At 73.3% G+C, this 50,727-nt stretch carries 43 protein-coding genes, 3 tRNA genes and 1 pseudogene (1 of these 47 cut by a window edge); 24 read left to right on the top strand and 23 right to left on the bottom strand.

All coding sequences use genetic code 11. From position 1 onward, the window contains the following. Positions 1–121 precede the first annotated feature (121 nt). Complete coding sequence (locus ACH499_RS24395; protein WP_399018324.1) at positions 122–514, top strand: DUF3800 domain-containing protein; 393 nt, start codon at positions 122–124, stop codon at positions 512–514. A gap of 118 nt (positions 515–632) precedes the next feature. On the opposite strand, the gene ACH499_RS24390 is transcribed toward ACH499_RS24395, so the two are convergent. The 4 genes and pseudogenes from ACH499_RS24390 to ACH499_RS24375 all read right to left on the bottom strand — a co-directional run bounded on the left by ACH499_RS24390 (position 633) and on the right by ACH499_RS24375 (position 1,603). Then, entirely contained in the window at positions 633–851 is a 219-nt protein-coding gene (locus ACH499_RS24390; RefSeq protein WP_399018322.1) for a DUF6234 family protein, read from the bottom strand. Positions 852–933: 82 nt separating this feature from the next. Continuing rightward, positions 934–1,044, bottom strand: a pseudogene (locus ACH499_RS24385) (hypothetical protein); the annotation flags it as partial. Positions 1,045–1,235: 191 nt separating this feature from the next. Beyond that, positions 1,236–1,308 (bottom strand) — tRNA-Arg (locus ACH499_RS24380). Positions 1,309–1,512: 204 nt separating this feature from the next. Further along, positions 1,513–1,603: transfer RNA gene (locus tag ACH499_RS24375), tRNA-Ser, on the bottom strand. Positions 1,604–1,771: 168 nt separating this feature from the next. Here ACH499_RS24375 and ACH499_RS24370 point away from each other — a divergent pair. Together ACH499_RS24370 and ACH499_RS24365 are read left to right on the top strand one after the other, a co-directional pair. Next, positions 1,772–2,287 carry an SSI family serine proteinase inhibitor gene (locus tag ACH499_RS24370; protein WP_399018320.1) on the top strand — a complete coding sequence of 172 codons (516 nt, stop codon included), beginning with the start codon at positions 1,772–1,774 and terminating at the stop codon, positions 2,285–2,287. A 215-nt stretch (positions 2,288–2,502) separates the two neighbouring features. Beyond that, positions 2,503–6,834 (top strand): PAS domain-containing protein, encoded by a 4,332-nt coding sequence (locus ACH499_RS24365; RefSeq protein WP_399018317.1) that lies wholly within the window; start codon positions 2,503–2,505, stop codon positions 6,832–6,834. A gap of 42 nt (positions 6,835–6,876) precedes the next feature. Here ACH499_RS24365 and ACH499_RS24360 read toward each other — a convergent pair whose 3' ends face one another. After that, positions 6,877–7,455, bottom strand: coding sequence for a TetR family transcriptional regulator (locus ACH499_RS24360; RefSeq protein WP_356199076.1), 579 nt, complete (start codon positions 7,453–7,455; stop codon positions 6,877–6,879). Positions 7,456–7,579: 124 nt separating this feature from the next. Here ACH499_RS24360 and ACH499_RS24355 point away from each other — a divergent pair, with 124 nt between their 5' ends. Further along, positions 7,580–8,791, top strand: a complete 1,212-nt coding sequence (locus tag ACH499_RS24355) for an MFS transporter (protein WP_399018315.1) — start codon at positions 7,580–7,582, stop codon at positions 8,789–8,791. 179 nt (positions 8,792–8,970) lie between these two features. Here the strand turns inward: ACH499_RS24355 and ACH499_RS24350 are convergent, their stop codons facing one another. Together ACH499_RS24350 and ACH499_RS24345 are read right to left on the bottom strand one after the other, a co-directional pair. Then, positions 8,971–10,647, bottom strand: coding sequence for a long-chain fatty acid--CoA ligase (locus tag ACH499_RS24350; protein WP_399018313.1), 1,677 nt, complete (start codon positions 10,645–10,647; stop codon positions 8,971–8,973). A gap of 128 nt (positions 10,648–10,775) precedes the next feature. Then, positions 10,776–11,333 carry a SigE family RNA polymerase sigma factor gene (locus tag ACH499_RS24345; RefSeq protein WP_399018311.1) on the bottom strand — a complete coding sequence of 186 codons (558 nt, stop codon included), beginning with the start codon at positions 11,331–11,333 and terminating at the stop codon, positions 10,776–10,778. A gap of 230 nt (positions 11,334–11,563) precedes the next feature. On the opposite strand from ACH499_RS24345, the gene ACH499_RS24340 reads away from it, so the two are divergent. Continuing rightward, positions 11,564–12,430 (top strand): bifunctional DNA primase/polymerase, encoded by an 867-nt coding sequence (locus ACH499_RS24340; protein WP_399018309.1) that lies wholly within the window; start codon positions 11,564–11,566, stop codon positions 12,428–12,430. 29 nt (positions 12,431–12,459) lie between these two features. Here ACH499_RS24340 and ACH499_RS24335 read toward each other — a convergent pair whose 3' ends face one another. Together ACH499_RS24335 and ACH499_RS24330 are read right to left on the bottom strand one after the other, a co-directional pair. Continuing rightward, positions 12,460–13,449 (bottom strand): DUF4232 domain-containing protein, encoded by a 990-nt coding sequence (locus ACH499_RS24335; RefSeq protein ID WP_399018307.1) that lies wholly within the window; start codon positions 13,447–13,449, stop codon positions 12,460–12,462. 56 nt (positions 13,450–13,505) lie between these two features. Further along, positions 13,506–13,694, bottom strand: a complete 189-nt coding sequence (locus tag ACH499_RS24330) for a hypothetical protein (RefSeq protein ID WP_399018306.1) — start codon at positions 13,692–13,694, stop codon at positions 13,506–13,508. Between the two features lie 228 nt (positions 13,695–13,922). Here ACH499_RS24330 and ACH499_RS24325 point away from each other — a divergent pair, with 228 nt between their 5' ends. Continuing rightward, a complete protein-coding gene (locus ACH499_RS24325) occupies positions 13,923–14,390 on the top strand; it encodes a hypothetical protein (protein ID WP_399018304.1) in 468 nt (155 codons plus the stop codon). A gap of 129 nt (positions 14,391–14,519) precedes the next feature. Here the strand turns inward: ACH499_RS24325 and ACH499_RS24320 are convergent. Continuing rightward, a tRNA-Ser gene (locus ACH499_RS24320) sits at positions 14,520–14,604 on the bottom strand. Positions 14,605–14,688: 84 nt separating this feature from the next. Further along, positions 14,689–16,158: a S1C family serine protease gene (locus tag ACH499_RS24315; RefSeq protein WP_399018302.1), complete on the bottom strand. Its 1,470-nt coding sequence runs from the start codon at positions 16,156–16,158 to the stop codon at positions 14,689–14,691. 275 nt (positions 16,159–16,433) lie between these two features. On the opposite strand from ACH499_RS24315, the gene ACH499_RS24310 reads away from it, so the two are divergent. Beyond that, positions 16,434–17,261 (top strand): glycerophosphodiester phosphodiesterase, encoded by an 828-nt coding sequence (locus tag ACH499_RS24310; RefSeq protein ID WP_356199063.1) that lies wholly within the window; start codon positions 16,434–16,436, stop codon positions 17,259–17,261. 131 nt (positions 17,262–17,392) lie between these two features. Here ACH499_RS24310 and ACH499_RS24305 read toward each other — a convergent pair whose 3' ends face one another. Next, positions 17,393–17,518, bottom strand: coding sequence for a hypothetical protein (locus ACH499_RS24305; RefSeq protein ID WP_356199203.1), 126 nt, complete (start codon positions 17,516–17,518; stop codon positions 17,393–17,395). On the opposite strand from ACH499_RS24305, the gene ACH499_RS24300 reads away from it, so the two are divergent. Together ACH499_RS24300 and ACH499_RS24295 are read left to right on the top strand one after the other, a co-directional pair. Next, positions 17,475–18,026, top strand: a complete 552-nt coding sequence (locus ACH499_RS24300; protein WP_399018300.1) for an ATP-binding protein — start codon at positions 17,475–17,477, stop codon at positions 18,024–18,026. The genes ACH499_RS24305 and ACH499_RS24300 overlap by 44 nt on opposite strands. Before the next feature lie 243 nt (positions 18,027–18,269). Next, positions 18,270–19,235, top strand: a complete 966-nt coding sequence (locus ACH499_RS24295; RefSeq protein WP_356199059.1) for a DUF5926 family protein — start codon at positions 18,270–18,272, stop codon at positions 19,233–19,235. Between the two features lie 244 nt (positions 19,236–19,479). On the opposite strand, the gene ACH499_RS24290 is transcribed toward ACH499_RS24295, so the two are convergent. Continuing rightward, positions 19,480–20,121 (bottom strand): hypothetical protein, encoded by a 642-nt coding sequence (locus ACH499_RS24290; RefSeq protein WP_399018298.1) that lies wholly within the window; start codon positions 20,119–20,121, stop codon positions 19,480–19,482. A 56-nt stretch (positions 20,122–20,177) separates the two neighbouring features. Then, positions 20,178–20,843 carry a bifunctional DNA primase/polymerase gene (locus ACH499_RS24285; RefSeq protein ID WP_399018296.1) on the bottom strand — a complete coding sequence of 222 codons (666 nt, stop codon included), beginning with the start codon at positions 20,841–20,843 and terminating at the stop codon, positions 20,178–20,180. Between the two features lie 616 nt (positions 20,844–21,459). Between ACH499_RS24285 and ACH499_RS24280 the strand changes: the two genes are divergently transcribed. Further along, positions 21,460–22,875, top strand: coding sequence for a PP2C family protein-serine/threonine phosphatase (locus ACH499_RS24280; protein ID WP_399018294.1), 1,416 nt, complete (start codon positions 21,460–21,462; stop codon positions 22,873–22,875). Between the two features lie 97 nt (positions 22,876–22,972). Further along, a complete protein-coding gene (locus tag ACH499_RS24275; RefSeq protein ID WP_356199052.1) occupies positions 22,973–24,427 on the top strand; it encodes an aminopeptidase P family protein in 1,455 nt (484 codons plus the stop codon). A 128-nt stretch (positions 24,428–24,555) separates the two neighbouring features. Here the strand turns inward: ACH499_RS24275 and ACH499_RS24270 are convergent, their stop codons facing one another. Continuing rightward, on the bottom strand, positions 24,556–25,017 hold the full coding sequence (locus tag ACH499_RS24270) for an ATP-binding protein (RefSeq protein ID WP_356199050.1): 462 nt from the start codon (positions 25,015–25,017) through the stop codon (positions 24,556–24,558). Positions 25,018–25,282: 265 nt separating this feature from the next. On the opposite strand from ACH499_RS24270, the gene ACH499_RS24265 reads away from it, so the two are divergent. The 9 genes from ACH499_RS24265 to ACH499_RS24225 all read left to right on the top strand — a co-directional run bounded on the left by ACH499_RS24265 (position 25,283) and on the right by ACH499_RS24225 (position 35,386). Further along, positions 25,283–26,098, top strand: a complete 816-nt coding sequence (locus ACH499_RS24265; protein WP_399018292.1) for a hypothetical protein — start codon at positions 25,283–25,285, stop codon at positions 26,096–26,098. 183 nt (positions 26,099–26,281) lie between these two features. Then, positions 26,282–27,034, top strand: coding sequence for a YcnI family protein (locus ACH499_RS24260; RefSeq protein ID WP_399018290.1), 753 nt, complete (start codon positions 26,282–26,284; stop codon positions 27,032–27,034). An 81-nt stretch (positions 27,035–27,115) separates the two neighbouring features. Further along, positions 27,116–27,766 carry an SCO family protein gene (locus tag ACH499_RS24255; RefSeq protein WP_356199046.1) on the top strand — a complete coding sequence of 217 codons (651 nt, stop codon included), beginning with the start codon at positions 27,116–27,118 and terminating at the stop codon, positions 27,764–27,766. Then, positions 27,763–28,239, top strand: coding sequence for a copper chaperone PCu(A)C (locus ACH499_RS24250; protein ID WP_399018288.1), 477 nt, complete (start codon positions 27,763–27,765; stop codon positions 28,237–28,239). Before ACH499_RS24255 ends, ACH499_RS24250 begins: the two co-directional genes overlap by 4 nt. Positions 28,240–28,252: 13 nt before the next feature. Continuing rightward, entirely contained in the window at positions 28,253–30,364 is a 2,112-nt protein-coding gene (locus tag ACH499_RS24245) for a copper resistance protein CopC (RefSeq protein ID WP_399018286.1), read from the top strand. Positions 30,365–30,372: 8 nt separating this feature from the next. Then, positions 30,373–31,674, top strand: coding sequence for an iron uptake transporter deferrochelatase/peroxidase subunit (gene efeB, locus ACH499_RS24240; protein ID WP_399018284.1), 1,302 nt, complete (start codon positions 30,373–30,375; stop codon positions 31,672–31,674). 84 nt (positions 31,675–31,758) lie between these two features. Further along, positions 31,759–32,691 (top strand): prephenate dehydratase, encoded by a 933-nt coding sequence (gene pheA, locus ACH499_RS24235; RefSeq protein ID WP_356199039.1) that lies wholly within the window; start codon positions 31,759–31,761, stop codon positions 32,689–32,691. Positions 32,692–33,272: 581 nt separating this feature from the next. Continuing rightward, positions 33,273–34,550 (top strand): serine--tRNA ligase, encoded by a 1,278-nt coding sequence (gene serS / locus ACH499_RS24230; RefSeq protein ID WP_356199038.1) that lies wholly within the window; start codon positions 33,273–33,275, stop codon positions 34,548–34,550. Then, positions 34,547–35,386 carry an HAD family hydrolase gene (locus ACH499_RS24225; protein WP_392832760.1) on the top strand — a complete coding sequence of 280 codons (840 nt, stop codon included), beginning with the start codon at positions 34,547–34,549 and terminating at the stop codon, positions 35,384–35,386. The genes serS and ACH499_RS24225 overlap by 4 nt, the downstream gene beginning before the upstream one ends. 438 nt (positions 35,387–35,824) lie before the next feature. Here the strand turns inward: ACH499_RS24225 and ACH499_RS24220 are convergent, their stop codons facing one another. Genes ACH499_RS24220 through ACH499_RS24205 form a run of 4 tightly spaced genes read right to left on the bottom strand, consistent with a single transcriptional unit; the run spans position 35,825 to position 39,330 of the window. Then, on the bottom strand, positions 35,825–36,544 hold the full coding sequence (locus ACH499_RS24220) for an ABC transporter permease (RefSeq protein WP_356199035.1): 720 nt from the start codon (positions 36,542–36,544) through the stop codon (positions 35,825–35,827). An 11-nt stretch (positions 36,545–36,555) separates the two neighbouring features. Continuing rightward, complete coding sequence (locus ACH499_RS24215) at positions 36,556–37,467, bottom strand: ABC transporter ATP-binding protein (protein ID WP_356199033.1); 912 nt, start codon at positions 37,465–37,467, stop codon at positions 36,556–36,558. Next, entirely contained in the window at positions 37,464–38,378 is a 915-nt protein-coding gene (locus tag ACH499_RS24210; protein ID WP_399018281.1) for an ABC transporter permease, read from the bottom strand. Before ACH499_RS24210 ends, ACH499_RS24215 begins: the two co-directional genes overlap by 4 nt. Further along, positions 38,368–39,330, bottom strand: coding sequence for an ABC transporter ATP-binding protein (locus tag ACH499_RS24205; RefSeq protein ID WP_399018399.1), 963 nt, complete (start codon positions 39,328–39,330; stop codon positions 38,368–38,370). Before ACH499_RS24205 ends, ACH499_RS24210 begins: the two co-directional genes overlap by 11 nt. Before the next feature lie 309 nt (positions 39,331–39,639). Between ACH499_RS24205 and ACH499_RS24200 the strand changes: the two genes are divergently transcribed. From ACH499_RS24200 to ACH499_RS24185, 4 genes are all read left to right on the top strand, one after another. Next, on the top strand, positions 39,640–41,397 hold the full coding sequence (locus ACH499_RS24200; protein WP_399018279.1) for an SDR family oxidoreductase: 1,758 nt from the start codon (positions 39,640–39,642) through the stop codon (positions 41,395–41,397). Between the two features lie 110 nt (positions 41,398–41,507). Continuing rightward, entirely contained in the window at positions 41,508–42,071 is a 564-nt protein-coding gene (locus ACH499_RS24195) for an RNA 2'-phosphotransferase (RefSeq protein ID WP_399018277.1), read from the top strand. Positions 42,072–42,244: 173 nt separating this feature from the next. Further along, positions 42,245–43,147, top strand: a complete 903-nt coding sequence (locus ACH499_RS24190) for an LLM class flavin-dependent oxidoreductase (protein WP_356199027.1) — start codon at positions 42,245–42,247, stop codon at positions 43,145–43,147. A gap of 106 nt (positions 43,148–43,253) precedes the next feature. Further along, positions 43,254–44,141 (top strand): Cof-type HAD-IIB family hydrolase, encoded by an 888-nt coding sequence (locus ACH499_RS24185; protein ID WP_399018275.1) that lies wholly within the window; start codon positions 43,254–43,256, stop codon positions 44,139–44,141. 62 nt (positions 44,142–44,203) lie between these two features. Here the strand turns inward: ACH499_RS24185 and ACH499_RS24180 are convergent, their stop codons facing one another. The 4 genes from ACH499_RS24180 to cydB all read right to left on the bottom strand — a co-directional run. Further along, entirely contained in the window at positions 44,204–45,241 is a 1,038-nt protein-coding gene (locus ACH499_RS24180; RefSeq protein WP_399018273.1) for a peptidoglycan DD-metalloendopeptidase family protein, read from the bottom strand. A 148-nt stretch (positions 45,242–45,389) separates the two neighbouring features. Continuing rightward, positions 45,390–47,072, bottom strand: a complete 1,683-nt coding sequence (locus tag ACH499_RS24175; protein WP_399018271.1) for a GAF domain-containing sensor histidine kinase — start codon at positions 47,070–47,072, stop codon at positions 45,390–45,392. 103 nt (positions 47,073–47,175) lie between these two features. Further along, the gene (cydD, locus tag ACH499_RS24170) at positions 47,176–50,685 is read right to left on the bottom strand and encodes a thiol reductant ABC exporter subunit CydD (protein WP_399018269.1); all 3,510 of its coding nucleotides are present in this window, start codon (positions 50,683–50,685) and stop codon (positions 47,176–47,178) included. Between the two features lie 22 nt (positions 50,686–50,707). Then, positions 50,708–50,727: the 3' end of a cytochrome d ubiquinol oxidase subunit II gene (cydB, locus tag ACH499_RS24165; protein ID WP_399018267.1), read on the bottom strand. 985 nt of this gene lie beyond the right edge of the window; the window shows 20 of its 1,005 coding nt (coding positions 986–1,005); the start codon falls outside the window, past its right edge; it ends in the stop codon at positions 50,708–50,710.

Raw genomic sequence — 50,727 nt, 5'->3', positions numbered from 1 at the left:
GGGGGGCCCCGGCGGCCACCGGGGGGAACCGCCCCCCCTGCCGCGGGGGGGGGTGGGGGGGGGGGGGGCGGGGGGGGGCCCCCCCGGGGCCCCCCCCCTCCGACGTCCGCCCCTCCGCGGGGTGATCGAGTCGCCGGTCTTCGGCCACAGCGACACCCACACGCTCCTTCAGCTCGCCGATCTCGTCGTGTCCTCCCTGCTGTTCCCCATCGCATGCCACGCCTATCCGGGCGACGTGACGTGGAACGTGCACTGTGACGACGCTTACCGGCCATTGCGTGAGCAGTTCGGGCGGCGGCTGAAGAAGCTGCAGTTCCGGTACCAGGACCCCATGGGGAAGTGGCGCGGCGGGATCGTCGTGTCCGACCGGCGGACGCAGCAGCCGTCCAGTCTGATGTTCGGACCTAAGAAGACGGTCACCGTGCCGACTACTGCGATCCCGGGACAGCCGGAAGCTCCGGCCCCTGAGCGGCGCGAGGCCGAGCCGGACGGCGGTTTGCCGCCTCTGCCGTGACGGGACGACCTACAACGAGGGCGACCCGGCGCTCCACCTGCGACCGCGTCGGTGACGCGCTGAGGGTGGCCTCAACGGGGTCGGACGACGACGGCACGGCTGGAGCCCTCGCAGCCGTCTAACCGTGATCCTCGCAGCCCACCGCTGACGGTATGGCGCGGCACCGCTGATCTTGGTGGGACTGAACCTCGACACCGCCGAAGACCACGATGCAGATCAAGGCGGCCATGACGGCTCGGGTGACAACCGTCACGACAGTCCCGGCCCATGCGGCTGTCGCGACTGCCACCAGGGCAAGGATTCCGACTGCGCCGACGGCAGCCAGGTAGTTCCACAAGGGGTCGGTCGTGACGCTCTTCGCCGGGTCGCGGTCGAAACCCGGACAGGAACCAGAAGATCGCCACGAGAGTGATCAGCTCCAGGAGCACAAGACCGCACCCGGCTCCGATATCGGCACCACGGTCTGCAAGGCGCCGCTGTCCATGGCCAGTGGTGGCATCGAAGGCCGTCGGGGCAGCGGGCAGGTTCATACGCGCCACCATGCTCGCCCCTGCGAGGCCGACGCACGAGTACGGCTACTCATCCCCACCTCAGGTGCGTCAGAGACCCACCTGCGCCCAACCGGCTCCCCACCCGCCCCTGAGGCGGTTGCTGTGAAACGCTGCCGTCAAGGCAAAACCAGAGGCCCTGTGGAGTGATCCACAGGGCCTCTGGTTTGCTGTGCACTCGGCAGGATTCGAACCTGCAACCTTCTGATCCGTAGTCAGATGCTCTATCCGTTAAGCTACGAGTGCTTGTCTTGTTCAGTTTTCCCGCCGCTCCCGGTCCTTTCGGCCCCGCTCGCTGGCGACAGGAAGAACATTACATGACTGCCGCCGTCATGTGAAATCCGATCCCCGCACCCCTTGTGACCTGCGGAAATGTCCGGAAGGGTGCGACAGGGCCCCGGAAGACGACGAAGCCCCGGCCGCTCGGGCCGGGGCTTCGTCGATCATGTGCGGAGGCGGAGGGATTTGAACCCTCGATGGGCTTTAAGACCCAAACCGCATTAGCAGTGCGGCGCCATAGACCGGACTAGGCGACGCCTCCAGACAACATCACCTCTCGCGTGCGAGCGCGAGTGGCGCGTGCCGATGATGACACAGTTGAGCGTGCTGTCACCAATCGACCCCCACGGTACTAGGCGGGCGGCCCGCAGGGCAAAGCCCTTACGGCCTGGCCGCGCAACGTCCGGCGGGGCGGGGCGTTAGTCAGGGCATGCTCCTGATCACCCGTACCTCCGCCGCCCGCCTCCTCGGCGCGGCCGCCGTGTCCGTCGCCACCCTCGCCTCCCTGACCGCCGTGCCCGCGACCGCGCACGCCGGCGCGGGCCCCCGCGCGGAAGCGGGCACGGGCTCCCTGCTGCCGCCCCCGGTCCGCGACGACGACCGGGCCGTCGATCACCTGACGGTCACCGTCCGGCACGCCGGCCCGGACGCGGACGGGACCTACGAGCTGTACTGCCACCCCGGCGGCGGCAGCCACCCCGACCCGCACGGCGCCTGCGCGGTGCTCGACCAGGACACGCGCTGGGGCCGCGACGCCTTCGCGCCCGTACCGGAGGGCAGCTTCTGCACGATGCAGCACGGCGGGCCGGCCACCGCACGCGTCACCGGTGTCTGGGCCGGGCGTCCCGTCGACACGACGTACGACCGGAGCAACGGCTGCCAGGTCTCCCGCTGGGACCGCATGGTGCCCCTGCTCCCCGATCTGCGGTCGGACGAAGGCGCGTAGGAGCCTCGCCGGTCCGGTGTCCGCGAGGGCACCGGACCGGCGGCGGGACAACATCCGGTCACACGTTCTACGTCAACTCCTCGTGCGACCTCCGTCCCATCCCGCGCCGCCGACGGGGCCCCAGCGCATAGACTCCCTCGCGTGACACCCCCGCGGGCCGGTTGGCAAGATGGCCCGGGCGGTCGGCAAGTGCGGTAACAGGAGGGAAGCGTCTCGTGAGCAGCAGGCCATCCCGAGGCGCTGCTCGCCTCGCAGCCATACTGGACGCCCTGCCCGACGCGTTGGTCCTGGTCAACGCCAACGGCACCGTCGTCAACGCGAACTCCATCGCGCTGGAGGCCTTCGAGGCCCCGGGCACCGCACTGGTGGGGCGCGGACTGCTGGACCTGCTCCCGCAGTTCGACTCGCGGCTCATCCCCGGCTCCATGCGACGGCCGGACCACATCGACCCGCGGGCCCGCACCAAGCCGACCCGGATGATCGCCCGGCGCACGGACGGCACCGAGTTCCCCGTCGAGGTCGCCAGCGCGAACCTCGAGAACGGGCAGCAGGCCTACGACAGTCACGGCTACACCGGCGACGAACTGCTGATGCTCGTCGTCCGCGACCTGACCGGCACCGTCGACACCGAGGCCGAACTGGCGCGTTCGCAGCGCCAGACCGAGATGATCCTGCGCGCCGCCGCCGAGGGCGTCGTGGGCACGGACACCGACGGCCGCATCGTCCTCGTCAACCCCGCCGCCGCCCAGATCCTCGGCTACCGGGCCAGCGACCTCGGCGGCCGCGAGCTGCACACCCTCGTCCTGCACTCCCGTGCCGACGGCTCCCCGTTCCCGTACGACGAGTCCCCGCTCGCCGACACGCTGCGCTCCGGGCGCAAGCACCGGGTGCGCGGGCAGGTGCTGTACGCCAAGAGCGGCGACAAGGTGCCGGTCGACCTCACGACCGCGCCCGTGCGCGACGGCGACCAGCTCGTCGGCGCGGTGATGACGTTCACCGACCGCCGGCCGTACGACGCCCTCGTCAAGGAGCACGAGGAGGCCGAGAGCCGGCACGCCGAGGAATTGGAACGCCTCGCCGAGGAGCACGCCTCCGAGCTGACCGCGCTGCGCCAGCGGCACGTGACCGAGCTGGAGGAGCTGCGGGAGAAGCACGCGGAGGAGGTCGCCGCGGACGCCGACCGCTACGCGGCCCTCGGTGAGCGGGAGAAGGACCGCTACGAGGCGCTCGCCGCCCGGCACGAACAGCTCCTGACCCTCCTCGGCACCTCCCTGCGCGGCCCCCTGGAGGAACTGCGCACGGAGCTGGCGGCGCTGGCCGCGGACGACGCCGGGCAGCTCTGGCCCGAGGCCAACCAGGTGCTGCACCACCTGTCCGCCGGGTACTCCCGGATGACCACCCTCATCGACAACGTCCTCGGCTACCAGCGCCTCGACGTCGGCACCGAGAGCGTCTCCCGTACGAAGGCCATGCTCGACGCGGTCGTCGCCTCGGGCATCGACGGCGCGGTCGAGCTGATCGGGCCGGGGCGGGTGCAGTTCGCCGTGCACGCGCCGCCCATCGAGGCCGAGGTCGATCCCCGGCTGCTGGCCACCGCGCTCGCGCATCTCGTCGCGGACGTCGCGGGCGTCGACGCGACCGGCAACACCCCCGTGTCGACGGGCGGTTACCTGGACAACACGGTCGTGGTGGCGGCGGCGCAGCGCGGCGAGGTCGTACGGATCGAGGTGCGCGGGCCGTACGCCGGGGGAGACCCGGTGCACGAGCCGATCGTGCGCGGGATCGTGCGGGCGCACGGCGGTGTGCTGCAGACGCACGAGGTGCCGGGGATGAGCGGCAGCGCCTACGTCCTGGAGGTGCCGATCGGGGACGGCGCGGGTGCCGTCGCGGCCCCCGCCCCCGAGGCCGTGGACGCCCCGGCCGAGGTGGCGACGGCGCAGGCTCCCGCCGGTGGTGGACGGCGACGGGCCAGGCGGGCGTCGGTCGACGCCTTCCTGGACAGCGACCTGGCGGACCCGTCCGGCGAGGGCGCGGAGGCCGGCGCCGGTCCCGTGCCGGAGGACTCCACGCCGACCGGCCGGCGCAGGCGGCGCGCGGCCCAGGAGTCCGCGCCGGTGCCGGCGCAGGCACCGCCCGGCGAGGGGTCCGGCGGCACCGGCCGCCGGCGCGGGCGGCCCGCGGAGATCGCGGCCGCCGCCGAGGGCGCTCCCACGCCCGGGCAGGAGCCGGGCGTCTCCGAGGGCGCCGTCGTCACGGCCGCCGAGCACGCCGCCGGGGCCGCGGCCTCCAACACCGGGCTGGGCGGGACCGTGCCGCCGCAGGGCGTACCGGCCGCTCCGCAGGGGCTGCCCGCCTCACCGCAGGCACTTCCCGCCTCGCCGCAGGGGCTGCCCGCGCCCGGCGGACGGCGGGCCCGGCAGGCCGGGGGCGAGCAGAACGCGCTGCCCGCGGCGCTGCCCGCGCAGGCCGGTGAGGCGGATCCGGCCGACGTGTCCCAGCCGACCGGGCGCCGGCGGCGCGCCCTGGCCTCGGCCAACGAGCGTGCCGCCGCGCAGGAGGCGGCGCCCCGTCAGGTGTTCGCCCTGCCGCCCGCGGACGCCGACCGGCCGTCCGGCGAGGCGCCCGTTGCGGGAGTCGGGGAAGCCCCGGCCGCGGGGCAGGTCCAGGTACCCGGTCCGGCCGCCTCCGGCGACGCGCTGATCGAGGACGGCCGGCACGACGCCGCACCGCACGGCCAGGCCGACGACCACACCCCGCCGCAGCCCCACCCGGCCGAGGCGCCGACCGGCCGCCGTCGCCGGGCGGTCGCCGCCCCCCTGGCGGAGGCGGCGGCGGCTCATCACGGGGTTCCCGTGCAGGGGGGTCCCGTGCAGGCGGCGCCCGTGCCTCCGCAGGGCGCCGGTGTGCCCCCGCAGGGTGGCGCCCCGGGGCAGGGCGTGCCCCCGCGAGGCGATGCCCCGTCCGCCCCGGCGCGGCCCGCCGTACCCGCACAGCTCCCCGCGCCCGGGCAGCCGCCCGTGCCGGCGCGGACGCCCGACGCCCCCACGGGCGCCGAGCCGGCCGCCGCCCGGCCCCAGGCCCCGGCCCCGGCCCCGGCCCCTCAGCCGTGGCCCGCCGCCGAGGCGCAGGGCACCGGCGCTTCCGTACCGCCCGCCCCGGGCACCCCCGTTCCGCCCGCGCCCGGCGCCGGCTCCGGCACGCCGCCGCACGCCGCCCCGCCGGCCACCGGCGACGCACCCCCCGTACCTCCCGCCCCTGCTCCCCCCGCAGCGCCGCGCGCCGTCCCCGCCACCACGCCGAGCCGGGGCACCCCGCTGCCGCCGGAGAACACGCCGCGCGTGGCGCAGCCCCTGCCCGCGGAGGCCTCGGCCCCGGTGGACCCCGACTCCACGCAGGGCCGGGCGATCAGCGTGCGCACGCTGGGCCAGGGCGTGCCGTTCAACCGGCAGGCCGTGCAGGTGCAGCAGCCTCCGGCGGCGCCCGCGCCGGGACAGCCGAGCGGTTCCGGCAGGCGCCGCAAGCTGGGCACACCGCCCGACCCGGCCGCCCCGGCGCGCCCGGAGCAGGCGGCCCGTCCGCATCCCGCGGCCGAGCAGCCGGCCGCCGCCGTACCGCCGCAGGCCGCCCAGGGCCAGGAGCAGCCGCCCCTGGCCGGCGGGCAGCCCCGGCGCGCGCCGGGGACCGAGGGCGCCGGGCGGTCGTACGCCATAGGGGCGCCGGACCGGAACGCCGCCGAGGGACCCGAACCGCTGGACGGGCCCGGCGGGGCGGTGGAGGTGGCGGACCCGCCGCGTCCGCAGCCGATGGACGACGAGCTGCCCCCGGAGCCGCTGGACAACCCGCGCCGGCTGCTGGTCTGGCCCGCACCGGACGTCTCCACGCAGCAGGCGCTCAGCGACCGCGGCTACCGGCCGGTGATCGTGCACTCGCGCGAGGAGGTCGACGCGCAGATCGCGGCATTCCCCGCCGCGCTGTTCGTGGACCCGCTGACCGGGCCGATCACGCGTACCGCCCTGCAGTCGCTGCGGCAGGCCGCGGTGGCCGCCGAGGTGCCGGTCCTGGTGACGGCCGGGCTCGGACAGGCGTCGCGCGACGCCGCCTACGGTGCCGACCCCGCCGTCCTGCTGAAGGCGCTCGCCCCGCGGGACAGCGAGCAGCACCCGCCGCGCGTGATGCTGATCGAGGAGCACACGGAGATCGCGCTGGCGCTGACCTCCGCCCTCGAACGGCGCGGGATGCAGGTGGCGCGGGCGGCGAGCGACGCGGACGCGGTGGCGCTGGCGGGGCAGTTCCGGCCGAACCTGGTCGTGATGGACCTGATGCAGGTGCAGCGGCGCCAGGAGGGTTCCGCCGGGATCGTGGACTGGCTGCGCGCGAACGGGCAGCTCAACCGCACCCCGCTCGTCGTCTACACCGCGGCCGTCGACCAGGCCGACCTGCCGCGGCTGGCGTCCGGCGAGACGGTGCTGTTCCTCGCGGAGCGGTCCACCAGCGGTGAGGTGCAGTCCCGCATCGTCGAGCTGCTCGCCCGCATCGGGACGAACTAGCCCCGCGCCCGCGGCGTGATCCGAACGCGGCGGGCCCCAGGCCTACGTGGCGATCAGCCTGCGCGCCGCCTCCTTCACCGAGGCGCGCAGGCGGGCGCGGTCGGGGCCGTCGGCGCCGACGAGGATGCGGGACATCTGCGGGACGACGGTGACCCAGTTGGCCAGGGCGATCAGCAGGAACAGCAGGTCGGCGGCCGGGATAGCGTCACTGATGACGCCGCGTTCCTGGCCGTCGCGCATGGCGGCGACCTTGGCCGCGTAGTGGTCCTGGCGCTCGGCCTCGTCGGGCAGTTCGCCGGTGCCGTACTCGATGCCCTCCCAGTAGAGGAGGCGCAGCAGTTCCGGGTGGGCGGCGTGGTAGTCCATGAGCCGGTCCAGCCAGCCCTCGATGTCGTCGGGGTCGACCGGCACCGCGGCCGCCAGGTCGACCATGCAGCGGCCGAGGACCTGGGAGAAGAGCTCCGACTTGTTGCCGAAGTAGGCGTAGATGAGCTGCTTGTTGGCCTTCGCCTCGCTCGCTATGCGGTCGATGCGGGCGCCCGCGATGCCGTGCCGGGCGAACTCGGCGACGGCCGCCTCGAAGATCCGGGCCCTGGTGGCCTCGGGGTCCCTTGCTGCCATGGGGACAGCTTAGCCCCTGGGTAACCAACTGGTTGGTTGACAGGGAATCCGACAGGCCCCCAGACTGTCCCCGAAGCCAACCAACCAGTTAGTTGCTAGAGCAGGCTCGAAGGAGATCCTTCCCATGCCCTCGACCACGTCCGTGGAAAGCACCGCCGTCCGCCGCCCCGCGGTGCGCGACCGCGGCCCCCGCACCCCCTCCTCCGCGCTCTTCCTGCCCCTCATCGCCGTCTGCTCCGCGGTCACGGCCGCGAACATCTACCTGGCCGCGCCGCTGCTCCCGCTGATCGCCCGCGACTTCGGCTCGGCGCCCTCCGCCATCGCCTGGATCGCCTCCGTCGCCCAGCTCGGCTACGCCGTCGGTCTGCTGTTCTTCGCCCCGCTGGGCGACAGCGCCAACCGGCGCCGCCTGGTCACCGTGCTCACCGTCGTCACCACGGTGGCGCTGGCCGCCAGTGCCGCCGCGCCGGGCACCGGGGCACTCGCGGGCGCGGTGTTCGTCGCCTCCGCGGCGACCGTCATCCCGCAACTGCTGGTGCCGCTGGTCGCCGAGCGGGCGCCCGCCGACCGCCGGGCGTTCCACGTCGCGGCCGTGGTCTCCGGGCTGTTCGCGGGCATCGTCGCCGCCCGGGTGGTCGGCGGGCTCGCCGGGCAGGCCTTCGGCTGGCGCTGGGTGTTCGCGGGCTCGGGCGTGCTGACGCTGGCGCTGGGCCTCGCCACCGCGCTGGTCCTGCCCTCCACCCGGCGGGGCGGCGCGGGCTTCCTCGCCGGGATCGCCGCGCTGCCCGGGCTGCTGCGCCGCTCGCCCGACCTGTGGCGGGCCTGCGTCCGGCAGGCCGGCATGTTCGGGGCGTGGAGCGCACTGTGGACCTCGCTCGCGCTGCTGCTGACGGGTCCGCGGTACGGCCTGTCCACGGCGACGGCCGGACTGTTCGGCCTCTTCGGACTCGCGGCCAGCGTGGTGGCGCCGCTGGCGGGCGGCCTGGCGGACCGGTTCGGCGCGGCGAAGGTCGTCCGCGGGGCCTACCTGGCCGGGGCCGTGTCGGTGCCGCTGTTCTGGCTCGGCGGGCACGTGGTGGTCGCGCTCTTCGCGGCCGCGACGGTGATCCACGCCGCCCTGGTCGCCTCCCACGTCGCCAACCAGACCCTGGCGCTGACCACCACGGCCACCCCGGCCGCCGCCAACACCGCGTACGTGGTGAGCGGCTTCGCGGGGGGCGCCCTCGCCTCCGCCCTGGCCGGCCCGGCGTTCGGCCACTTCGGCTGGGGCGGGGTGTGCGCGGTGGCGGCGGTCTGGCTGCTGATCGGCTGGGGCGCCACGGCGGTACGCCGGTAGGGCCCGGCCGGACCCGCGCGGGGCGCGACGGCCGCGGCGGGGTCCGGGCGGGGCGTCACCGCCGTACGACGACGGCCCGGAGCCGGGCGCCGGACACCCACCGGGCGCCGGACGCGGGCCGGGGCGCCGGACGCGGGCCGGGCGTCACCACGGCACGGCGGTGACGCCCCGCGGTGCGGCTAGAGCTCGGTGACCTCCAGCCCGCCCTCCGCGTACTGCCTGCGCAGCACCTTCTTGTCGAACTTGCCGACGCTGGTCTTCGGCACCGCCTCGATGACCGTCCAGCGCTCCGGGAGCTGCCACTTGGCGATCCCGGCGTCCTGGGCGAGGAAGGCGCGAAGCGAGGCGAAGTCGGCGGTGGCGCCCTCCTTGAGGACCACGGTGGCCAGCGGGCGCTCGCCCCACTTGTCGTCGGGCACGGCGACCACCGCGGCCTCGGCGACGTCCGGGTGCGACATCAGCGCGTTCTCCAGCTCGACCGACGAGATCCACTCGCCGCCGGACTTGATGACGTCCTTGGCGCGGTCGGTGAGGGTGAGGAAGCCGTCGGGGGAGATGGTGCCGACGTCGCCCGTCTTGAGCCAGCCGTCCTCGCTGAACTTGTCGGCGGGGCGCAGCGGTTCGGCGTCCGGGCCGTTGTAGTAGGCGCCGGCGATCCAGTTGCCGCGGACCTCCAGCTCGCCGGCGGACTCCCCGTCCCAGGGCAGGCGTTCCCCGCCGGGGCCGGTGAGGCGGGCCTCGACGCCGGCCGGGAAGCGGCCCTGCGTGAGGCGGTACGCGAACTCCTCGTCCGTACCGACCGCGTGGGCCGGCGGCCGGGCGACCGTGCCGAGGGGGGAGGTCTCCGTCATGCCCCAGGCGTGACAGACCCGCATGCCGAGCTTGTCGAACGCCTCCATCAGCGAGGGCGGGCAGGCGGAGCCGCCGATGGTCACCTGGGTGAGGGCGGAGACGTCGCGGGGCCGGGCGGTCAGCTCGGCGAGCAGGCCCTGCCAGATGGTGGGGACGGCGGCGGCGTGCGTCGGCCGCTCGCTCTCGATCATCTCGGCGAGCGGCGCGGGCTGGAGGAAGCGGTCCGGCATCAGCATGTTGACGCCGGTCATGAAGGTGGCGTGCGGCAGCCCCCACGCGTTGACGTGGAACTGCGGGACCACGACGAGGCTGGTGTCCTGGTCGGTCAGACCCATCGACTGGGCCATGTTGACCTGCATGGAGTGCAGGTAGACGGAGCGGTGGCTGTAGACCACGCCCTTGGGGTCGCCGGTCGTGCCGGAGGTGTAGCACATGGCGGCGGCGGCCCGCTCGTCCAGCTCGGGCCAGTCGTACGCGGCCGGCTTCCCGGCGAGCAGGTCCTCGTACTCGTGCACCCGGGCGGACGCCCCGTCCAGCACGGAGCGGTCGCCGGGGCCGGTGACGACGACGTGCTCGACCGTCTTGAGGTGCGGCAGCAGCGGGGCGAGCAGCGGCAGCAGCGAACCGTTGACGATCACGACCCGGTCGGCGGCGTGGTTCACGATCCAGGCGAGCTGCTCGGGCGGGAGGCGGAGATTGAGGGTGTGGAGGACCGCGCCCATGGAGGGGACCGCGAAGTACGCCTCGACGTGCTCGGCGTTGTTCCACATGAGGGTCGCGACCCGGTCGTCGTCGGCGACGGCGAGGTCCTCGCGCAGGGCGTGCGCGAGCTGTGCGGCGCGGGCGCCGATCTCGGCGAAGGAGCGGCGGTGCGGTTCGCCCTCACCGGTCCAGGTGGTCACCTGCGAGCTGCCGTGGATCGTCGACCCGTGGGTCAGGATCCTCGACACCAGCAGCGGTACGTCCTGCATCGTGCTCAGCACGGCGTCCTCCCGGGGCGACATTGCCTACGCGGCGGTAAGGGTTGCGCTGATTCTGCGCACATACCGCGTGGTATGTCACTACTCCCCGGTGATCGATCAGTGCGCGGGGCCCGACAGGTCCGACCACGATATCGCCACCAAGTGGCTCATTACCGAACAAATCCCAGCTCAGGGTCCTCGCGGAGCTTGCCCAGCGCGCGGGACACCGCCGACTTCACCGTGCCGACGGAGACCCCGAGCACTTCGGCCGTCCGGGCCTCGCTGAGGTCCTCGTAGTACCTGAGGACGACCATCGCCCGCTGCCGGGCGGGCAGCTTCATGACCGCCCGCCACATCGCGTCGTGCAGGGCCTGCCGCTCCGCCGGGTCGTCGCCGGCGGGCAGGGGCTCCGGCTCGGGCATCTCGTCGCAGGCGAACTCGTCGACCTTGCGCTTGCGCCACTGCGACGTCCGCGTGTTCACCAGCGCCCGGCGCACATAGCCGTCCAGGGCGCGGTGGTCCTCGATGCGCTCCCAGGCCACGTACGTCTTGGCGAGCGCGGTCTGCAACAGGTCCTCCGCGTCGCTCGGGTTCGCGGTGAGCGACCGGGCGGTGCGCAGCAGCACCGGCCGGCGGTCCTCCACGTACGACGAGAACGACGGGTACGGGAAGGTCCGCGTCCTTGCCGTGGCGGCGTTCGAAGCGCTGGTGCAGACGAGTGCGGTCATGTCTCAACGCTAGGAGCGGGGGGTGCGCCGCGGATCGGCCGCAGGTCCCGAAGCCGGATCCCCCTCAGGTTGTAGGGGTGGGGGTGGCTGCACCTCCTCTGGGTGGACGAGAGGAGGAGAGCCCCTGGGGGTTCACCCCTGCGGGGGCGCCCGCGAGCCGACCGCCCCGACGCCGCGCACCGCAGCAGGCACTCTTCCCTTTCTCGAACACGCGTACGAACATGGGAAGCATGGCCACCACCGACCGGCAGGCCACGACGCCGGCCCTCGCCCACGCCCTGTCCGCGGCCGAACGCGGGCTGCGGGTCATCCCCCTGACCCGGACGAAGCTCCCGGCCCTGCGCTCACCCCACCGCGACGACCCGGCGTCCGGCCCCTGCCGCGGCGAGTGCGGCCGCTTCGGCCACGGGGTCCACGACGCCTCCGCCGACCCGGCCCGCGTCCGCGCCCTCTTCGCCGCCGCCCCGTGGGCCACGGGCTACGGCATCGCCTGCGGCCTGCCGCCGCACCACCTCATCGGCGTCGACCTGGACGTGACGTCGCGGACGGACTCCTCGGCAGCCCTGCGGGACCTCGCCTCCCGCCATCTGTTCACCATCCCGCCCACGGTGGTCGTCCTGACCCCGAGCGGCGGCCGCCACCTCTGGCTGACCGGCCCGCCCGACGTGGCCGTCCCGAACTCCGCGAGCCGTCTCGCCCCCGGCATCGACATACGGGGCGCCGGCGGCTACCTGGTCGGCCCCGGCTCCCGTACCCGGCACGGCGTGTACACCACCGCCCCCGGCACCGCCCACCTCGCCCCGGCGCCCTGTCCCCGCGCGCTGCTGCGCCTGCTGCTCCCACGGCCCCGCGCACCCCGGCACACCCCCGCCACGGACGGCGCGCACGGCCGGGGGCTCGTCCAGTTCGTTCTCGCCGCGCCGGAGGGGGAGCGCAACACCCGCCTGTTCTGGGCGGCCTGCCGTGCCTACGAGGACGGCATCGGCCCCGCGCTCGTGGCACCGCTGGCCGAGGCGGCGCGGACCACCGGCCTGACCGAACGCGAGGCCCGCGCGACCATCGCCTCGGCGGCCCGCATGACCGGCCACCACCCCTGAGCGCGACGCGGCGCGCACCGGCCCGGCTCCTACGGCGCGTCGTCCTCGCGCCACGCACCGACCCCGAGCTTGCCCGTCGTGCCGAGGTCGAGGTGCGGCGCGATCACCACGGGCGCGGCACCGGACCGGGCCCGGACCCGGACGTACGGCACGGTCACGGCCTCCCCGGCCTGCGTGGTGTTGCGCCACATCAGACCGGCCCGCGCCGACTCCCCCGGCTCCAGCGTCACCGGCCGGGGCGGCGCGTCGAACCCGCTCACCCGGGCCACGCCCCGGCCGCCCGGCACGATCCGGACGCCCTCGACGGGCTCCAGCTCCGCGTCGAGCAACTCCAGCGCCGGGTAACCCTCCAGGGAGTACGGGCGGCTCCCGCAGTTCTCCAGGTGCAGCCCCACGACACGCAGCCCCATGGCCGCGTCCCCGTCGTCGGCGTGGATCCGCAGCCCGGACGCCGGGCAGGAGCCCTCGGGCGCCGGCGCCTCGTCGGCGGGCACCCGCTTCACGTCGGTGATCCGCGCCTGCCGCGACGAGTGGGGCCCGCCGCCGACGCCGTCGAGAGTGCGCCGCACCGTCCGCCCCGCGCCCACGGCCGTCACGGTCTCCTCGACGCTGGACATGGCTCGCCCCCGGTCGTCCACGAGGGCGAAGGTGATGGTGTACGTGAAGGGCTCGGCCTTCGGGTTGCTCACGGTGTAGGCGAGCGCACAGGGACCGGGTGGCTCGCTCTCGCGGGGGAGGCTGTCCGCCGTGACGGACACATCCGTGCGCGTGCCGCTGCTCGGGGACGCACTCCCGCCCGGCGGGGCGGCACCCCCTCCGGCCCGCTCCACCATCCCGACGATCCGCACCCCGTCCAGCGCGGCCCCCTCCGGCCCGGGCGAGGCCATCGCCCCCGTCCCGCACCGGCCGGCCTCGTCGCCGCCCTCCTCACCCGGCCCGGCGGTCCGGGTGCCGCAGGCACCGAGCACCAGACCGGCGACGAGAGCGCCGGAGACCACGAGGGGCATGGGGGTACGCATCACCCCACCCCACCAGCCCGCCCCCACCAGGACAGTGACGGAAGCCACCCCTCCGGTCACATCCGTGCCACAGTCCGCCCGGCGAGCGGTCCGACGGGTTCCTCGCGGCCACGCGAGACGGGGAGCCCCGCCGACTGGGAGACGCCCGAGAACGCCTCGTCCTGCTGGACGGTGCGGGGCGCTTCTTCTCCCCGCACCACACCGGGGCCCTGCTTCCACGGCGGCGACGAGATCCAAGGGTTCACCTTCTCGAAAGTGTGTGCGAGCGTGTCCCCGTGACGACATCCACTCCCGATCGGCCCAGGCCGTTTCTGTCGTGCTGGCTTCGTTGGATCGCGGTACCGACCGGGGATCAGCCCGGAGTCATGGCCCTGCTGGGGCTGACGGACGCGGTACCTGCCTCTTTCAGCCAGGCGCAAGAAGCCGTCGATGAGGACAGCCATTCCGGAACCGAGAGGCTGAGCAGGGTGTACGTGAGCCCGGTACTCAACGGGTGGACCCTGGTCATCGGCCGGTGGTGCGATCCCTGCGACCCCGAACGCTCGGATGATGTGCTGCACCTGTGTGAGGCGCTGAGCGCCCGCTACGGACAGGCTCAGGCTTACTACTACGGCGCACAGGGCACCGGGTCGGCCTGGTTGATCGCGGAGCAAGGGGCGGTCGTACGCCGCTACTGCGAGACGGACGAGGGCGAGGACCACTACCTGACGCTGGGTGAACCCCTGCCCTTTGAGCGCTCCCGCCGAGAGGCACTGGGGCTGTCCACGACTTGGGACGCGGCGACCGAGACGGAAGAGGACGAGGAGGAGTGGGCCCTGGAGACCACGCACATGGCACCGAAGGTCGCCGCCCAGCTCAGTATCAGTCCCTTCGCCCTGACAGCGGAAACCCCCACATCTGGTACCGGCGTCCTGGCGCGCACTCCTCGCAGCGGGTCCTGAGGCGGCGACACGCGCGAGATCTCCGTGCCCGATCGGCCAGGAAACCGCGGGGAACGGCGGTGTTCTGCGGGCAGCGCGCACGGCAACGGCCCCCGACCGTAACGCCTGGTCAGGGGCCGTCAATCGCTGCGGTGGGTGTGGGATTTGAACCCACGGTGACTCGCGCCACGACGGTTTTCAAGACCGTTCCCTTAGGCCGCTCGGGCAACCCACCCTCGCCCCGGGCCGCCGGGGCCGGAGCGGCTACAGCCTACCGGCCTCCGGCCTCGCGCGGGATGCGTGGTGGGGTCGAGGACGGTCAGTCGTCGCCGGTCTTGGAGCCGAGGGTGAGTTCGGTCGTGTGCTGCTTGCCGTCGCGCTCGTAGGTGACCGTGACCTTGTCGCCGGGCTTGTGCGTCCAGATCTCGCCGATCAGGGTCGGGCCGCTGTCGATCACCGTGTCGTCGAGCTTGGTGATCACGTCGCCCGGCTTGAGTCCCGCGGCCGCGGCGGGGCCGCCCGGCTCGACGGGGTCGGAGCCGCCGACGCCCTGCTCGGTGATCTTCGCGCCGTCCGTCGTCTCCTCCAGGGAGACGGACGCGCCGATCTTCGCGTACACCGGCTTGCCGGTCTTGATGAGCTGCTTGGCGACGAACTCCGCCTGGTTGATCGGGATGGCGAAGCCCAGGCCGATCGAGCCCGCCTGGCCGGCGCCGCCGAGGCCGCCGTTGCTCGTGGACTGGATCGCGGAGTTGATCCCGATGACGTTGCCCTGCGCGTCGAGCAGCGGGCCTCCGGAGTTGCCCGGGTTGATCGAGGCGTCGGTCTGGAGGGCGCTCATGTACGACGCCTTGCTGCCGGCGCTGCCGTCGCTGGAGGCCACGGGGCGGTTCTTGGCGCTGATGATGCCCGTGGTCACCGTGTTGGACAGACCGAAGGGGGCGCCGATGGCGATCGTCGAGTCCCCCACGGCCACCTTGTCCGAGTTGCCGAGGGGCAGCGGGTTCAGGTCCGACGGGGCCTTCTCGAGCTTGATGACCGCCACGTCGTAGCCCTGCGCGTGGCCGACCACCTCGGCGTCGTACTTCTTGCCGTCGGGGAAGGTCGCGCTGAGCCGGCCTCCGTCGACCGCCTCGGCCACCACGTGGTTGTTGGTGACGATGTGGCCCTGCTTGTCGAAGACGAACCCGGTGCCGGTGCCGCCCTCGCCGTTGCTGCCCTCGGCCTGGATGGTGACCGTGCTGGGCAGTGCCCTGGCGGCCACGCCCGCGACCGTGCCCACGTCGCGCTTGACGGAGCCGCCGGTGTCCGAGGCGGAGACCGTCGTGGAGCCGTTCTCGTCGTTGTTCTTGGCCAGGGTGTAGCCGAGCCCGCCGCCCAGTCCGCCCGCGACCAGCGCGGCGATCAGGATCGAGGCGAGCAGCCCGCCGCGGCCCCGGCCGGACTTCGGCTCCTGCGGCTGGTACGAGGATCCCCAGCCGCCGCCGGAACCGTCACCGCCTCCGCCGCCGTACGACGGGCCGGCCGGCGGCGGGGGCGGCGGCCAGGAGGCGTCCGGTGCGGACGTGCCCTGAGGGGGACCCTGGGGTGCCGCGCCCTGGTGGGACGCCTGTGCGGACGAGGCCGCTGTCCGGAAATCGTCGTGCGGCTCCCCGCCCGCGGGCGGGGAGGACGGCGGCCGGCCCGGCTCGGGCGGCGTGGCCGGCCGGGAGGCTGCGGGAGAATCCACCGGCACGGGAGGTGCGGACGGGGCCGGGGGTACCTCGGTGCCCTCGTTCTCGGTGCTCACAGCTTCTCTCCTCGATCCACGACTGCCACGGGGCCGCACCGGTCGCGCTCAGCCACGCTCACGCGCGCTGCTCCACGGCCCGGCGCGACGCGACCGCGCATGTGTACGTGCATGTGTATTCGTATGCCATCAGCTTTTCCCACGGGCCGTCAGAGCACCATAAGCGGATGCTGTGGGCCCGCGGCGGCCCTTTATACAGGTCATCCAAGACTAAACGGGCACGAGCCGATGACCTCGGCAGCACGTCTGCCCGCGCGCGGTGGCACCATGACGCGGTGACCCACGCACGACAGCACCGGATCCAGGTCGTCGCCCACCGCGGGGCCTCGGAGGAGGCCCCCGAGCACACCCTGGCCGCGTACCGCAAGGCGATCGAGGACGGGGCGGACGCCCTGGAGTGCGATGTACGCCTGACCGCCGACGGCCACCTCGTCTGTGTCCACGACTGGCGCGTCAACCGTACGTCCAACGGCCGCGGCGCCGTCTCCGCACTGGAGCTCGCCGATCTGGCGGCGCTGGACTTCAGCGCCCGCAGGACACGGGAGTTCTGGCGCACGCGGGACGAGCAGCCCGACTGGGAGCACCGGCCCGAGGACCGCGAGGAGACCTCCGTCCTCACCCTGGAACGGCTGCTGGAGCTGGTCTCGGACGCCGGGCGGCGGGTGGAACTGGCCATCGAGACCAAGCATCCGACGCGCTGGGCGGGGCAGGTGGAGGAGCGGCTGCTGCTGCTCCTCAAGCGGTTCGGACTCGACGCCCCCGCCCGTGCCGACGAGTCCCCCGTGCGCGTGATGAGCTTCTCGGCCCGCTCGCTGCACCGGGTGCGGGCCGCGTCACCGACGCTGCCGACGGTCTACCTGATGCAGTTCGTCTCGCCCCGGCTGCGCGACGGACGACTGCCGGCGGGGGTCGGCATCGCGGGCCCCTCGATCCGCGTCGTGCGGAACCACCCCGCGTACGTCGAGCGGCTGAAGCAGGCCGGGCACCAGGTGCACGTGTGGACGGTGAACGAGACCGCCGACGTGGATCTCTGCGCCGGTCTGGGCGTCGATGCCATCATCACCAACCGGCCACGCGCGGTCCTCACCCACCTCGGACGCTGAGCCGCCCGGAGCCCTTGCCCCGACGGGCCGCCGGACGGTTTTCCGGCCCCGTTCGCACCGTCGAAATCCGGCCATGCGATTACGGGGAGTGCTCCGGCGCGTTCGGTGCGTGTTCGGTCGTGTCGAATGCGTCACTGGACGGCGACCGGCCGGTTTCCGGCCCAGGCCAGGAGGGCATCCACACCGTGGCGTGGGGCGAAGGAGGTCTCGGGGGTGGCGTTGGTGGTGGCACAGGAGGTGCCCACGTCGTCGAGCATGGCCGTTGCCCATGGCCCTGCGGGCGTGGGGAAAGCAAGGCACCGGATGCGCGAGCAACTGCGCTCGGGCGGTGTGGCGGAAGCGGTCATCGACGACGCCGTACTGGTTCTTTCGGAACTCTTGAGCAATGCGTGCAAGCACGGCCGTCCGCTGGGCGACGCCCTGGCCGGGGACGGTGACGTCCGCGCCGCGTGGCGGGTGGACCCGGGCGGCAGGCTCGTCGTGGAGGTCACGGACGGCGGCGGCCCGACCCGCCCGGCACCGGCGACCCCCTCGGTCACCGCGCACGGCGGCCGCGGGCTGAACATCATCACCGCGCTCTCCGACGACTGGGGAGTACGGGACGGCGCCTGCGGAGAGGTCACGGTCTGGGTCGTCGTGCACGACGACGTGTACGACCCGGACGCCGGGCACCGGCGGGACGACTTCGCCACGCGGGTCGCGGCGCCCGCGGTGTCGGAGATCCCCGGGCTGGGCTTCGCGGACGCGTTCGACGATCTGGGCTGAGGTGCGCGCCCGTGGCCGTGCCGCGGGCGTACGTCCCCGGCCACCGCGAGGGGCGTTTCCGGCACGGGCCGTTCCCGGCGAGGGTCGTGGCGCGCGAAGGGCGTGCACCCAAGGGCCGTACCCCGCAAAGGGCGTGGGGCCATGTCCACAGGCGGCCCGTTGTCCACAGGTTCCCGTCGGCCGGAGTGCGAGCGGCTAGGCTCGCGCCCGTACGAGTAGAGCCGTAACCGGGAGACACCCACGATGGCCAAGAAGCGACCCCAGACGAAGGCCAAGCGGCCCCAGCTCACCGACGGAGAGGTCCCGGTCGTCGGCGCCCGCGAGCCCTGCCCCTGCGGCAGCGGCCGCCGCTACAAGGCCTGTCACGGCCGGGCCGCGGCCCAGGCCACGACCGCGCTGGTGCAGCGCCCGTTCGAAGGACTGCCGGGCGAGTGCGACTGGGTCGCGCTGCGCGAGCTGGTGCCGGCGGCCACGGCCGGGCTGACGCTCAAGGACGGCCTGCCCGAGGGCGTCCCCTCGGTCACGCTGGCCACGGTCCTGCCCATGGCCTGGCCGGCCCTGCGCCGCGACGACGGCTCGGTGCTGCTCGGCCTGCAGAACGACACGGCGTCCGGCGACATCAGCCGCGACCTCGCCGACACCCTCCAGCGGGCCCTGACCGCCGCGCCGGGCACGCCGGTGCAGGGGCGCCGTGCGCCGGCCGACGGTCCGCGGCTCCAGGACCTGCTCGCCGCCGACGCGGCGTTCGAGCCCGTGGTGCACGAGGGCTTCGAGTTCTGGGTCCCGGACCCGGACAACGCCACGCCCGACGTGACCGCGTCCCTGGAGCGGGCCAACGCCGCGGCCATCCCGACGGTCCGCCTCCAGGGCGTGGACGCCGCCTACTGGTGCGAGACGCCGGAGAAGAACCACCTGCGGTGGGTCATGCCGCACGAGGAGGAGCGGCTTCTGGACGCTCTCGCCCGGCTGCACGCGGCCGGCCGGTCCAGCCTCGGCGAGGGCACCCGGCTCGTGGGTTCCTTCCGTGCTCACGGACTCACGGTCCCGGTCTGGGACCTGCCGAGCGGGGTCACCGCCGAGGACGTGGAGAAGCCGGCGGCCGAGTTCGCCGAGCGCCTCGCCGAGGCCCTGGCGAGCGACGCGCCGCTGACCCCGGAGGAGCGCCGGGCCCGCGGCGGCCTGACCAACCGGCAGGTCACCCTGAGCTGACCGGGGCCGGGTGCCCGCTCTCCGGCCGAATCCGACGGTCGCCCGGGGAGCGGGACCGCAATGGGTGCCTACGGTCATAACTCGCCCCAAAGGCACGCCAGTCGGTGACCGGAAAACAGGAGATCGAATTTGCTAACAGCCGATCTCTTGTTACCGTTCCCGTAGCCCGGTTGCTGGTGCATCCCCCGTCGCCAGCAACCGGGCCTTTGCGTGTGCCCGGACGCACACGCAGCGCAGCCACCCGTCAACCGGCTGTTCCCGGGCGGGAGTTGCTCCCGGTACGCAGCAGCAACGGCCCGTAGTCGGCCCGGCCCGCGACTTCCGCGACCGCGGTGTACTCGGCCGGCTCGCCCCGCATCCGCTCCCGAGGGGTCTCGCACATGCCCGGCGCGTCCTCGGCACCCACCGCGCAGACCGTGCGCACACTGCGGCCGCCGGGGCCGAGGAGGCTCAGCGCGGTCTCCACCGGGGCGCCGGTCACATTGCGGTAGTAGGTCCGTGCCCAGGTCTCGGTGCCCTGCGTCAGGACACAGGTCTGCGCCTCGACCCCCTCGGGCGAGGTGAGTTCGGGGCCGCAGCGCACGGCGGTGGCCAGGCCCGGCGGCAGGACGGTGCGGCCGGACCCGGCCGAGGACGGCGGGGCGGCACCGGCACCCCCGGGCGCCTTGCCGTCGCCGGCCCCCGGGAGCAGACGCGCGCCGGCGGCCTGCCCGTCCTTCGTCCCGTTGGCCGCGGGCCCCGCGGACGCCACCGCGAAGGGCAGCACCACCGCGCACGCCACGACACCGGCGAGACCGAAGAGACGTCCCCGGCGGCAGAAGGGGCGGCGGCGCCATCCACGGCGGCGCGTCCTCGCGGCGCGGTGCGCCCCGACATGAAGCGGCATGGAGCGGACGATAACGACCACGGGCGGGCGCCGACTTCCGCCCGCGCCCGACACCCCTACAACTCGGGGGCGCTCACACCCGTACGAGTGAGGGCGTCGACCACCGCGTCCACCACGGCCTCCACGTCGGGCACCCAGGGCGAGGCGGAGCCGGGCAGCGGTGCCCGCTCCCAGCGGACCGTGCCCTGTCCGGTCTCGGACGGGGGCAGGGCGAGGTAACCGCCCTCACCGTGGAAGCGCAGGGAGCCGGGGACGAAGTCCTTGGCGTAGAGCAGTTCCCCCAACTGCTCCATGGAGTACGGCCGCACAAGCAGCGACCAGCGGGTGGGCGAGGCGACCACCGGGCCGAGCCGCAGACCGGCGCGGTCGAGCGCGCTCAGGGCACGGGCGGCCGGCAGCGCGGGCAGGGAGACGGCGCACGGGGCGGTGCCCCCGGTGGCCAGGACGATCGGCGCCGTCGGCCGGTTGGTCCACCACCAGCGCACCATCCGCTCGTCGGTGGTGGCGGCGAGGAGCCCGGGATCGAAGGGATGCGCGCCCGGCACCGTGCACTCGGGATCGGGGCAGCCGCAGCGCGAGCGCGCCTGCGGATCCGCCGCCACGCCCGGGAGTACGGGCCACTGCCACTGCGTCGCGTAGGTCAGGGCCGCGCCGATCAGCTCAGGCCGCCCGCCGCCTCGACGGGACAGGAGCCTGCGTCGCTTTCCGAGGATCTCGCGCATGAGCGCTCGTTCCTTTCCGTTGCACGCCTGGCAACACCGTGGTCTCACACCATGTGTCGATCTCTTCGCTGTGCGTAGCTGGTGGCGCATCACACCCCCGCCGCGGGCAAGGGGAACCCCTGTGCTTCGAGCTCTGACTACGTCCGCGGCGGCTGCGTCCATACTGCGTTCATCAAAAGCATGGGCGTGGCGCGGGGGTGGCGAAGTCTGGCGTTTGCCGTCCCGCGTATTTCTCTCCGCCTCCGCCACGGGAGGATGGGGCACGGTCGTCGGTGGATAGGACGCCCGGGTCCGCCACCAGGTTCCGGGTGACTCCCGGCCACCCCTGGCCTTCACCGAGTAGGTACCCATCACGACCGCTGTGACGCTCCGTGGAGCACCCCCAGAACACCGCAACAAGACATCGTCTGGGGCAGTTTCAAGCCAACTTCGCTTTGGCGCAAGGGGGTAGGGAGGAGGTCCCTCGCACCCCACGGACACCAGGAATACCGGCAGGACAATGCTGGACATCTCCTTACGAGTGCGTGTACATGTGGAGACACCGCTAGCGGCGCAGAATGACATGGGGGTTTGCGATGCTTTTGCGCAGTAAGCGCCGGTCGGAAAGCCGGACGCCATGAACGCCCCGCACCCTGCGAAAGTGGCCGGAATCGATTCAACTGTGCCGTCCCCCGCACACACTGTCGCGTCCGCCGCGGACGCCTCCCCCGCCGCCCCGCCGAACACCCCCCGGCCCGCCGGCGCTCCCGGCGCCCTGCTCCAGGACCGGCTCGCCGGCTGGGTATCGGACCTGACGACCCTGCACGAGCTGACCGAGCGCCTGGCCCGCACGGACCGCCTCCAGGACGCCCTGCAGGAACTGCTGCGCGCCGGAGCCGCCCTGGTGGGCGCCCGGCGCGGCCTCGTCGTCCTGGAACCGGCCGACGGACTCGGCCCGGACACCACGGCCGGCCTGGGACTGGCCCGCGCCGACCTCGGCCACATCGAGACCGTGCCGCGCAGCGCGCTGTCGTACGGACGTCTGCTGGACGCGTCCGCCGGGCCGCCGGTCGCCGAGGGCGGCATCGCCGAGCCCGACCTGTTCTCCGAGAAGGGCCTCGACCCCCGCCACCGCGAGGTCGCCGCCCGCCTCGGTTACGCCGCCAGCTACGCGCTTCCCCTGTCCACCGAGCGCACCGGGCGCCTCGGGGCCGCCGTATGGCTCTACGACGAACCCGCCGAACCGCGCGAACGGCAGCGCCACCTCGCCGGTCTCTACACCCGCAACGCCGCCGAGCACCTGGCCCGGCTCCTGGAGGTCGAGCGCACGCGCACGCGCATGGCGACCATGACGGAGGAGCTGCTGCCCTCGCGCCTGCCGCGGGTGCCCGGTGTGCAGCTCGCCGCCCGCCGCCGCACCGGCCCGCGCGGCGGCGGTGACTGGTACGACGCCCTGCCGCTGCCGGACGCCGCGCTCGGCCTGGCCGTCGGCTCGGTCACCGGTTCCGGGCCCAGCGCGGTCGCCGCCACCGGCCGGCTGCGCGCGTCCCTGAGGGCGTACGCCGTGATGGAGGGGGAGGACCCGGTCGCGGTCCTGTCCGACCTGGAGCTGCTGCTGCGGCTCACCGAGCCGGCCCGCTCGGCCACCGCCCTGTTCGGCTACTGCGAGCCCGCGCTGCGCCGGATCACCCTGGCCGGGGCCGGGCACAGCCCGCCGCTGCTGATCGGCGAGCGGCGCACCGAGTTCGTCGAGACCTCCGTCTCCGCACCGCTGGGGATGCTCGCCTGCTGGGAGGCGCCGAGCGTGGAGTTGCAGGCCGAACCGGGAGAGACGGTCCTGCTCTACACCGACGGCCTGCTGCACCGCACCGGCGACCCGGTCGACCGCGCCTTCGCCCGGCTGCACGCCGCCGCGGCCGGCGTGCCGCGCGCCAAGCGCCACGACCCGGACGCCGTGGCCGACCACGTGCTGCGCACGGTGCTGCCGGACGGCGCGGCCGACGCGGACTGCGAGGAGGACGTGGTGCTGCTGGCGGTCCGCTTCGACCAGTGAGGCGCCGCCGCCTCGTGTAACAGGTCCTTCGGCCCTGGGCCCCCTTCCGCACGACCGTACGATGGGGAGGTCCAGTGCCGTATCGAGGAGGATCACCGTGGCGGAGGAGCTCACACCGGAGACCCCGGAAGAGACCGAGCCGGTCAAGCAGCGCAAGAACGGCCTGTACCCGGGCGTGTCCGACGAGCTGGCCGAGAACATGAAGTCCGGCTGGGCCGACACCGAGCTGCACGACCTGCGGCCGATCCCCCAGGCCGCCGAGACCGCCGCCCGCCGCGCCGCGCTCTCCGCCCGCTTCCCGGGCGAGCGCCTGGTGATTCCCGCGGGCAACCTGAAGACCCGCTCGAACGACACGGAGTACTCCTTCCGCGCCTCGGTCGAGTACGCGTACCTCACCGGCAACCAGACCGAGGACGGCGTCCTGGTCCTGGAGCCCACGGCCGACGGCCACACCGCGACGATCTACCTGCTGCCCCGCTCGAACCGCGAGAACGGCGAGTTCTGGCTCGACGGCCAGGGCGAGCTGTGGGTCGGCCGCCGCAACTCCCTCACCGAGGCGGAGAAGCTGTACGGCATCCCCGCCGCCGACGTCCGCGAACTCGCCGACGCGCTGCGCGAGGCCACCGGCCCGGTGCGCGTCGTGCGCGGCTACGACGCCGGCGTCGAGGCGGCGCTGACCGACAAGGTCACCGCCGAGCGCGACGAGGAGCTGCGCGTCTTCCTGTCGGAGGCCCGCCTGGTCAAGGACGCGTTCGAGGTCGGCGAGCTGCAGAAGGCCGTCGACTCCACCGTGCGCGGCTTCGAGGACGTCGTGAAGGTCCTCGACAAGGCCGAGGCGACCAGCGAGCGCTACATCGAGGGCACCTTCTTCCTCCGCGCGCGCGTGGAGGGCAACGACGTCGGCTACGGCTCCATCTGCGCCGCCGGCCCGCACGCCTGCACCCTGCACTGGGTCCGCAACGACGGCCCGGTCCGCTCCGGTGACCTGCTGCTCCTGGACGCGGGCGTGGAGACGCACACGTACTACACCGCCGACGTCACGCGCACGCTGCCGGTCAACGGCACGTACAGCGAGCTGCAGAAGAAGATCTACGACGCGGTCTACGACGCCCAGGAGGCCGGCATCGCGGCGGTGAAGCCGGGTGCCAAGTACCGCGACTTCCACGACGCCGCCCAGCGTGTGCTGGCCGAGCGGCTCGTCGAGTGGGGCCTGGTCGAGGGCCCGGTCGAGCGGGTGCTGGAGCTGGGGCTGCAGCGCCGCTGGACGCTGCACGGCACCGGCCACATGCTCGGCATGGACGTCCACGACTGCGCCGCCGCGCGCGTGGAGACCTATGTCGACGGCACCCTGGAGCCCGGCATGGTCCTCACGGTCGAGCCCGGTCTGTACTTCCAGGCCGACGACCTGACCGTGCCCGAGGAGTACCGGGGCATCGGCGTCCGGATCGAGGACGACATCCTGGTCACCGAGGACGGCAACCGGAACCTGTCCGCCGCGCTGCCGCGCCGGTCGGACGAGGTCGAGGCCTGGATGGCCTCGCTGAAGGGCTGACCCGCGCACCGATGGCCGGGCACCGTACCGGGTGCCCGGCCATCGGCATGCACCGGGGTTTCGGACCAGGTCTTTCGGCGCGGGCGCGCCGGGTGCGGGAAGAGGCGCGCCGAGCGGGGCGGTGCCCGTCAGACCGCCACGAGAGGCGCGTCCTCGCGCCACTTGAGGATCTTGTCGAAGCTCACCACGGCCCCCGCCCGGCCCGGCGCGCTGCCGATGTGGACGTGGTCGGCGAGCTCCCGGATCAGACACAGGCCGCGCCCGTGCTCGGCGTCGGCGGGTGCCGTGCGGGCCGGTGGGCCCGGCCGGTCCGCGCCGGCGTCGAAGCCGGGTCCGGTGTCGGCGACCTCGATGCGGCACCGCTCGCCGTCGAGGTAGGCCGTGACCCGGTACGCCTGTGAGGGGCCGCCGGACGCGTCGTCCCCGCCGTGCTCGACGGCGTTGGCACAGGCCTCGCTGAGGGCGACCGAGAGGTCGAAGGAGATGTCCGGGTCGACGCCCGCGGTCTCCATCGTGCCGAGCAGCAGGCGGCGGGCCAGCGGCACGCTCGCAGCCTCGCGCCGCAGATGGAGTGACCACCAGATGCTCATGCTCCAGCCTCCCGGCCGCGGCTCGACATACCGTTACGTATTGCCCCCCGTGCCCGGGCGTAAGCGCAGTGTCCGCAACGGACCGCCCGGACGGCGGATGCGTCCGTCCCGGTGATCGGTGTATGCGGGACGGCCGACCTGTGCCCGGGGACGGCTGACCGGTGCATGTGGGGCGGCTCGCACCAGAGGGTGACCATCCGGTCGTACGGCATCTTGTGGACCTGCCGTACGGCGCGGGGGCGGCCAGTGCGATGATGAGCCCGCCATGACTGCCCCCCACCCGCCTTCGGCGCGCTCCGGGAACGACCTCCGGATCCTGCGGGCCGCGGTGTTCGCCGCGGTCTGCGTCGTGCTGGCCGCGGCGGGGCACACGCTGGCCTCCTGCGCCGCCGTGCCCCTGTGGGCGCTGGGCGCGGGATTCCTCGGGACGGTCCTGGTCGCGGCACCCCTCGCCGGGCGCGAACGCTCGCTGCCCGGGATCGCGGTGCTGCTGACGGTCGGGCAGACCGCCCTGCACACGCTGTTCGGGCTGGGCCAGCACGGAGCCTCGGTGGCGTCCGCCGCAGGCGGCGTGCCGTCCGACGCCTCACTCGTCCAGCAGGCGGCACGGCTGGTGTGCGGGACCACCGCGGCGGCGATCAGCCCGGCCCAGGCCCAGCGGATCCTCACCGACGCGCGGGTCGCGCCCGGCACCGGCGCGGCGCACCACCCGGCGGACGCACTGTCCGCCGCGGCCGACCCGTCTGCCTCTCTGCTGCCGTCCCTGCCGATGCTGCTCGGCCACGTCCTCGCGGCGCTCGCCGCGGGCTGGCTGCTGCGGCGCGGGGACCTGGCCGTGGCACGGCTCGTGTCGCTGTCGGCGCACTCGGCCCACGCGGTGGCCGAGGGGGCGCTCGTGCGCGCCCTGCGCGGTGCGCTCGCGCTGGTACGCGCCCTGCACCGCGGGCTCGCGTGCGCGCCCCGCACCGGTCCGCGTCCGCCGCGCACCGCGCTGGTGGTGCCCGCCCGGCCGCGCACCACCGATCTCCAGCACACGGTGATCAGGCGGGGTCCGCCGAGCGCCTTCGCCCTCGCCGCCTGACACGACGCGACCACCGACTGCCGTTCCGCTTCCGCCCTTCCGGGCCGGAGTGCCGGAGGAGGGGCCGCCGTCGTGCGGCACGCGTGCGTGCGCGTTCCCACGCGGTCACGTGCGCGCCTTTCCCCCGGTCACTCCTGGCACCGGCACGTCGCCGGTCCTCACACGAAGCGGAGTACTCCGTTCATGAAGGTTTCCCGTATCGCCGCCGCCGGCTCCGCGGCCGGCATCGCCGTCCTCGCCCTGTCCGTCCCCGCCTTCGCTCACGTCAGCGTGCAGCCGCAGGGCCCGGCGGCCAAGGGCGGCTACGCGGTGGTCGACTTCAAGGTCCCCAACGAGCGTGACGACGCCTCCACCACCAAGCTGGAGATCAACCTCCCGGCCGACCACCCGCTGGCGTCCGTGATGCCTCAGCCGGTCCCGGGCTGGAAGGTCGAGGTCACCAAGTCCGAGCTGGACAAGCCGCTGGAGTCGCACGGCGAGAAGCTCACCAAGGCCGTCACCAAGGTGACCTGGACCGCCGAGGGCAAGGGCATCGAGCCCGGCTACTTCCAGAAGTTCCCGCTGTCCGTGGGCGCCCTGCCCGAGGACACCGACGAGCTGGTCTTCAAGGCGATCCAGACGTACTCCGACAAGGAGGTCGTGCGCTGGATCGAGGTGCCGCAGGAGGGCCAGGAGGAGCCCGACAAGCCGGCGCCCGTGCTCGCCCTGTCCGCCGCCGAGGACGACGCCCACGGCACGGCGGGCGCGAAGGCCGGCGCCGAGAGCGCCTCGGCCGACGGCAAGACCGAGACCGCCGCCTCCGCCTCCGGCGACTCCGGTGACAGCAGTGACACGACCGCCCGCGTCCTCGGCGTCGTCGGCATCGTCGTCGGCGCGGCGGGCGTCGCGTACGGCGTCCTCGCCGGACGCCGCCGGAACACCGGCGCGTCCGCGTAATCGCACCCCACCGGTGTGGGCCGGGGTCCCGTCCAGGACCCCGGCCCGCACCGGGGCACATCACATCTGGGACATTTCTCTATGCGCAAGAAGACATTCGCCGCGGCCGCCCTGCTCGCCGCCGCCACCCTCACCCTCTCCGCCTGCGGCAGCGGGTCCGACGGCGACAAGCCCGTCACCATGGTGTCCGAGGACACCGCCCAGAAGGCGGCCACCGTCCTCGACAAGCCCTTCGAGAAGCCGGACCTGGTCCTCACCGACACCCAGGGCAAGAAGTACGACCTGCGCGAGCAGACCGCGGGCAAGCCCACGCTGATCTACTTCGGCTACACCCACTGCCCCGACGTGTGCCCGCTGACCATGAACAACCTCGCCGTGGCGAAGAAGCAGCTCTCCCAGGCGGAGCAGGACGCGCTGCGCGTCGTGTTCGTCACCACCGACCCCGAGCGGGACACCCCCGCCGCGCTCGGCACCTGGCTCAAGGGCATCGACCCGAAGATCGTCGGCCTGACCGGCGAGTTCGACACCATCCAGGCCGGCGCCCGCACCCTCGGCATCTCCATCGACCCGCCGACCAAGGACAAGGACGGCAACGTCGTCTCGATGCACGGCACCCAGGTGATCGCCTTCTCCCCGAAGACCGACGCCGGGTACGTCCTCTACGGCGAGGACGCCACGGTGGAGGACTACACGAAGGACCTCCCCAAGATCGTCAAGGGGGAGAAGCCATGACCGGCCGCCCCGCCGCGGCGGCGTCGGCGGCGGCGCTGATCGGCGCCCTGGTCCTCGCGGGCTGCGGCGGCTCCGGCTCCGACGCGTCCTCGGCGGCCGAACTCTCCGTCGGCGGCGCCTACATACCGCGGCCGGTCTCCGCCACCATGGCGGCCGGGTTCCTGACCATCACCAACAAGGGCGGCGCGGAGGACGAACTGACGTCCGTCACCAGCGCGGCCGGCGAGGTGACCGTGCACGAGACCACCGGCGGCGTGATGAAGAAGGCCGACCGCCTGCCCGTGCCCGCGCACGGCGAGCTCGTGCTCCAGAGCGGCGGGAACCATCTGATGTTCGAGAAGCTGACGCGCCGGTTCGAAGAGGGTGAGACGGTCTCCGTCGAACTCCACTTCGCCCACTCCGACCCCGTCACGGTCGAGATGCCCGTCAAGCCGGCCACGTACCGGCCCGCCGACGGACACTCCGGACACTGAGGGAGGGACCACCTTGACGCAGACCATCGCCCCGCGCGTCCGGACCCTGGTGCTGCTGCTCCTGGCCGCGGCCTGCGCGCTGCTCGCCGCCGCCGGCCCGGCCTCCGCGCACGCCGCGCTGACCGGCAGCGACCCCCAGCAGGGGGCGGTGGTCGACAAGGCCCCGGCCCAGGTGTCGCTCACCTTCTCCGAAGCGGTCTCCGTGGACGACGACTCGCTGCGCGTCCTCGACCCCAAGGGCGCCCGCGTCGACGAGGGCGAACCCGTCGGCAGGGGCGGCACGGACTACACCGTGAAGCTGCACGCCGGGCTGCCCGACGGCACGTACACGGTGGCCTACCAGGTCGTCTCCGCCGACAGCCACCCCGTCGCCGGCGCCTACACCTTCTCCATCGGCGCCCCGTCCGAGACCTCCGTCTCCCTCTCCGGTCAGGAGGCGGGCGGCGGCATCGTCGGCTGGCTCTACGGGCTGGGGAGGTACGTGTCCTACGCCGGATTCGCCGTGCTGGCGGGCGGCGCCGCCTTCGTCCTCGCCTGCTGGCCGCGCGGCGCCGGGGTGCGGGTCCTCCAGCGGCTCGTCGTCGCCGGATGGCTCGTGCTGACCGCCGGCACCCTTCTGCTGCTCCTGCTGCGCGGCTCCTACACGGGCTCGGGGAAGGCCGGGGACGTCTTCGACCTGGGCCTGCTCGGTCAGGTCCTCCAGACCAAGACCGGCGCCTCGCTGGTCTCCCGGCTGCTGCTGCTCGCCGCGGCGGCCCTGTTCCTCGCCGTCCTCTTCGGCGCGTACGACAAGCGCGAGGACGCGGAGAAGCGGGACCTCACCTTCGGGCTCGCGGTCGGCGGGAGCGTCGTGGCGGCCGGACTGGCCGCGACCTGGGCGCTGTCCGAGCACGCCTCCGTCGGTCTGCAGGCGGGCCTCGCCATGCCCGTCGACGTCGTCCATCTGCTGGCCGTCGCCGGCTGGCTCGGCGGACTCACGGCCCTGCTCACCGCGCTCTACCGGGCGCCCGCGGACATGCCCGTGCCCGCCTCCGCCGTGAGCCGGTTCTCCGCGGTCGCCTTCGGCAGCGTGGTCGCGCTCGTGCTCACCGGCGTCTACCAGTCCTGGCGCCAGCTCGGCTCCTGGTCGGCGCTGACCGACACCCGCTACGGACAACTACTCCTCGTCAAGATCGCCCTGGTCGTGGTGATGGTCGGCGTCGCGTACCTCTCGCGTCGGTGGACGGCGCGACTGACCCTGACGGCGCCGGCCGCCGCCCCGGAACCGGAGAAGCGGGAACGGGAGAAGCAGCAGGTCGGCGCGGCACTCGGGGGTGCGGCGGAAGACGCCCGAGGGGCGGAGACGCCGGAGGGGGCGGGCGGCTCGGCGGACGCGTCCGGCACCCCCGGGGCGGTGAAGGGCACGGACGCGGGGGACGGCGTACCGGCGGGCGACGCTCCGGAGGACGGGGGCGCGACGGACGGTGGTTCGAAGGCCGGGGATGCGACGGACGGTGGTTCGAAGGCCGGGGGCGCGACGGGAGGCGAGGGCGCCAAGGGCTCCGCCGACTCCCGGCGTGCCGCGCAGCTCGCCCGGCAGCGGGCCGCCATGGACACCGCCCGGCGCAAGCGGCTGCGGGACGCCGATCCCCACCGCTTCGGGCTACGCCGTTCCGTCCTCGCCGAAGCGGGCGTCGCCGTCGTCCTGCTCGCCGTCACCACCGTGCTGACCCAGACCGAGCCGGGCCGCACCGAGCAGGAGGCCCAGGCCGCCGGCCGGTCCTCCTCCGCCACCGCGACGTCCGGAACCGTCACCCTGGACATGCCCTTCGACACCGGCAGCGCCAACGGCAAGGGTGTCGTACGCGTCGACATCGAGCCCGCCCGGGTCGGCGGCAACAGCATGCACCTCTACGTCGAGCGTCCGGACGGCCAAGCCTTCGACATCCCCGAGGTCAAGGTCGCCCTCACCCTCGAGGCCAAGGACATCGGGCCGCTGCCCGTCGCGCCCGAACACATCAGCACCGGACACTGGTCCGCGGACGGGGTGCAGATCCCGATGGCCGGCGACTGGAAGGTCGCCGTGACCGTGCGCACGTCCGACATCGACCAGGTGACCATCTCCAAGAACGCGCAGATCGGCTGAACCGCACCATGCCTGACCAGTCCATCCCGGAGGCCCGCACCCCCGAGGCGCCCGAGGGCACCCGTCCGCACGGTCCCGGCGACGCGCCGTCGCGCCAGGGCATCTCCCGACGGCGGCTGCTCGGCACCGCCGGCGCCACCGGGCTCGCCCTCGGTGCGGCGGGCGGTGCCGTGGGATATGCCACCGCACCCACCGCCACGGCCACTCCGCTCACCTCGCTGGGCAGCGGGCAGGCGATGTTTCACGGGAAACATCAGCCCGGCATCACCACCCCGATGCAGGCTCGCGGCCACCTCGTGGCCTTCGACCTGATGCCCGGCGCCGGGCGCAAGGAGGCCGCCGCGCTGCTGCGCCGCTGGTCCGACACCGCCCGCCGGCTGATGGCGGGCGAGCCGGCCGCGTCCGGTGACACGGACGTCGCCCGGGACGCGGGCCCCTCGTCCCTGACCGTCACCTTCGGGTTCGGCCACGGCTTCTTCGGCCGGACAGGGCTTGAGAAGCAGCGCCCGGCCGCCCTCGACCCCCTGCCCGACTTCTCCTCCGACCGCCTCGACAAAGCCCGCAGCAACGGTGACCTGTGGGTGCAGATCGGCGCCGACGACGCGCTGGTCGCCTTCCACGCCCTGCGCGCGATCCAGCGGGACGCCGGCTCGGCCGCCCGCGTCCGCTGGCAGATGAACGGCTTCAACCGCTCGCCGGGCGCCACCACCCACCCCATGACCACCCGCAACCTCATGGGCCAGGTCGACGGCACCCGCAACCCCAAGCCGGCCGACCCCGGCTTCGACCAGCACGTCTTCGTGCCCGAGTCCGGCGAGCCCGCCTGGATGGCGAACGGCTCCTACGTCGTCGTGCGCCGGATCCGCATGCTCCTCGACGACTGGGAGAAGCTCTCCGCCAGGGCCCAGGAGGACGTCATCGGTCGCCGCAAGTCCGACGGTGCGCCGCTGTCCGGTGGCACCGAGACGACCGAGATGGACCTGGAGAAGACGGACGGCTCCGGGAAGCTGGTCGTCCCGATCAACGCCCATGCCCGCATCACCCGCCCCGACCAGAACGGCGGCGCCACCCTGCTGCGCCGCCCGTTCTCGTACCACGACGGCTTCGACGCCGACGGCGTCCCTGACGCGGGCCTCCTCTTCATCTGCTGGCAGGCCGACCCCCTGCGCGGCTTCGTCCCGGTGCAGCGCAAGCTGGACCGCGGGGACGCGCTGACGCCGTTCGTCCGGCACGAGGCCAGCGGCCTGTTCGCCGTGCCGGGCGGTGCCGCGCAGGGAGAGTACGTGGGGCAGCGGCTGCTCGAGGGATGACCCGGCACCGCGCGCTTCGCCCCATGGTGTGGAGGTCCGCGGAAGCGTGCGCCGGGTCACGGCACGGCGCATTAGGGTGAGCTCATGCCCGCCAGTTATGCGTATCTCGGTCCTGAAGGCACGTTCACCGAAGTCGCCCTGCGCACGCTTCCGGAAGCGGCCACCCGCGAACTGGTCCCCTACGTGTCCGTGCAGTCCGCGCTCGACGCCGTGCGCGGGGGCGAGGCCGAGGCCGCGTTCGTGCCGATCGAGAACTCCGTCGAGGGCGGCATCACCACGACCCTCGACGAGCTGGTCGCCGGCCAGCCTTTGATGATCTACCGCGAGGTGCTGCTGTCCATCACCTTCGCGCTGCTGGTCCGCCCCGGCACCAAGCTGTCCGACATCAAGACGGTCACCGCCCACCCCGCCGCCCAGCCCCAGGTGCGCAACTGGCTGAAGGCACACCTGCCCGACGTGACCTGGGAGTCGGCCGCCTCAAACGCGGACGGCGCCCGTCTCGTGCAGGAGGGCCGGTACGACGCCGCCTTCGCGGGCGAGTTCGCCGCGGAGCGGTACGGGCTGGTGGCGCTGGAGTCCGGGATCCACGACGCCGAGAACGCCCAGACGCGGTTCGTGCTCGTGGGCCGTCCCGCCCGTCCCGCGGCCCCGACCGGTGCCGACAAGACGTCCGTCGTGCTCTGGCAGCGCGACGACCACCCCGGCGGGCTGCGTGACCTGCTCGGCGAGTTCGGCACCCGGGGCATCAACCTGATGCTGCTCCAGTCCCGGCCCACCGGCGCCGGCATCGGCAACTACTGCTTCTGCATCGACGCCGAGGGCCACATCTCCGACCGGCGGGTCGCCGAGGCGCTGATGGGCCTGAAGCGGATCTGCCTCCAGGTGCGGTACCTGGGGTCCTACCCTCGCGCGGACATCGCTCCCTCGGAGGTGGACCCCCTGCGGCGGGGCACGTCCGACGAGGAGTTCACAGCGGCTGCCGACTGGGTGGCGCGATGCCAGGACGGCCGGTTCTGACGAGCCCGACCCGCTGGTCGGGAGTGCTTTCCGGCCCGCGGGTCCTTCGTATCTGCCGCTTTTAGTTATCCACAGAAGTTATCCACAGGTCTGCTTCTCGACCTGGGGACAAGTCGACAACGAAGCCCCGTTGATCGACAAATCACCCCACGGACACCCACTCCGCCCACAGGTGCCCAGGTCACCCTTCGTTCACCTGTTTCTTGCCCTCTCTCCTCCGGAGTGGCCCGTTTTCACTCGAAAGTGGGCGCACAGAGGGTTTGGGACGCAAATCCTTCGCCCTTCATGCTGCCGCCCGCCGGATTAGGAATGATCACTTCCGGAGTCCACAGAACTTGCACACAGCCTGTGGATAACTTTTCCCTCCTGTGGACTCCTGTGGACAGCGAGACCCCAAGTGCCGCTCCGAGCAAGGGAATCGAGTCAACCCGACGCACACGTCCGCGTCGTTCCGGGGAACGGAACGCCTTTTATTGACAGGCCTGAGCAGAAAGCACATTCCCCCCATAGCGGTGCGGGCGCGACGGCGACCGGGAATACGGAGTCGAGAGCCGACACCGCGCACCGGTAGCCTTGACCGCGTGATTGACCTTCGCCTGCTCCGTGAGGACCCCGACCGTGTGCGCGCGTCGCAGCGCGCCCGTGGAGAGGACGTCGCGCTCGTCGACTCCCTCCTGTCCGCCGACGAACGGCGCAGGTCGTCCGGCGTCCGCTTCGACGAGCTGCGCGCCGAGCAGAAGGGCCTCGGCAAGCTCATCGGCAAGGCCACCGGGGACGAGAAGGCCGAACTGCTGAAGCGCGCGAGCCAGCTCGCCGCCGACGTCAAGGCGGCCGACGCCGAGCGCGACGCCGCCGACGCCGAGACCCAGGAACTGCTCCAGCGGCTCGGCAACCTCGTCCACCCCGACGTCCCCGTCGGTGGCGAGGAGGACTTCGTCACGCTGGAGACGCACGGCACGCACCGCGACTTCGCCGCCGAGGGCTTCGAGCCCCGGGACCACCTGGAGCTGGGTCAGCTCCTCGGCGCCATCGACGTCGAGCGCGGCGCCAAGGTCTCCGGTTCGCGCTTCTACTTCCTGACCGGCGTCGGCGCGCTCCTTGAGCTCGCCCTCGTCAATGCAGCGATCGCCCAGGCCACCGCGGCCGGCTTCACCCCGATGCTGACCCCGGCGCTGGTGCGGCCCCAGTCCATGGCCGGCACCGGCTTCCTCGGCCAGGCCGCGCAGGACGTCTACCACCTCGACAAGGACGACCTGTACCTGGTCGGTACGTCCGAGGTGCCGCTCGCCGCGTACCACATGGACGAGATCATCGACGCCGACCGGCTGCCGCTGCGCTACGCCGGCTTCTCGCCCTGCTTCCGCCGCGAGGCGGGCTCGCACGGCAAGGACACGCGGGGCATCTTCCGTGTGCACCAGTTCGACAAGGTCGAGATGTTCTCCTACGTCCTCCCCGAGGACTCGCAGGCCGAGCACCAGCGCCTGCTGGAGTGGGAGAAGCAGTGGCTGACGTCGCTGGAGCTGCCGTTCCGCGTCATCGACGTCGCCTCGGCCGACCTCGGCGCCTCGGCCTCGCGCAAGTACGACTGCGAGGCGTGGATCCCGACCCAGGGCAAGTACCGCGAGCTGACCTCGACGTCGGACTGCACCGAGTTCCAGTCCCGACGGCTGTCGATCCGCGTCCGCGAGGACAAGAAGGTGCGCCCGCTCGCGACGCTCAACGGCACCCTGTGCGCCGTACCGCGCACCATCGTGGCGATCCTGGAGAACCACCAGCAGGCCGACGGCTCGGTGCGCGTGCCCGAGGTCCTGCGCCCGTACCTGGGCGGCCGGGAGGTCCTGGAGCCGGTGGCCAAGTGAGCGACACCGGCACCGCCGCGGCCGACGCCGGCTCCACCGGGGGTTTCCCGTACCGCCTGATCGCCACCGACCTCGACGGGACGCTGCTGCGTTCCGACGACTCGGTCTCGCAGCGCACCCGTGACGCGCTCGCCGCGGCCACCGCGGCGGGTGCCGCGCACATCGTCGTCACCGGCCGTGCCGTGCCCTGGACCCGGCACATCCTGGACGACCTGGGCTACGAGGGGCTGGCCGTCTGCGGTCAGGGCGCGCAGGTCTACCACGCCGGTGAGCACCGTCTGCTGACCTCGGTCACGCTGGACCGGCAGCTCGCCGGGGTGGCGCTGGCCAAGATCGAGGCGGAGACCGGTCCGCTGTACCTGGCGGCGAGCCGGGACGGCCTGGACGGTGACGTCCTGGTCGGGCCGGGCTACGAGGTCGGGGGCCATCTTCCGGCGTTGCCGTTCACCGACGCCTCGGACCTGTGGTCCGCGCCGCTGAACAAGATCTACATCCAGCATCCGACCCTCTCGGACGACGAGCTGGCCGAGGTGGCCCGGCAGGCAGCCGGGGGCTTCGTCACGGTCACCATGGCCGGTGCGGGCGTCGTCGAGCTCCTCCCGCTCGGCCTGTCGAAGGCCACGGGACTGTCGCTGGCGGCCCGCCGCCTCGGTCTGAAGGCCGCGGACACGATCGCCTTCGGGGACATGCCCAACGACGTCCCGATGTTCGGCTGGGCCGCCCGGGGCGTGGCGATGGCCAACGCCCACGACGAGCTGAAGGCCGTGGCCGACGAGGTGACGTCCTCGAACGACGAGGACGGGATCGCCGTGGTGCTGGAGCGGTTGTCGGGCTGACGGCCGACGGGGCTACGGGGCTACGGGGCTACGGGGCTACGGGGCGGTGGTACCGCCGTTGCCGGGCCGGGAGCAGATGCCCGCCGGCTGTCGTGGCCGGGGCCTGGGCTGACGGACATGGCCGGGGGCCTGCCCGCGCCGGGAACCGCTGACGTGGCCGGACGCCGGTTCGGCTGACCCGTTCCGTCGCGCCGCGCAGACGCGACCGCACGGCCCGGGCGGCGCCGGTGTCCCCTCGGGCAGGCCCACGCGAGGCTTCCCGCGTGCTCGAAGCGGCCGCCCGTGCGCCGGCGCCGGCCGGCCTCGTGCACCCCTCACACTGCCGTCACGGCAAGCTGGGCGCCACCGATTAAAAGCGGACGTACGGCGCGTTTCCCAGAAGCCCTCGGCCCGGTGCGACCGGGCCGAGGCCGAGGCTTCGCCGGGCGTGGATCCCGGTCACTCCTCTCCGGCGAGCGTCAGCGACCGGAGCTTCTGGCCGGCGTACCAGGTCGCCAGCACCGTGACGGCCGCCAGCAGCACCGTCGCGGTCGCCAGCCCCACGTCGGAGGTCACCAGGTTGCCGTCGGCGATCTTCTGCGCCACCGCCAGGGACCACTGCTGGACGCTCAGGGTGCGGGCACCCGGCACCAGGGATCCGAACAGGGCCTCCCAGACGAGGGCGTAGACGAGACCGAAGACCACCGCATGCCGGGACACCGTGCCCAGCAGCAGGAAGAGCGCGGCATAGGCGATGGAGGCGACCAGCGCGGCGACCGTGTAGGCGACGGCGACCTGCTGGCCGTTGCCGTTGAGGATCAGGCCGGCGATCAGGGTGGGCACGGCGGAGAAGACCATGGTCACGGCGACGGCGACGATCAGCTTGGTGAAGATGATCGTCGGCCGCTTGACCGGCTTCGACAGCAGGTACACGACCGAGCCGTCGTCGATCTCGGGGCCGATGGCACCGGTGCCGGCGATGACACCGATGATCGGCACCATCGTGGCGAGGGCGAACCCGCCCAGTACGTTCGCCGCGGTCTGGTCGTCGGCCCCGGCGAGGGCACGCACCGCCACGGCGATGACGAGCAGCAGCAGGGGCAGCGCGCCGAGGATGAGGGCCCGGCGGCGGCCGAGCAGGGCCCGGTAGGTGAGCCGGGCGACTGTGGGGTCGTACATTCTTCGGCCTCCTACGCCGCGACGAGATACGAGAAGACGGACTCGAGGGACTCGTCGGACGGCGAGACCGTGAGCAGCCGGATGCCGTGGTCGCGGGCGACCCTCGGCAGCAGGGCCGTGAACCGGCCGAAGTCGACGGCCTGGATGCGCAGGGCGCCTTCGGCGAGGTCGACCTCGATGCCGGAGGTCGACGGGTCGGCGATCAGCGCCGCCGCGAGTGCCCGGTCGTCGCTGGAGCGCACCAGGTAGCGGTGCGGCCGGTCGGTCATCAGGCGGCGGATCTTGCGGAAGTCGCCGCTGGCCGCATGGCGTCCGGCGACGATGACCTCGATGTGCCAGGCGAGCTGTTCGACCTCTTCGAGGATGTGGGAGGAGAACAGCACCGTGCGCCCCTCGTCGCCCATGCGGCGCAGCAGGTCCATCAACTGCATGCGCTGGCGCGGGTCCATGCCGTTGAACGGCTCGTCGAGCAGGAGCAGCGAGGGCTGGTGGACGAGGGCGGAGGCCATCTTCACCCTCTGCCGCATGCCCTTGGAGTACGTGGCGATCTTCCGGTCCTGCGCGTACTCCATCTCGACGGTGGCGAGCGCTTCCTGGGCGGCCTTGGCGCCCAGGCCGTGCAGCTCGGCGTTGGCGAGGACGAACTCGCGGCCGGTGAGGAAGTCGTACATCGCCTCCCGCTCGGGGACGACGCCGATGTGCTTGTAGATGGCCTCGTTGCGCCACACCTGCTGTCCGTCGAGGGTGACGGTGCCGGTGGAGGGGGCGAGGAAACCGCCCATCATGTTGATCAGGGTGGACTTGCCGGCGCCGTTGGGTCCGAGGAGGCCGGTGACGCCGGGGCCGATGGTCATGGTGATGTCGTTGACGGCGACCACGTTGCCGAACCAGCGGGAGACGTGGTCGATGTTCAGCGTGGTCACAGTCCCACCTTCTTGTAGCGGCGCATCAGGAGCCCGTAGGCACCGGCGATCAGGCCCAGGGTGACGAGGACGTACACCGCGCCCTCCGCGGTGCTCGGGCCGACCCCGCCGGGGAAGGAGGACGTGGCGCCCAGGAAGGCGGACTGCACCCCGTCGATGAGGGTGATCGGCGAGAAGAGGCCGATCCAGGCGATGGATCCGGTGCTGTCCTGGACGTCCGCGATCGCCTGGAGCGTGGAGACCGCGCCGTAGGTGATGGTCAGGACGGCGATGACGGCCGCGATGCCGAACCCGCGGCGCGGGGTGACCGAGGCGATGACCAGGCCGAGGCCGCCGAAGAGCAGCGAGAGCAGTGCCACGGAGACGAGTCCCTGTGCGAACCCCTTGGTCTGGTCCGCGAAGTCGAGTTTGGCGAGGAGGGCGCCCACGTAGAGCACCAGCAGGGGCGCGGCGGTGAGGATGAACAGCGCCGAGGCCAGGGCCGCGTACTTCGCCCGGACGTAGTCGGCGGTCTCGATGGGCCGCGAGAAGTACAGCGGCACGGTCTTGAAGCGCAGGTCGCGCGAGACGGACTGGGGTGCCTGCGCGGCGACGAAGAGGCTGATGACGGCCTGGAGGACGATCGCGTAGCGCGTGTAGTCCAGGGGCAGTTCGTCCGCCTTGGTGGCGACCGCGACGGCGACCATGATGCCCGCGGGCAGGCACATCACCACGAAGAGCAGCATCGGCAGCACCTTGGACTTGGCCGAGCGGCCGAGGCCGTAGGAGCCGCGCAGGGACTGCGAGTACAGGGAGCGGCGGGCGTAGGCGCGGCCGAGGCGGGGGCCGTCGTAGCTGCGGTAGCCGATGTTGTGGATGCGGGTCTGGTCGCCCGGCATCGCGGTCGGCGCCAGGGGCTGTTCAGTCGCCATGGCGGACCGCCTCCTTCCGTGCTGCGTCGTCGTCCTTGAAGACCTCCGAGATGTGGTGCCTGCGCTGTTCCATGCGCACCAGGCCGAGGCCGAGGTCCGCGATGACGTCCCGCACCAGGTCGTACGTCTCGTCGCCCGACGCGCTGAGCAGCAGGACGTGGCCGGCTCCGGGCAGGCCGCTGCCGTCCTCGGCGGTCACTCCGCGTGCCTGGAGCGCTTCGCGGACCGCGCGGGTGCCGTCGGGGTGCTCGTCGGTGTCGGTGACCTCGATCGCGAGGGTCGTCGTGGTCTGGGTGAAGTCGGTGGTGGAGCTGGAGCGCAGCAGCTTGCCGCCGTCGACGACGACCACGTGGTCGCAGGTGCGCTCCAGCTCGCCGAGGAGATGGGAGGTGACGAGGACCGAGATGCCGAAGTCGGTGTGGACGCGGCGGATGAGGCCGAGCATCTCGTCGCGGCCGACCGGGTCGAGGCCGTTGGTCGGCTCGTCCAGGAAGACCAGTTGCGGGTCGTGGACGAGCGCCTGGGCGAGCTTCACGCGCTGCTTCATGCCGGTCGAGTAGCCGCCGATGGGGCGGTAGCGCTCCTCGTACAGGCCGACGTGGCGCAGGGTGTCGGCGGTGCGCTCGCGGGCGGCGGTGGGCGGCAGGCCGGACATGCGTGCCATGTGGACGACGAACTCGGTGGCCGAGACGTCGGGCGGCAGGCAGTCGTGTTCCGGCATGTAGCCGACCCGCTCGCGGATGGCGGCGCCCTTCGTGGCGACGTCGAGACCGAGCACCTCGGCGCGGCCCTCGGTGGCGGGGGACAGACCCAGCAGGATCTTGATCAGGGTGGACTTGCCGGCGCCGTTGGCGCCGACGAGTCCGGTCACACCGGGTCCGATGTCCACGGAGAGGCGGTCGAGCGCGGTCACCCGGGGGAACCGCTTGCTCAGGCTTTCGGTCGCGATCACAGTCACATCCACGACAGTAGTGACGCCCGCCACTCGGGTCGTCAGACCGGAGAGCCGTCTTCGGGTCCGTCTCGAGTATTACGGGCCCGTAGGGGATGCCGTACCTGAGAGCCAGGGAGAGGCTTCCCGGTCGCGCGGAGCATCCTATTGACGACGGGTCTAACAGCTGGGAGATTCGGCGACGTCGCGCGACCGGCGAGCAGCACGGCCGGCGCGTACCCGCGAAGGCGGGTGCAACGGGGCGCCATCACGGGGTTCCTCCGCGCTCGCTCGGGCGGGAGGTGCAGGGCTGGGCGGGCGGAGGAGGGCATGACGGTGCTGGACGGTGCGCGGGAACGCCGGGTGCGGACGGGCGGAGTCGAGCTGTGCGTCGCGGAGCTGGGAGACGCCGGGAATCCGACGGTCGTCCTGGTGCACGGCTATCCCGACAGCAAGGAGGTCTGGTCGGAGGTGGCGGCCCGCCTCGCCGGCCGGTTCCACGTGGTGCTCTACGACGTCCGCGGGCACGGCCGGTCGAGTGCGCCGAGCCCACTGCGCGGCGGGTTCACGCTGGAGAAACTGACGGACGACTTCCTGGCCGTGGCGGACGCGGTCAGTCCCGGCCGGCCCGTCCACCTGGTCGGCCACGACTGGGGGTCGGTGCAGTCCTGGGAGTTCGTCACGGTCAAGCGCACCGAGGGCCGGATCGCGTCCTTCACCTCGATGTCGGGCCCGTCCCTCGACCACTTCGGCCACTGGATCGGCCGCCGCGTCGGGCGCCCCACCCCGCGCCGGGTGGGCCAGCTCCTCGGCCAGGGCGCCAAGTCCTGGTACGTCTACCTGCTGCACACCCCGGTGCTGCCCGAACTGGCCTGGCGCGGCCCCCTCGGCAAGCGCTGGCCGGGTATCCTGCGCCGCGTCGAGAAGGTGCCCGGAGGCGACTACCCGACCCCGTCCCTGCCGACGGACGCCGCCCACGGAGCCTGGCTGTACCGGGACAACGTCCGGTCCCGGCTGCGCCATCCGCGCGCCGACGCCTACGCGCACGCGCCCGTCCAGCTCATCACGCCGCTCGGGGACGCGTTCCTGTCGGAGCACCTCTACGACGAGCTGGAGCAGTGGGCGCCGCGGCTGACGCGTCGCACACTGCCGGCCAAGCACTGGGTGCCGCGCACCAGGCCCGACCGGCTGGCGGACTGGATCACGGAGTTCGTCGGGGCCGTCGAGAGCGGGCGGACCGAGGTGGCGGCGAGCGGGAGGCACGCCGACCGTTTCGGCGGGCAGCTCGTCCTGGTCACCGGGGCGGGCAGCGGCATCGGCCGTGCGACGACGCTCGCGTTCGCCGAGGCGGGTGCCCGCGTGGTGGCCGTCGACCGGGACGCCGGGTCCGCCGCCCGCACCGCCGAGCTGGCCCGGCTGGCCGGCGCACCCGAAGCCTGGGCCGAGACCGTGGACGTCTCCGACGAGCAGGCCATGGAGAAGCTGGCGGACAGGGTCGCCTCGGGGTACGGCGTGGTGGACGTCCTCGTGAACAATGCGGGGATCGGCCTGTCGGGCTCCTTCTTCGACACCACACCGGACGACTGGAAGAAGGTCCTCGACGTCAATCTGTGGGGTGTGGTCCACGGCTGCCGCCTCTTCGGCCGGCAGATGACCGAACGCGGCCAGGGCGGCCACATCGTCAACATCGCCTCGGCCGCGGCCTTCCAGCCCTCCAAGGTGCTACCCGCCTACAGCACCTCCAAAGCGGCCGTACTCATGCTCAGCGAGTGCCTGCGGGCCGAACTGGCCGGGGAGGGAATCGGCGTCACGGCGATCTGCCCGGGCCTCGTCAACACCAACATCACCTCGACGGCACGCTTCGCCGGGGCCGACGCGGCCGAGGAGAAGCGGCGGCAGCAGCGCTCGGCCCGGCTGTACGGGCTGCGCAACTACCCGCCGGAGAAGGTCGCAGGCGCGGTCCTGGAGGCCGTGGTGCACGACCGGGCCGTAGTCCCCGTCACACCCGAGGCACGCGGCGCACACCTCATGTCGCGGTTCCTGCCGGGAGCGTTGCGCAGGCTCGCCCGGGTGTCGCCGCCGCTGTAGTTTCCACAGGAACGGCACAGGCGCCTGTGGACAACCCCCTGCCCCTGTGGATCAAACCTCGGCGGCAAAACCGATCGCGTGATGCGCGTCTCTCCCGGCACGCTGGTCGCATGGACGAAGAACCATGGGACGACAGGCGCACCGTGAAGGTGTCCAAGTACCTGTCGAAGCATCTGAGGCACCGGCCGGACCGGATCGGGCTCACGCTCGACGAGGCCGGCTGGGTGGAGATCGACACGCTGATCGCGGCCGCCGCCGCGCACGGCTTCCGCTTCACCCGGCAGGAGCTGGACCACGTGGTCGCCACCAACGACAAGCGGCGCTTCGCCGTCGAGGGCACCCGCATCCGCGCCAGCCAGGGCCACACCGTCGACGTCGACCTCGGGCTGCCCGAGGCGGTGCCGCCTCCGTACCTCTACCACGGCACCGTGGCCCGCGTGCTCGACGCGATCCGCGCCGAGGGCCTGCGGCCGATGAACCGGCACGACGTGCACCTCTCCCCGGACCGCGAGACCGCGACGCGGGTCGGCGCCCGCCGCGGCCGTCCCGTCGTGCTCTCGGTGGACGCCGGTGCCATGCACGGCGACGGCCATGTCTTCCGCGTCAGCGCGAACGGTGTCTGGCTGACCGAGGCCGTGCCTCCTCGCTACCTCCGTTTCCCCGGTCCTCACTGACCCGGCGTGATCGTCGGCATGAAGCACCGGCCCCCGAGCCGTGCCGCTGCCACCTCCCTCGCGTCGGCTCGCGCCGGTGAGGTCCAGATCACGGAGGGGCGCCGCAGGCGTTTCCCGTGAAACCCACCTGGACGTTTCACGTGAAACCCGGTCGCCCGCATAGGCTCGGCGGCATGAGTCTGCGTCTGAGCACCGTGATCCTCCCGTACCGTCGCTGGCACGACGGCGGACGTTCGGCCTGGACCCGTGCCGAGCAGCTCGGCTTCCACGCCGCGTACACCTACGACCACCTGTCCTGGCGGAGCTTCCGGGACGGCCCGTGGTTCGGCGCCGTGCCGACGCTCACCGCCGCCGCGGCCGTCACCGAGCGGCTGCGCCTGGGCACGCTGGTGACCTCGCCGAACTTCCGCCACCCGGTGACGCTCGCCAAGGAGCTGATCTCCCTCGACGACATCTCCGGTGGCCGGATCACGCTGGGCATAGGAGCGGGCGGCACCGGCTTCGACGCCACCGCGCTGGGGCAGGAGCCGTGGACGCCGCGCGAGCGGGCCGACCGGTTCGCCGAGTTCCTCCAGCTCCTCGACCGGCTGCTCACCGAGGAGGCCGTGTCGTACAAGGGCGACTTCTACTCGGCCCACGAGGCGCGCAACATCCCCGGTTGCGTCCAGCGGCCCCGGCTGCCGTTCGCGGTGGCGGCCACCGGCCCGCGCGGCCTGCGACTGGCCGCGCAGTACGGCCAGGCATGGGTGACCACCGGCGATCCCAAGCTGTACGAGAACGGCACCCCGGAGCAGTCCGTCCGTGCGCTGCGCGGACAGGCCGAGAAGCTGGCCGACGCCTGCGCCGCGATCGGCCGTGACGTGGGCGAGCTCCACAAGGTGCTGCTCACCGGTTTCACGCCGGACCGCGCACGCCCGCTGGAGTCCGTGGACGCGTTCGTGGACTTCGCCGGACGCCACCAGGAACTGGGCTTCACCGAGATCGTCGTGCACTGGCCGATCCCCGGGTCGGACTTCGCCACGGACGACAAGGTCTTCGAGAAGATCGCCATGGAGGCGCCCTCGCAGCTCCGGTGACAGGATGCCGAATGTGCGGACGGGACGGTCCGATGGCAGGAGAGGTGACACCCGATGAGAGCCGTGCCTCACAGATGTGCGGACTCCGCCACAAGCGTGCGGGCATATGCGTGACAATGGCCGGGTGACCTCAGCGACCCGACAGCCCGAGACTCCGGCCGCCGCCGTGCGCCCGCGACTGATCGCCACCGACCTGGACGGCACGCTTCTGCGCGACGACAAGTCGGTCTCCCCGCGCACGATCGCCGCACTGGCCGCCGCGGAGAAGGCGGGCGTCGAGGTCTTCTTCGTCACCGGGCGCCCGGCCCGCTGGATGGACGTCGTCAGCGAGCACGTCCACGGACACGGCCTCGCCATCTGCGGCAACGGGGCCGCCGTGGTCGACCTGCACGGCGGCCCCGGTGCCCATCGCTTCGTGAAGGTCCGGGAGCTGGCCCGCGAGAACGCGCTGGACGCCGTCCGGCTGCTGCGCGACGCGGCGCCCGGCACCCTCTACGCGGTCGAGCAGACCTACGGCTTCCGCCAGGAACCGGCGTACCCGCGGATGCACATGGAGGTCCCCGACGCCTTCGCGTCCGCCGAGGAGCTGCTGGCGCCGGACGCGCCCGCCGCCGACGAGCCGGTCCTCAAGGTCCTCGCCTTCCACCCCGACCTGGAGCCCGACGCCTTCCTCACCCTGGCCCGCCTCGCCATCGGCGACCGCGCCAACGTCACCCGCTCCAGCCCCAGTTCCCTGCTGGAGATCAGCGGCCCGGACGTCTCCAAGGCCAGCACGCTCGCCCTCTGCTGTGCCGAACGCGGCATCTCGCACGAGGAGGTCGTCGCCTTCGGTGACATGCCGAACGACGTCGAGATGCTCACCTGGGCGGGACAGTCGTACGCCATGGGCAACGCGCACCCGGACGTGATCGCCGCCGCTTCGGGGCGGACGGTCGCCAACAACGACGACGGGGTGGCGGTCGTGATCGAGCGCATCCTGGCGGAGATGCCGTAACGCCCCGCGGGGACAAGGGCGTCGGGCTCGGGCGGGCCGGAAGCGGAGGATGTCCCGTCCGGTCACACGGGCGCCCCTCGCTGTGCCAGCCACGGCACCGGGTCCAGGGCCGAACCCATCTCCGGAGTGACCCGCACCTCGAAATGCAGGTGCGGACCGGACGAGTTACCGGTGCTGCCCGACTGCCCGATCCACCGACCGGCCTCGACCCGCTCCCCCTGGTCGACGGCGACGGCCGCGAGATGGGCGTACTGGGTGTAGTAGCCGCCCGGGTGCTCGACGACGACCTGGATGCCGAAGGCACCCCCGCACGACACCTTCACCACCCGCCCCGCGCCGGCCGACCGTACCGGTGTCCCGACCGGCACCGCGAAGTCCTGCCCGGTGTGGCGGTTCGCCCACCGCGTCCCGCCGCTGCCGAACGACGCCGACAGCTCGTACGACTCCACGGGTACGACCCACTTCCGCTTGGAGCGCGGCTCCGGCTGGTCCAGGCGGACCGCACCCGGACAGGAGCCTGCCGCCACCGACGCGTCCGCCTCGCCCTCCAGCCGCGTCCGCGCCGCGAGCAGCTTCCCCTCGATCTTCTTCTTCAGATCCGCGAGTTCACCGTTCCGCTTCTCCAGCGCCTGCCAGGCGGCCGTGGCCCGCGCCTCGTCGGCGGCGAGCCGGGCCTCGGCCCGCCGGCTCTTCCCGAGGGCCCTGTCGACGGCCGCGTCGGCCCGCCGCAGGGCGTGCTGACCGCGCATCAGCTCGTCCGCGTCCTCGGCGAGGATCATCCGCGCGGTCAGCGGGAGACCACCGCCGCTGCGGTACTGGGCGCGGGCGATGGTGCCCAGTTCCTCGCGCGTGGCGGCGATCTCCCGCCGCTGCCGGTCGAGGAGTTCCTCGTAGCGCTGCGCCTTCGACCGCTGGGACTCGGCCTCGCGCCGGCCCCGCTCGTACTGCTCGGTCGCCCTGGCCGCCTCCTCGTAGAGCCGTGCCACCTGCGCGCCGGCGGTGCCGGAGCCGCCGCCGGAGTCCGTGGGGCGGGCCGCGAGCACGGCGAGCGCGCACAGCAGGACCGTGACGAGCAGTGGACGGCGACGGCGTGAGCGCATGTCAGCGATCGTGGCCCGGAAACGGGGCGCGGTCCTGTCCGGGTCGTACGGGCGGGGGACCGGTTGCTGCACACGGCCCACCGCGACTGCTGCACACGGGGCAACGACCCGGGTGACGCCGCCTCGCGGAACGGCGCGTGACGCCGCCTCAGTACGGTGCCTCCCACAGCACCGTCGTCCCCCCGCCGTCCGCGCCGATGCCCGGCCCGGTCCCGCTGACGCCGCCCAGGCTCTCGGCACGGCGTTCCAGATTGCGCAGACCACTGCGCCGGCCGCCCCCGGCGATGCCGACACCGTCGTCGGCTACGGTCAGCCGGACGCCCGGCCGTCCGTCGGACAGGGTCGCGCGGGCGTCGACGACCACCTCGATCCGGGTGGCCCGTGCGTGCCGGAAGGCGTTGGACAGCGCCTCGCGCAGGGCGGCGATGAGGTTCTTCCCGGTCAGGTCCCCGACGGCGGCGTCGACGGGTCCGACGAAACGGTACGAGGGCGTGAAGCCGAGTGGTACGGCGGCCATGGTGATCTCGCGCAGCACCCTGGTGCGCAGGCCCGCGGGAGCCTCGGCGGGCTGCCTCAGGGCGAAGATCGCCGAGCGGATCTCCTGGATGGTGACGTCGAGTTCGTCGACGGCCTTGCCGACCCCGTCGCGCACCTCTGGGACGGGGGACCGCCGCTGGGCGCTCTCCAGCATCATGCCCGTGGCGAACAGCCGCTGGATGACGAGATCGTGCAGGTCCCGGGCGATGCGGTCACGGTCCTCGAACACGGCGAGCCGCTCCCGGTCGCGCTGCGCCTCGGCCATCATCAGGGCCAGCGCGGCCTGCGCGGCGAACTGGCCGCCGAGCACCCGCTCCGTCCGCGTGAACGCGCGCTCGCCCCGTGCGCGGGGCATGACCAGACCGCCGAGGACCCGCCCGTCGCTGCACAGCGGCAGCAGCATGACCGGTCCGTAGGCGCGCACCGGTCCGGCCTCCAGACGCGGGTCGGTCGCCGCGTCGTCGACGAACACGGCGTGCCCGGCGAGAAGTTCGGCGACGACGCCGTTGTCGGGCGGGACGACCGCGCCCAGCGCGTCCGCGGGCCGCTCCGCCGCGACGGCGGCGATCTCCAGACCGCCCCCGTCGGCGGGCAGCAGCACGATCCCCGCGGCCGCTCCGGAGAGCCGGCGGGCCTGTTCGGCGACGACCTGGAGGGCGTCGTCGGTGTCGCCGCCGGACAGCAGCGCGGTGGTGACGGCGACCGAGCCGTCGATCCAGCGCTCCCGTTGCTGCGCGGACTCGTACAGCCGCGCGTTGCCGATGGCGATGCCGGCCTCCGTGGCCAGGACGCGGACCATGGCGAGGTCGTAGTCGTTGAACGGCTCGCCGTCGCGCTTGTCGCTCACGTAGAGGTTTCCGAAGATGTCGCCCTGCACCCGGATGGGCACGCCGAGGAAGCTGCGCATCGGCGGGTGGTGCTCGGGGAATCCGCAGGAGCGCGGGTCGTCGGCGAGGTCCGTGAGCAGGAGCGGCTCCGGGTCGCGGATGAGCGCGCCCAGCAGGCCCTTGCGCCCGTCGGGAAGGTGGCCGATCCGCCGCACGGTGGCCTCGTCCATCCCGTGGTGGACGAATTCGGCGAGGCCGTCGCCGTCCTCGGCGACGACGCCGATGGCCGCGTACCGGGCGTCCGCGAGATCGGCCGCCGTCTCGCAGATCCGGTTCAGCGTGGAGTGCAGTTCCAGTCCGCTGCCGACCGACCGCATCGCCTCCAGCAGCTTCGGCATCCGCGCCAGAAGCCCGGCCGGGACCCCGTCGTGGGACGGAGGGGGGCAGGAGGGCGGGACTTCGGACATGAACCGAGCCTAATGAGCGCGTTTTATTGAGGAAAGTCGGAATGCTGATCCACCGGTCGCACCGCCGTACGGGGCGGGGCGTGCGTCCGCCCCGCGCCCACGGTCACCGCGCTGCCGCCAGCAGCTCCGACACCGCCTCCCGCTCGGCCATCGTCCGCAGGGGCCCCGGCACAGCCCGCAGCTCGGCGTAAGGACCGTGCTGCACGACCCGGCCCCCGTCGAGCACGACCACCTCGTCCACCGCCTCCAGGCCGGCCAGCCGGTGCGTGATCAACAGGGTCGTACGGCCCTCGGTGGCGGCCAGCAGATCGGCGGTGAGGGCGTCGGCCGTCGGCAGGTCCAGGTGCTCGGCCGGCTCGTCCAGTACGAGGACGGGGAAGTCGGCGAGCAGCGCCCGGGCCAGGGCCAGCCGCTGCCGCTGGCCACCGGACAGCCGGGCCCCGTGCTCCCCGACCAACGTGTCCAGGCCGTCGGGCAGACCGTCCGCCCAGTCGAGCAGACGGGCCCGCGCCAGCGCGTCGCGCAGATCGGACTCGGTCGCGTCCCTGCGGGCCAGGAGCAGGTTCTCCCGCACCGAGCTGTCGAAGAGGTGCGCGTCCTGCGCGCACAGCCCGACCAGCCGCCGTACGTCGTCACCGGCCAGGGCACCGGCGTCCACACCGGCCAGCGTGTACGAACCCGCGCCCGCGTCCAGGAACCGCAGCAGCACCTGCGCCAGCGTCGTCTTGCCGGACCCCGACGCCCCGACCACGGCGATGCGGCGGCCTTCCGCCAGGGTCAGGTCGAGGCCCGCGAGGGCGTCCCGGTCCTGCCCGGGGTGACGTGCGGCCAGCCCCTTGAGGACGACCGGGAACGGGGACGCGGGTGCCTGCCGCGGCTGCTCGGGCTCCCGTACGGGCTCGGGCGCGTCGAGCACCTCGTGGACCCGCTCGGCGCTCCTGCGCACGCGCTGGCGGTACTGCACGGCCAGCGGCAGTCCGAGGACCGCCTCGAAGGCGGCCAGCGGGGTGAGCACCACGACGGCCACGGCCACACCGGAGAGCCGGCCGTCGGCGACCGCCTGGACCCCGGTGAACGCGGCGCCCGCCACGGTCAGACCGGAGATCAGCGCGACGAGGCCGTCACCCAGGGCGGTGGCCGTGGCCGCACGCGAGGCGATCCGGGTGAGCGTGCCGTCGGCCCGGCGCGCCGCGGCGGCCCGCCGCGGCAGGGCACCGGCGACGGTCAGCTCGGCGGTGCCGGTGAGGAGGTCGGTGACACGGGTGGCCAGGACACCGCGGGCGGGGGCCAGCCTGCGCTCCGCCCGCCGCGCCACGGCACCGGTGACCATCGGGACGCCGGCTCCGGCCGCGAGCAGTCCGGCGGCGAGCACGGCACCGGCCTCCGGCAGCAGCCAGGTTGTGAAGCCGACCGACGCGGCGCAGACCACCACCGCGGTACCGGCGGGCAGCAGCCAGCGCAGCCAGTAGTCCTGAAGCGCGTCGACGTCCGAGACGAGCCGGGAGAGCAGGTCGCCCCGCCTGCGATGGCGCAGACCGGCGGGCGCCAGGCGCTCCAGCCGCCGGTACACGGCGACCCGGGTTTCGGCCAGCATCCGCAGCACGGCGTCGTGCGAGACGAGCCGCTCGGCGTAGCGGAAGACGGCCCGTCCGATGCCGAATGCGCGCGTCGCCGTCACGGCCACCATCAGGTACAGCACCGGGGGCTGCTCGGACGCCCGGGAGATCAGCCACCCGGAGGTGGCCATGAGCCCGACGGCGCTGCCGAGGGCGAGACTGCCGAGGAACAGCGCGAGTCCGAGCCGCCCGCGCCGGGCGCCGGACATGGCACGGACCCTGGCGAGGACGCCGGCCGGGGATCCGGACGCCGTTTCCCCGGAGGCCGCGTCGGCGGGGGGAGCCGGCGCGGTGGCCCCGGGCGCCTGCTCCGCCGGGCGGTCAGCCATGGGCGCCGGGGTCCCGTCCGCCACGGGTGCGGGGGCCGGCTCCTCCAGCCGCACCACGCGGTCGGCGATCTCCAGCAGGGCCGGCCGGTGCACCACCAGCAGCACCGTCCGTCCGGCCGCCAGTCGGCGCACCGCGGCGACGACCTCGGCCTCCGTCGCACCGTCCAGGGCGGCCGTCGGCTCGTCGAGGAGCAGCACCGGCCGGTCCGCGAGGAACGCCCGGGCCAGCGCGAGCCGCTGCCGCTGGCCGGCGGACAGCCCGGCGCCGTCCTCGCCGAGCACGGTGCCCGTGCCGTCGGGCAGCGCGTCCACGAACTCCAGCGCCCCGGCGTCGCGCAGCGCTCGCCGCACGGCGTCGTCGTCCGCCTCGGGCCGGGCCAGCCGGACGTTCTCGGCGACGGTGCCCGCGAACAGGTGCGGGCGCTGCGGCACCCAGGCGACGCGGGAGTGCCACTGGGCCGGATCGATGTCCGCGAGGTCGGCCCCGCCGATGCTGATGCGTCCCTCGCTCGGGCTCACGAAGCCGAGGAGGGCGTGGAGGAGCGTCGACTTGCCCGCGCCGCTCGGTCCGACGAGCGCGACCGTCTCCCCTGGCGCGACGTCCAGACTCACGGCCGACACGGCGTCCGCGGAACGCCCTGGATAGCGCACGCTCACGCCGCCGAACGTCAGGGTGCCGTCGGCCGGCACCGGCCCGTTCCCCTGGGCGGGACGGGGCGTCTCCAGCACCGAGAAGATCTCCTCGGCGGCGGCGAGCCCCTCGGCGGCCGCGTGGTACTGCGTGCCCACCTGCCGCAGCGGCAGATAGGCCTCGGGCGCGAGCACGAGCACGACCAGTCCGTCGTACAGGGTCATGTCGCCGTGGACGAGCCGCATGCCGATGGTCACGGCGACGAGCGCCACCGAGAGCGTGGCGAGGAGTTCCAGGGCGAAGGAGGACAGGAAGGCGATCCGCAGGGTGCGCATGGTCGCCTGCCGGTACTCACCGGTGATGCGCTTGATCGACTCGGCCTGCGCCTTGGCCCGGCCGAAGACCTTCAGGGTCGGCAGCCCGGCGACCACGTCCAGGAAGTGCCCGGACAGCCGGGACAGCAGCCGCCACTGACGGTCCATGCGGGACTGCGTGGCCCAGCCGATCAGCATCATGAAGACCGGGATGAGCGGCAGGGTGGCGACGATGATGGCCGCCGACACCCAGTCCTCGGTGACGATCCGCGCCAGCACCGCGACCGGCACGACCACCGCGAGCCCCAACTGCGGCAGATAGCGCGAGAAGTAGTCGTCGAGGGCGTCGACGCCGCGGGTGGCCAGGGCGACCAGCGATCCGGTGCGCTGCCCGCCGAGCCAGCCCGGTCCGAGCGCGGTCGCCCTGTCCAGCAGCCGCCCCCGCAGCTCCGACTTCACCGCCGCGCTCGCCCGGTGCGCGGCCAGCTCGGTGAGCCAGCTCACCAGTGCACGTCCGCAGGCGACGGCCACCAGCAGCAGCAGAGGGGTGCGCAGTTCGGCCGCCGCCAGACCGTGCCGGAAGGCGCCTACCACCAGCTCGGCGATGAGCATCGCCTGGGCGACGACCAACCCGGCCCCGACGGCGCCCAGGACGACGACCGCCGCCAGGAAGTGCCGGGTGGCGCGGGCGTACCGCAGCAGACGCGGATCGATCGGTTTCACGTGAAACACACCCTGCCGGGAGTCAGTGCGCGGATTCGGCGA

Source organism: Streptomyces sp. NPDC018947 (assembly GCF_044390505.1).
In the GTDB taxonomy this organism is placed as follows: domain Bacteria; phylum Actinomycetota; class Actinomycetes; order Streptomycetales; family Streptomycetaceae; genus Streptomyces.
This window is presented reverse-complemented; position numbering and strand designations above follow the sequence as displayed.

Excerpts from the sequence above, each read along its gene's own strand:
- ACH499_RS24370 (WP_399018320.1), top strand. The coding sequence starts at position 1,772 with ATGCTCCTGATCACCCGTACCTCCGCCGCCCGCCTCCTCGGCGCGGCC.
- ACH499_RS24360 (WP_356199076.1), bottom strand. The coding sequence starts at position 7,455 with ATGGCAGCAAGGGACCCCGAGGCCACCAGGGCCCGGATCTTCGAGGCG.
- ACH499_RS24355 (WP_399018315.1), top strand. The coding sequence starts at position 7,580 with ATGCCCTCGACCACGTCCGTGGAAAGCACCGCCGTCCGCCGCCCCGCG.
- ACH499_RS24350 (WP_399018313.1), bottom strand. The coding sequence starts at position 10,647 with ATGTCGCCCCGGGAGGACGCCGTGCTGAGCACGATGCAGGACGTACCG.
- ACH499_RS24345 (WP_399018311.1), bottom strand. The coding sequence starts at position 11,333 with ATGACCGCACTCGTCTGCACCAGCGCTTCGAACGCCGCCACGGCAAGG.
- ACH499_RS24340 (WP_399018309.1), top strand. The coding sequence starts at position 11,564 with ATGGCCACCACCGACCGGCAGGCCACGACGCCGGCCCTCGCCCACGCC.
- ACH499_RS24335 (WP_399018307.1), bottom strand. The coding sequence starts at position 13,449 with ATGCGTACCCCCATGCCCCTCGTGGTCTCCGGCGCTCTCGTCGCCGGT.
- ACH499_RS24305 (WP_356199203.1), bottom strand. The coding sequence starts at position 17,518 with ATGCTCGACGACGTGGGCACCTCCTGTGCCACCACCAACGCCACCCCC.
- ACH499_RS24295 (WP_356199059.1), top strand. The coding sequence starts at position 18,270 with ATGGCCAAGAAGCGACCCCAGACGAAGGCCAAGCGGCCCCAGCTCACC.
- ACH499_RS24290 (WP_399018298.1), bottom strand. The coding sequence starts at position 20,121 with ATGCCGCTTCATGTCGGGGCGCACCGCGCCGCGAGGACGCGCCGCCGT.
- ACH499_RS24285 (WP_399018296.1), bottom strand. The coding sequence starts at position 20,843 with ATGCGCGAGATCCTCGGAAAGCGACGCAGGCTCCTGTCCCGTCGAGGC.
- ACH499_RS24280 (WP_399018294.1), top strand. The coding sequence starts at position 21,460 with ATGAACGCCCCGCACCCTGCGAAAGTGGCCGGAATCGATTCAACTGTG.
- ACH499_RS24270 (WP_356199050.1), bottom strand. The coding sequence starts at position 25,017 with ATGAGCATCTGGTGGTCACTCCATCTGCGGCGCGAGGCTGCGAGCGTG.
- ACH499_RS24265 (WP_399018292.1), top strand. The coding sequence starts at position 25,283 with ATGACTGCCCCCCACCCGCCTTCGGCGCGCTCCGGGAACGACCTCCGG.
- ACH499_RS24260 (WP_399018290.1), top strand. The coding sequence starts at position 26,282 with ATGAAGGTTTCCCGTATCGCCGCCGCCGGCTCCGCGGCCGGCATCGCC.
- ACH499_RS24255 (WP_356199046.1), top strand. The coding sequence starts at position 27,116 with ATGCGCAAGAAGACATTCGCCGCGGCCGCCCTGCTCGCCGCCGCCACC.
- ACH499_RS24250 (WP_399018288.1), top strand. The coding sequence starts at position 27,763 with ATGACCGGCCGCCCCGCCGCGGCGGCGTCGGCGGCGGCGCTGATCGGC.
- efeB (WP_399018284.1), top strand. The coding sequence starts at position 30,373 with ATGCCTGACCAGTCCATCCCGGAGGCCCGCACCCCCGAGGCGCCCGAG.
- pheA (WP_356199039.1), top strand. The coding sequence starts at position 31,759 with ATGCCCGCCAGTTATGCGTATCTCGGTCCTGAAGGCACGTTCACCGAA.
- ACH499_RS24220 (WP_356199035.1), bottom strand. The coding sequence starts at position 36,544 with ATGTACGACCCCACAGTCGCCCGGCTCACCTACCGGGCCCTGCTCGGC.
- ACH499_RS24210 (WP_399018281.1), bottom strand. The coding sequence starts at position 38,378 with ATGGCGACTGAACAGCCCCTGGCGCCGACCGCGATGCCGGGCGACCAG.
- ACH499_RS24200 (WP_399018279.1), top strand. The coding sequence starts at position 39,640 with ATGACGGTGCTGGACGGTGCGCGGGAACGCCGGGTGCGGACGGGCGGA.
- ACH499_RS24195 (WP_399018277.1), top strand. The coding sequence starts at position 41,508 with ATGGACGAAGAACCATGGGACGACAGGCGCACCGTGAAGGTGTCCAAG.
- ACH499_RS24190 (WP_356199027.1), top strand. The coding sequence starts at position 42,245 with ATGAGTCTGCGTCTGAGCACCGTGATCCTCCCGTACCGTCGCTGGCAC.
- ACH499_RS24185 (WP_399018275.1), top strand. The coding sequence starts at position 43,254 with ATGCGTGACAATGGCCGGGTGACCTCAGCGACCCGACAGCCCGAGACT.
- ACH499_RS24180 (WP_399018273.1), bottom strand. The coding sequence starts at position 45,241 with ATGCGCTCACGCCGTCGCCGTCCACTGCTCGTCACGGTCCTGCTGTGC.
- ACH499_RS24175 (WP_399018271.1), bottom strand. The coding sequence starts at position 47,072 with ATGTCCGAAGTCCCGCCCTCCTGCCCCCCTCCGTCCCACGACGGGGTC.